Here is a 57,671-nt window from a genome sequence, read left to right as displayed (position 1 = left end):
CGAATACACCGTATAAGGATAAAGTGAGCGTAGTACCCTATTCATCTTCATATTAGCTCTGGGATTGAATGCCTGAATTAACAGCCTATAAATAAAAATTAGCACTAACAATAATTGGATCAGAAGCGGTTTAGATAGTTCCATTGACTGTGCTTCCACAAGCTCTTACTACAAAGGGGTCACTTCAAATGCCTGCCGCCATCAAGGTGCAAAGTCCTTCCTGTCATATAATGACTAGCCAGAACAAACTTAATACCATCTATCACTTCTTCAAAGCCTGCCTCGGCCGGAATCAGAGCTTTTTTCAGAGCTTTGGTTTTGTACGCCTCATCGTCATTTTCATTAAACTTAATCATAGCTGGAGAAACGGTATTTACTTTCACCTTGGGAGCCAGCATTGCAGAAAACGATAGCGTCAGGTTGTTGAGCGCTGCTTTACTAGCAGCGTAGGCAATGTGTTTTTTACTGCCTTTTTCCGCAACGTAATCACTGATGTGAATGATGTCTGAAGTGTGATCGTCAGACATCAGTTGGTCTTTGAGTGTTAAGTTGATCAGATAAGGCACGGTGGCGTGAATCGTCATCATCTGGTGCATGATTTGTGATGCATTTTCACTTGGATCTTTCTTGTTCTCAGGCTTCCAGTCGGAAGCGTTGTGTATGATGGCTCGAATTACCTTGTATTCTTGACTAACGTAGTCAAGAAAGCCCTCTAAGCTACTTTGTTGATAAAAGTCTACCTGTTGCAAGTCTGCCCCGTTGTCTCGCAATAGCTGTAGTTGGGGATAGTGGCTGCGGTAGGTGCCAACCACTTTGTACCCTTCCGCTAGAAGTTGCTGCGCCAAAGCGAAGCCTAGACGTTTTCCAACGCCAGTTATTAGTATGGTTTCACTCATCGTAAAAACTCAGCTCTGGTTTGAGGGTTAGTTTTGAAGATACCACCGAGTGCGGTTGTTGAAGTTTCAGAGTTGGCGTCCATGACACCCCTAGATTTAACGCAATAATGGGTTGCTTTAATCGTCACGGCCACGTTTTCTGTTTCAACTAGAGTCTGTATCGCGACCAAAATTTGCTGGGTAAGGCGCTCTTGGACCTGAGGGCGCTGCGCAAAGAATCGTACAATGCGGTTTATTTTAGACAGCCCAAGAATCTTGTTTTCAGGGATATAGGCCACTTCGGCTAAACCATCAATGGTAATGAAGTGATGTTCGCACGTCGAAGTTAAATCTATATTCGATACTTTGACCATTTCATCAACCGACATTTTGTTGTCTATCACACTGATTTTTGGAAAGTTATCATAATCTAGACCTGAAAATATCTCATGAACGTACATCTTTGCAATGCGATGGGGTGTTTCAGCGAGACTGTCATCGGTTAGATCCAACCCAAGCGTACTGACAACTTCCGTTAAAAGTCCTTTGATGCGGTTGTACTTCTGATCAGGATTCATTTCGCTCGGTATCATCGGGGTTTCAAGTCCTTTTTCGAGCAAAGCTTCTCTTACTTTTTCGGCTTCCGTATTTAACATGACTCACTCCTTATGAATTATTGTCGTTATCTGCTTCATAGCTCAGGGTGAGCGAAACAGAGTCGGCAAAACGCAGAGCATGAGGCTTGTCAATTCTCACTTGAGCGTATTGAACCCATGGGTGGTCGATACAAATGCCGAGCACGTCGCTTGTTAACTTTTCTAGAAGCAGAAATCTTCCTGATTCGACGTGTTGAATAATTTTTTTGCAGATATTTTTGTAGTTGAGAGCATTGTCCACATCATCAGAGAGACAAAGTTTATTAGCGGGGTAATGGATTTCTGCATTGATGACGATGTCTTGCTGCTTGGTTTTTTCTTCTTCGTTAAAGCCGATGAAAGTTCTTAATCTGAGATTTGTGATGGTAATGATAGCGTTGTGATTCATAACAGTGTCCAATCCTTAGAAAGTGAAGTCAGTTACGTGCATGTTTTAAGAAAAGATCATTAGAACGCGAGCGATTACAATTTCAGTCATTCATTTTGCAGTCGTTGCAAGGGCTTAATGAAACTGAGATCAAAAGGGATGGGTTTAGTTTTCTGACTTAACTGATCAAAACTTTTCCAGATCTGTTGAAACGAAATGTCTAGAGTGGGATGAAGTGTTTGCGCGGCAATATCGACTAACGGCCTGAGCACAAAAGCGTATTCGGTGATTTCGCCTCTAGGCAGTTCTACCCCGTCGATCATGCCCACTTGATTGCCATAAAGAAGTATATCGATATCCATCGTACGTGAAGCATACGCTTTAGTCTGACGCTTACGATCATTCTCTATTTCAATTTGATGTAGAACCTTAACCAGTTCTGCGACAGAGAAGTCACATTCGAATCCAACGACTAGATTTAGGAAATTATCCCCTTCAAAACCAACAGGCTCGCAATCGTAGAAATTAGAAATGTGTAGGGGTGCAAAGAGGTGACTTAATGCCTTAAGAGATTCTGTGATGTGATGTTCGCGGTTAATATTGCTTCCGATGCTTACATAGACTGTAGCCATATTATTTTCTTCCTTTTTAGTTGGCCTATACGTCCAACTCGCTATGAAGATCAGCTATGTACTCCTTTTAATGTCAGGAAGATAAAAGAAAAATACGCATCTGTGGCAAATTTAGATATTCACGCAATAGAACCATTATCTAGAACAATTCCCATGCGAGCGCATATGACGGTTGATAAGCTGTAACACCAATCTTGAAGATGATGATGCACAGAGCTACAAATAGCATTAGCACTAGACGCACCCCACTTACAGCCGGCTCTGAGCACAACAAGCATGGTGTGCACCTCATCATGATTATCGACTCTTTTCGATGCATGCTTGGAGGGGGTGCCATCGTGGATAAGCAGTATCGGTTTGATTTTTGACCTAAACCATTGTTGGACAGAGCTTTGTCAACATGAATAACACCGATTGAGAGGTTCGATAGGGGTAAGCGAGTTTTATAACCCCCTACCCCATTCGCTTACTCTTTGGTCTGGTGCCCCGTCTTCTTCGCAAACTTTTGCATCGCCTCGGCAAACGTTGTTGTCCCGCCCTTCGCTTGAACTTGCACCACCTTATATCCCATATTTTCCAGCGCTACACGCTCTGCTAACACGGCTTTGTCATCTTGTTGACTGCCTTTAACTGGCTGATGAATGTAACACCCCTCTAGTTGACCATCTTCGACCAGTTGGTGGTGTTTCAGTGCATTGATATCAAAATTCATAGTAAGTCTTTTAGTTTAAGTTGGGGAGTCACTGCAGCAAGGCCGGAAGTATTTACAACTTTATCGCATATACCAAAAGGCATTTTAACCCCAAAAAGCTGACGCTGATACAGGAATCCACTGACATGTAATCGAGTACTATTTACCTTAGAAAGGGAGAGGTATGCAACGCTCCACCAAATGGTTCGATCCATGCTCAAAGCACAAGAAACGCGAGCTAGACCTTGCTCAGTGGCTCACAGACGATGAAAACAAGTTGATAATCACTACGCCAGATAAAATCAAACCGATCCCAATCACCGCGTAGATATCGAGTTTCTGCCCGTAAACCAACCAAGACAGTGCCGCGACCAGCACGATCCCTGCCCCACACCAAATCGCATACGCCACACCCAAAGACATGGTTTGCACTGTTAAAGACAACAGATAAAAGGCACAGCCGTAGCTAGCCAATACTGCGGCAGTAGCCGGTAAATAAGTAAACTGTTGCGTTTTAGGCAATAGAGAAGTCGCGACAACTTCAAGCACGATGGCGAGTGACAGCATCACTGGCGGTGGGAGAGATAAAAGCATGTTTAGGTCCACAACATTAAATTCGGCGGCTAGAATATTGTAGTTTTATGTCTAATTCATGTGTTTTTCAGTAAGTAATTATTATGACATACCCTAAGAGAGCTTAACCAGAAAACCAATGAATAAGTCCCAACCCACTCATTCATTTAAAAACAAAAGAACCCGCTAACTCATGGCTAACAGGCTCTTTTTAATCGAGATATCAAGACACTTAGTCTTTAAAAAAGCAAAGCTGCAACGTTTAGTTTACTGTCGTAGAGCCTCTAAGAATATCGCGCTTCACTTCACCTTTCAGATCGGTCAGTGTTTGCTGGTCGATATCAATCAAGAAGTGGTCACTCGCTTGGCCTGTTGCGAATTTTTCAAGAATGACAAACAAGCTACCAAAACGAGAGCGGAATACCTCTCCCACGGTATATTGGCCAAGGTCACCCAGTTCAGAATCCACCGTACCATCAAATTCTGAAAGCTCTCGGCTTAGCAACTCGTATTGGCGAAGTTGTGTTTCACCGATATCACGGAATGCCAGTTCGTCTGCATTACGTAGTCGGTAGAAATCTGTCGCTAGTAGCTCACCGCTCCACTCTGCAAAATCAGCTAATTCTAGTCCTTCTAAAGAAGCCAGCTTTTGAGCAACAACCTTAGCTGTCTCCCAATCTCGTTGGAATTGCTCGTAGTCATCCACACCATTTTCAACACAAGTACCTACGTCGTAGCCGAGTTTGTTCGCTAGCTGACAGACCGTGAAGTTGGTTTGTAGCTGAGACATAATCATCATCTCTTCACCGTTCATTTCCATGATCATAGCGCGCATCTCTAGCGGCCAGTCACCCGGAAGGAAACGCAGACGCGTTAGTTCACGGATGTGCCAATCAGTCAGTTCGTAGTAGTTTTCTGAATCCAAAATGTCTTTGTTCCAGATTTTCGCTTGTGCTTCTGGGTCTCCGACTGCAGCTTGAGTAAGGTACTCATGCTCTTCTTCATAGTGACTGAATAACTCGTTGTAACGTGCCACTTGGTCGATAATTACTGTCTCAACTTCGATCTGATTATCTGGGCGAATATTTAAGAGCTTATATGCAGGAACATAACCCGCTAGCGATGGTGCTTGGATATTAAAAAGGGTGTGCTGAACGCCATCAATATTGAAGCTCTTCTTACCTGTATCGTTAAAGTGCATGTGACCGCCAACGTGGATATTTAAGCCAGTCGCTGCCAATGCGCGGCTGGTATTGTCGTCAGGCTCACGTGCAAGTTGGTGGCTACCTTCACCAAACAAGTCTTCAATCTCTTCAGAAGCGCCGTTATAGAAATCGGTCATCGGGAAGTGCGAGAAGGAAACCAGCGTCTTGTTCTGCTCTTTCGCCGCCTTTACCACATCAGAGATCCAATCGATCACATGCTCTTTGTGAGTCAGCATCATGTTGTAACCAGCGTTGCTTGAACCGTCAAACGTGCCACCATCGACAGAATTATCAGACGAGTTTTCTTTCGGGCGATAAACGTTCGCGTCGATCGCCAACAACCAAAGTCCTTTCACTGGCTCTACTAAGTAACTGGTATCCGGCACTTCAGAACAACTTGTGTAACCATTTTCTTTGTAACTGCCACCTGTGCCTTCGTAACAGATCTCATACATGCGTTTATCAAAGGCCGCTTCTTCTTTCGCTAAATCATAGCTGTAATTAGTTCGAGCTTGGTCGGTGCTGTAAGGGGTTTCAAAGTAGAGGTAATCTTGTTGAGGGTAGAAGCCGTGAGTACCAAGGATACTCATGATCTCTTCATAGCCCCACTCACGTACTTCTTCAGTACAAATCGTGTCTAAGCTGTCACCTTGGCCTGGAATAGTTGTCCACTCATCGTCATAACCAACACACTCTTCTTTACCAAGGCTGAAGATGCGTTGTTCTTTACCACCTTCTCCTAGGTAATCAGATTTACCTGCGGGAATTGTAAATGGACGCACTGGATCGTGGTTACCAGGTGCTGCGAAAAATTCAAGGCCGTGTGTATCACGGTAATGGTCAAAAATACTAACCAAACCACGCATATGGACTGGCTGCCCGTCATCACTAAAGTCACCTGGCAAGGCCACATACTTCACACCACGCGCAACCACATCATCAAGTGCCGCTATCATCGCAAAGTAGTTTTCATTGAAAAGACGAGTAGAGTTCATTTGAGATTCCATCGTTCGAATTGTCGCATACTCACGACTATCCGAGTTGTAGAGTCCTGCGAACGAACCGTCTTCAAATTTACCGTAAACATCATGGAAGTGGATATCTGGCATGAATGCGACTTGTACTGCGCTCTCTAGATTACCGTTGTCATCACCTGGTGAACTATCACTTGGCGAATTCGAATTGCAACCAACCAGTGTGGCTGCTATCAAGCCTGACAGTACGGTCAATGTACTCTTTTTCATTTTCTCTTCCCAAAAAGTTAGAACTAAAAATTTGGCGAGGAGATTAGGTGAGAAAAATGACATTATTGTTTCGGATATCTTACAAAACGTTGCAGACAGAGCACTTATGCGACCTTGCTTCAATCCTTAAAATTCAATTAGTTAGTAACGATTATAAGTATTGATAACTCTATCGTAGGAATCAGTTATTAATATATAAGCTGGCATAACACAACCACTAAAACATCAATGATAACTATGCATTCAGACTATTTGGATAAGTAGCCCTCCATCAAAACCCGACTCGATCTGAATAAAGTAATTACTGGGAACACAGAGCAGATCTTCATACTAACTATTACAAATACGTAATAATCATTTTCTATTTAAGAGGATTATCAAAACATGCACTCACACCTATACTAGCTCCAACAAAACGAGAGAGCGGAAACAATTAAGCTCAACTACTCTTAACGGGTTGAAGCTAATTGCACAGTTATCCGCTGTACTGACATATATAGGAAGCATCCAATGACAATCGAAATTAAACCTGGTCAAACTCATATCAAATCAAAAGCAATGGTTGCATGGGCAGCTGGCGAGCCACTAAAAATGGAAGAAGTTGATGTACAACTTCCTAAAGCTGGTGAGGTTCTAGTTCGCATCGTTGCTACTGGTGTTTGTCACACTGACGCATTCACATTATCAGGTGACGATCCAGAAGGTATCTTCCCTTCAATCCTTGGTCACGAAGGTGGCGGTATCGTTGAGATGATCGGCGAAGGCGTTACAAGTGTTGAGATTGGCGACCACGTTATCCCACTTTACACAGCTGAATGTGGCGAATGTAAGTTCTGTAAATCTGGTAAAACTAACCTGTGCCAAGCGGTTCGTGAAACGCAAGGCAAAGGCCTAATGCCAGACGGTACAAGCCGCTTCTCTATCAATGGCGAAACAATCTTCCATTACATGGGTTGCTCGACTTTCTCTGAGTACACGGTACTTCCAGAAATCTCTCTAGCGAAAGTAAGCAAAGAAGCACCACTTGAAGAAGTTTGTCTTCTAGGTTGTGGTGTAACAACGGGTATGGGCGCGGTACTGAACACAGCTAAAGTTGAAAAAGGCGACAACGTTGCTGTATTCGGCCTTGGTGGTATCGGTCTTTCTGCAATCATTGGTGCTCGCATGGCTGGTGCTGACCGCATCATCGGTGTTGATATCAACGAGAGCAAATTCGAGCTAGCTAAACAGCTTGGCGCGACCGACTGCATCAACCCAACTAAATTCGACAAGCCAATCCAAGACGTTATCGTTGAGATGACAGACGGTGGTGTTGAGTACTCTTTCGAGTGTATCGGTAACGTAAACGTAATGCGTCAAGCACTTGAGTGCTGCCACAAAGGTTGGGGCGAATCAGTAATCATTGGTGTTGCGGGTGCAGGTCAAGAGATCTCAACTCGTCCATTCCAACTAGTAACTGGTCGTGTATGGCGTGGTTCTGCTTTCGGTGGTGTTAAAGGCCGCTCTGAGCTTCCAGAAATCGTTAACCGTTACATGGCAGGTGAGTTTGGTCTTCAAGAGTTCATCACTCACACAATGGGTCTGCAAGACGTAAACGAAGCATTCGACCTAATGCACAAAGGTGAATCTATCCGTACTGTTCTACACATGGATAAGTAACACCCCTCGGTCTCGGCACTTAGGTGTCGAGACCACAGTTCTGACTTAACCATCAGAGCGAAACTGTCTTCACCACCTCCTGCCCGGTGGGTGGTGAAACTTTAGATAATATAGACATGTTATTCCCCAAAACCATCAACCTAACGGAGCACAATAGATGACAATCGAAAACATTAGCCAAGCAAAGGTTGCTGGTGGTTGGCACAAACAATACACCCACTTTTCTGCAACGCTTGACTGCAACATGCGTTTTGCGATTTTCTTGCCGCCTAACGCAAGCAAAGAAAACCCAGTTCCTGTTTTGTATTGGTTATCAGGCTTAACCTGTACCGATGAAAACTTCATGCAAAAAGCCGGCGCGTTCAAAGCTACGGCTGAGCAAGGCATTGCCATTGTTGCCCCAGACACAAGCCCACGTGGCGAAGGTGTTGCCGACAATGAAAGCTACGATCTCGGCCAAGGTGCAGGCTTCTATGTGAATGCCACTCAAGCACCATGGGACAGCCATTACCACATGTACGATTACGTGGTAACAGAGCTTCCAGCATTGATTGAATCTTTCTTCCCTGTGACTTCGGTGAAATCGATTTCTGGTCACAGCATGGGCGGACACGGTGCCCTAACGATTGGTATCAAAAACGAAGATAGCTACCGTTCTATCTCGGCATTCAGCCCAATCACCAACCCAATGCAATGCCCTTGGGGACAAAAAGCATTCAACCAATATCTAGGCTTAGATATTGAAGAATGGAAGCAATACGATGCCTCTGAGCTTCTAAAAACCAAAGGCACTAAGCTGCCAATGTTGGTTGACCAAGGTGAAGCCGATAACTTCCTGATTGAGCAGCTTAAGCCTGAGCAATTAGTCGAAGCGGCTAAGGTAACCAATGCCGATTTAGAGCTACGTATGCAGCCAGGTTACGACCACAGCTACTACTTCATCTCTAGCTTTATTGATGAGCATATTGAGTTCCATGCCGCTTACCTAAACAAGTAATCACCGTTATTTAACCCACACCTTGCAACCGTAAGGTGTGGGCTTTTTTATGACTGTTCATTACTCGCACAAATAAATGTAAACCAAGGTTTATGAACAGTGTGTCAATTCATTCAAACTTCCTAACAGACAGGTGATACTTTCACTCATTCATACTCTTACAATCAGCAAATCAAACCTGTTACCATAGCGCCTTCAACATCACCTATTTTGAAGGTTGCTATGAAAGCAATTAAGATTCTTTTCTTCCTGATGGTTTTATTGAGCGGTCTGTTTACCGCTTGGCTGTTTATTCCAATTCCAGCGACCATGGACAAGCAAACGCTCGATGTTCCATTAACGGAACCATTCAAGCTTGTGGCGTACCGCAGCAACCCGAATGACGCGAGCAAGCCGCTGACATACCACTACTATGTGATTTCAGATGTGGTTGGCGTGGACGACATGGACCCGTTTTTAGTTACCACAGACCAGTTCGTGAAGCTTGGCGAATTCGACGAAAACACGTTCAATTTAACGGTTAACGGCAAGATCGAGAGCTACACCAACGATTTATGGATCAAAAAATCTGACGGCAAGCTTCAGCACTGGTACGTGAGTATTGATGCAAACTATATTCGTTAGCGTCGAACCCAAATAGACCCGACTCTAAAACTGCGCTTTAGCTTCCAAGCGCAGTTTTTGTTTCTAGCGCAATTTTTTCAAGCCGCCCGCTTTAAACTCTCCATCACTTTTCCACCACTGCCGTGTTCTTAAAAATACTACAATCAGAGCAGGTTTTATAAGCTCTTGAGATAAGATAAGCTCCACCTATACTCGACTCCCAATAAATCAAAAATAATAAAGGATCACCCGTGGAATTTACGCTCGACAAATTTAACGGCATCATCATTGACCCAGCAACAGCCCCTCACGATGCTGATTCATTCAATGCCGAACTCAGCGAGATCACCGAATTTTCAAATCAGAACAACAAAGGCATCATTTGGATTAGCTTGCCTATTTCATTGTCGCACCTTATTCCGGTGGCGACTGAACTTGGCTTTGTATTTCACAACTGTCTAGAAGACGAGATTACGCTGATCCATAAATCTGAGATTGTAGAGTTTGTGCCTTTCATCCCCACCCACACTTTGGGTGCAGGCGCATTGATCACTAACGAACACAACCAAGTGCTGATGATCAAAGAGCACGGTATGACTGGCTACAAGTTACCTGGCGGTCATATTGAGTTGGGCGAAGGCATTGAAGAATCAGTAATTCGAGAAACATTGGAAGAGACAGGTATCGAAGCCACATTCGTTTCTGTGGTTGGCATGGCGACAAGGCACCCGTATCAATTCGGTAAATCGAACCTCTACTTTATTTGTCACCTTATCGCGCAAACCCAAGAGATTTCGATTCAAGACACTGATGAAATTGCAGAAGCTAAATGGATTGATGTTGAAGAATATATTAACAACCCCGACAGCTACCCGTTTAACCGCCAGTTGGTCGGTACTCTGATCGGAAAGCAAGGTTTGGAGCTCACTCAGTTAGAAGGCAACTATGGCCCTGTCCACAAGCCAGAGATCTTCTTTTCGCAAAGCTAGAACGATTCAAGCATAAAAACGCCCAACTCAAATGAGTTAGGCGTTTTGCTTTCACTTTTTGTTTTTCTTAATATAAGCCAACTGCGTTGTTAATTATTCTTTGTACCCATGATTCATTCTCATACTTTTAAAACAAACCAGTATTAGAAGAAGCCCAACGGATTAGTATCGTAGCTAATCAACAGATTCTTCGTATTTTGGTAATGATCGAGCATCATCTTGTGCGTCTCACGACCGATACCCGACTTCTTGTAACCACCAAACGCCGCGTGTGCTGGGTAAGCGTGGTAGCAGTTCACCCAAATACGACCTGCTTCGATGTTGCGTCCCATGCGATACGCTAGATTTGCATCTCGAGTCCACACACCTGCACCCAAGCCATATTCGGTATCATTGGCAATTTCTAGTGCTTCCGCTTCGTCTTTAAAAGTGGTTACCGCGATAACAGGGCCGAAGATCTCTTCTTGGAAGACACGCATCTTGTTGTTGCCTTCGAGCATGGTTGGTTGAATATAATAACCGTCCCCCAAATCATCAGGTTGTTGCGCAATTTCACCACCAGTTAGCACTTTAGCGCCCTCTTGGCGACCTATCTCAAGATAGCTCAGAATCTTATCAAACTGCTCTTTTGAAGCTTGCGCACCCACCTGAGTATCGGTATCCAATGGGTTACCTTGCTTGATGGTTTGCGCACGCTCGATCACCTTGGCGATGAACTTGTCGTACACCGATTCATGGATAAGAACACGCGACGGACACGTACATACTTCACCTTGGTTGAAGAACGCAAGCAGCATGCCTTCGACACACTTATCTAGGTAATCGTCTTCATGATTGAAGATATCTGGGAAATAGATATTTGGAGATTTACCACCAAGCTCAACCGTTGAAGGAATCAAGCTTTCAGCCGCACATTTCAGAATATGATGTCCAACTTCAGTTGAGCCAGTAAACGCCAATTTAGCCAAACGATCACTGGTTGCCAGTGCTTGACCCGCTTCGCTACCAAAACCATTAACAATGTTGACCACACCTGCAGGTAGAAGATCGGCGATCTTCTCCATCATCACCAAAATTGATGTGGGTGTTTGCTCAGCTGGCTTCATCACGACACAACAACCCGCCGCTAGCGCAGGTGCTAGCTTCCAAGCCGCCATTAGAATCGGGAAGTTCCAAGGAATAATCTGCCCCACCACACCAATCGGTTCTGGGAAGTGGTAGCTTGCTGTGTTTGAATCTAACTCTGCTGCACTGCCTTCTTGCGCTCGAATACAACCTGCAAAGTAGCGAAAGTGGTCAACAACCAAAGGAATATCTGCCGCTAGCGTTTCACGAACTGGCTTGCCGTTTTCCCACGTCTCCGCGACTGCAATTTCTTCTAGGTTCGCTTCAATACGATCGGCAATTTTAAGCAGGATGTTTGAGCGTTCCGTCACGCTAGTCGCAGCCCAACTTGCACGAGCAGCATGCGCGGCATCCAATGCTAAGCTAATATCCGCCTCTGTTGAACGTGCCACTTGACAGTAAGCCTGACCGTTAACAGGAGAAATATTATCAAAATATTCGCCACTCACAGGCTTAACCCACTCACCACCAATAAAGTTATCGTATTGAGCTTTAAAGTTCACCACTGCGTTATCACTACCCGGCTGTGCGTAAATCATAGTTCGATCCTTCTTTGATTTTATTATTCAATGTTGTATTTGTTTTATTGAATTTGTGTTGTTGAAAATACACGGCGCTTTCTCGTGAGAAGAGAGTCACCATATTTATACTTCCTGTTTAAAACACTGATACTTCATGTTTTCTTTACAACAGTAACAACGCAAATCACACGCCAGAACTTCAAACCTTGTTGTTAACAAAATGTAAAACTATGATTACCAAACGTTTACAACCTAAAGTGAGTTGGCATTGAACGGACGTATGGAGACCACTCCAGTGTTCAACTGTTCCAATTTGGTACACCCTCACTGTTACGACATGGAACAGTCATGCACCTTCAACAAGCAAACACATCAGATTGGCTTTCATCCTCTTGGCATCGCAGCACAGAAGCAGGCCTAAAACAGAGACGACTTCCCGAAGACATTCGCCTGCCGCAATCCATTCTTAAGCAGCGACGTCACCAATCATCTGACTTGATCCACATTGTCGAACGTAATGCCCTGCCTTTGTTCAATCAGATGTTTGCTCGTACTGACAGCCGCTTAATTCTGACGGATATAGAAGGGGTGATTCTGGCGAGCTGGGGACAAGAGCGGTTTAAAGAGAAACTAACTTCTATAGCACTCAGCTCAGGAGCGTGTTGGCAGGAACAACTTAAAGGCACTAACGCAATAGGCACTGCGATTGTAGAAGCCAAGCCAGTAACTATCATTGGCGAACAGCACTTCATCCACCAGCATCGATTTATCAGTTGTTCAGCAAGTCCGGTGTTCAATCATCAAGGTCAAATGGTTGGCGTATTAGACATTACCAGCGAGCAGCAACAGCACGACAGTTCGGTGCAATTGCTGGTACAAAATATGGTTCAGCTTATTGAAAACCAACTTTTGAGCCATATCCCACAAGGCTCGACTCGTATTGACCTCGCATGTGAGAAATCGTTGCTGCACAGTGGTTGGCAAGGAATTGTGATAGCAAACGAAGCTGGCGAAGTACTAGCGCACAATCAGGTTGCCTCTCAACTACTGGATCAAACCTCGATCGTTGGTGAATGCATCGACACTCTTTTCAACCGAACCTCATTAGATACGCCATTCGTATTTGAAAAACAGCATCTCAAGCAGCCAACCGCAAAACGCACTCGCTCTATTTCGGCATCGTGCGATTTGCACCATGGCGAGCAACAAATTGAACATGCTTGGCAGCAAGCCAATAAGGTAATCGACAAAGGGATCAGCCTCCTAATCTTAGGAGAGACGGGCGTTGGAAAAGGCGAATTTGTTAAAGCATTACACAAGCAAAGCCAGCGTAAATCGTCGCCCTTAGTTGCAGTGAATTGCGGTGCGCTACCGAAAGATCTTATCGAATCCGAACTGTTTGGTTACGCACCAGGCGCGTTTACTGGCGCAAGCCACAAAGGATTCCAAGGTAAGATCCGCCAAGCAGATAAGGGAATCCTGTTTCTAGATGAAATTGCCGACATGCCTTTGGAAGCTCAGTGTCGATTGCTGCATGTTCTGCAAGACAAATCTGTAGTGCCTGTGGGTTCAAACCAAAGCTATCAAGTAGATTGTCAGATCATCGCCGCGACTCATAAAAACTTAGAGCAGCTAGTCACAACCGGAGAATTTCGACAAGATCTTTATTATCGCTTGAACGGCTTAGCCTTCACTTTACCAAGCCTACAACACAGACAAGACAAACAAGCCTTAATCGAAAACATTCATAATAAATACGCTGAAAACCAACAAGCAATCTGCCCACATTTGATGAGTTTGTTATGCGCCTATTCTTGGCCTGGCAATATCCGCGAGTTAGACAACTTACTTAAAGTCGCTGCCCTACTCGCCGGTGAGGAAGCACAACTCACACTAGAACATGTACCGAGCCATCTTGCTCAACAGCTGACATCGCTGACAGAAGATAATCATCATAAGCCCATGGCGCTTAACACCATCGAAAGTACGCCAAAGTCAGATTTAAAAAGCACCGTTGAAGATACTTTGCTACAAACCTATCAAGCCAACCAAGGAAATATCAGCAAGACATCACGAATACTCGGCATCAGCCGCAACACTATTTATCGAAAACTGAAGAGCTTAGGGATTATTAATAAACAATAAGTACCCGACACTCTTATTTGTGGCTTTTCTTTGCAATAAAAAATTGCACATCTAGTGAGAAATTTTGACCTCTGCTACGTAATGCTTCAAAACGACAGAGGGTTCAGATGCAAACAATTAACATAGTGTGGCTAAAACGAGATTTACGCCTTACCGATCACGAGCCATTGCAGCAGGCTTTATCAGAGCAACACCCAACGGTATTACTTTACATCTTTGAGCCCATGCTGTTAGACAATGCGCATTATTCAGAACGGCACTGGAGATTTATTTGGCAATCGCTCCAATGCATGAACCTGTCATTGAGCGAGCATGGACATCAAGTATCAATACTCTATGGTAACGCTATCGACTGCTTCGAAGCGGTCCAATCTCGTTACCACATCCAAAATGTATTCTCCCATCAAGAGGTAGGCTTAAATTGTACTTTCGATCGTGACAAGCAAATTTCTGACTGGTTTCAAGAACACAACATCTGTTGGCAAGAGTCTGCTCAGGGCGCTGTCGTCAGAGGGGCGAAAGACCGAATCGGTTGGGATAAACACTGGAACAGTGTCATGCGCGCCCCCATAATCCAAACCAAATTGACAACAGAATCATTGCATACTCTGGATGCTAATGAGCTTGGGTTAGCAATAGTGCCTCCAGAAGCCTGGTTAACCAAAAGCAATGGTATACAAACGGGCGGCAGTACGTTGGCATGGGCAACCTTGCATGACTTCTTTCAGCGACGAGGTCGCGATTACTACCGTAGTATCTCAAGCCCAGAAGCATCGAGACATGCTTGCACTCGCCTGTCCCCGTATTTGGCTTGGGGTAACATTTCGCTGCGTGAAGTTTATCAACATCTGTTGGAACACTGGCAGGTCGCAGGCTTTCGTCGTAGCCTCATCGCTCTCTCTTCAAGGCTTCATTGGCACTGTCATTTCATACAGAAGTTTGAATCGGAATGTGACATGGAATTTCGCTGTGTAAATTTCGCCTATGAGGCGCTGTTGTACAATGAAACGGTAAACGACCCAACACGATTAAAAGCATGGAAACTCGGTTTAACGGGAGTGCCATTGGTCGATGCCTGCATGCGTTGTTTGCATCACACGGGGTATATCAACTTTCGGATGCGTTCGATGTTAGTGAGCTTTCTCACTCACCACATGAATATGGACTGGCGAAATGGCGTGACTCATTTAGCGCAACTCTTCCTCGATTTCGAACCCGGTATTCATTATCCGCAGTTTCAAATGCAAGCTGGAGTAACTGGAATCAATACCATAAGAATTTATAACCCAACGAAGCAAGCACAAGAACACGACCCCGATGGTGATTTTATTCGAAAATGGGTTCCAGAACTCTCAGAGGTTCCGACGCCATTATTATTTGAGCCCTGGAAGATGACGCCGATGGAAATGATGATGCATAAATTTGAACCTAACTCTCCTTACCTCAATCCTGTCATAGATCTCGAAACCAGCGCAAAAGAGGCACGGGTACGTTTATGGTCATGGCGAAAACTGACTGAGGTAAAGCAAGAAAATAGTCGGGTCTTATCTCGGCATGTCAGGCCATCAAAGAAGAAATCTAATTAGTTCCCAACTCGACAAGTTGATTGAGCACTTCTTTATCCAATACTGGGTGAGGTTTACTGGCGAGAATAAGCACAATGTCCACCGAAGGCAGTGGAGGCATGTCTTCAAGGATCTTCAAATCAGGGGTAACACTGAGCTTACCCATCGCCCCAATAGCTAAACCGGCCTTCACGATCGCACGCTGCGCCGAAGCAGTATTACTGCATGCCAACAGTTGGTAAGACGTACCTTGCTTGGTTAAACCGTTCACCGCCGCCGCGTGATACTTACAATCAGTCTGAAACAGCGCCAATGGAACTGGCCTAACGTCATCAAACGCAAACTCAGGGCTACTAATCCAAACTCCGACATCATGAGTCAGCCAATATCCCTCTTCGCTGTCAGGCGCTCGGGTGACAATCGCTGCATCTAATCGGCCATCATCTAGCCACTCTCTGAGCGTAATACTTGGTAGGCTGAATACTTGAATAGAACAGGTGGGTTCTGCTTGCTGCAACAGTCGAATCACTTTCGGAAGAATGGTGTCGTTGTAATCTTCTGGGCAACCTAACCGAAGCGGCTGTTTGTCCCCATATCGCTTTACCTGTTTCAGGGCCGAATTGTGGAGGGCAACTAATTGCTCCGCGTGAGAACGTAGCGCTAAGCCCGCTTCAGTGAGCACAAGATTGCGTCCTTCTTTTTGAAAAAGAGTTACATTAAGTTCTTCTTCCAACTTACGCATCTGAGCACTGAATGCCGATTGGGTGCGGTTGATCTGTTTCGCGGCTCGCGTGAAGCTGCTGGTTTCCACAAAAGCGAGAAAGCCTCGCAACGCATCAATATCCATATTGAACTCACCACCCATCGCTTTTATTAATGTATTCCATCAAAATTATCCGTTAGTGCTCCGCAATACAATCCCCTAAGCTCAAAACATACTCACCAAACGCAAGGAAGCACCTATGCAGCTTTATATTGGAAACCAGAATTACTCAACTTGGTCATTACGAGCATGGCTGATATTTGATAACTACAACCTGAATACAGACATCATCAAGCTTAAACTTTTTACCTCTGATTTCTACGATACGTTGGCTGCCGTTACACCAACGGCCAAAGTTCCAACCTTAGTCGATGGTGATATTGCCGTCTGGGATTCGTTGGCCATTCTTGAATACGTCAACGACGCACATTTGAACGGCGCGGCATGGCCTAATTCAGTTGCAGATCGCGCCCATGCCCGAGCAATTTCTGCAGAGATGCATTCTGGGTTTTTTGCCGTCAGAAATGAAATGCCGATGAACTGCCGAGCTAAAAGAAAGCTCGTTTTGAGTGAAGATGCACTGAAAGACATCGCTCGTATCGATGCAATATGGTCTGCACAAATGGAACAATACCCAGAGGAATGGTTGTTTGGTGAATGGTCGATTGCCGATGCGATGTTTGCACCTGTGGCTTTACGTGTAGAAACCTATGGAATACAACTTTCCGAAAAGGCATCACAGTATCAACAACGCGTGCTTAACAGCCCTTCAATACAAAAATGGTTAGCAGAAGCAAGCTTGGAAACCGATGTGGTTGAAGAGGATGAAGCCGGTCAACTCGCTTAAAATATGAAGTTCACAAGCTTAAAAAGGCCGCTGGTAAACAGCGGCTTTTGTAACTGAAATGAAAGAGGACTATTCATCCAACCCTTTAATTGAACTCATCGAGTGATAAACGGCTTCCATGTCACCGGCAATCGACAACAACTTCAAATCATCGATGAAGAAACGACTGGTCATTGTATGTTTACCGCCATTGATAAAAATTTCGATCACCGATTTATCGACATAAACTTCGATAGTTTGCTCAACACTTAACCTCGGCGCTTTTCTCACACAGCCAAACTCTTCCGCGTAAAGTTGAGACATCTTACTGCGATCAAGCATGAATTCCGTCTCTGTGGCACTGAACACGATATTCTCGCCCGCGGCGTTGGCAAGCGTAAACTCAAACTTGTCCGCACCTGTTTCGATCTCAATCATGAAGCTGGTTGTATTCAGTTCAAGAGTGTTCTCAACCACCACAGCCTCACCCTGCAGCGCTTTCGATTCAGGTAAAGCAGATTGAACAAGATAACCATCTTGGATTTTCAACTCACGAGGTAATGACAACATACCCGCCCATTGGTGCGCTACAGATGGAGCGTCGATATCAGGAAGGCCTACCCAAGCAATCAAGATCCGGCGACCGGAATCGTCTAAGTAAGTCTGAGGTGCGTAAAAATCAAATCCGTAATCAGGCTGCGCGATATCTTGATGGTTTTCAAATTCCATCGAATCTAAATTCAAACAATCACCAACAATGTAAGCCACTGAGTAAATATTTTTAAAATCGTACGGATTATCGCTAGAGACACCTTGTGGAGAAAACAACATCACTGACTGGGTATCTATCTCGAAAAAGTCAGGGCATTCCCACATATAGCCAAGATTGTTGTAACGAGTTTGAATAGAACCTTTATGCTGCCAGTTCATGAGATCACGACTTCTGTACAGCGCCATTGAACCACGTTTTTCTTGGGTCTGAGCCCCAACAACCATCAAGTAATCGTCACCGTCCTTCCACACTTTTGGGTCGCGGAAATGTTCTGTGTAGTGTTCATTTTCGATAACCACACCATGCTTTTCTATTTGCCCTTTGACGGACATCTTTGCAACACACTGAGTTGAGGACCTTTCCCAGTTTTCATCCCGATGATTTCCCGTGAAGAATAAAATAGCTTCATCGTTTTCAACGAGAGCGCCGCCAGAATAAACCCCATGAGAATCGTAATCTTGATCTGGATGCAGTCCAATGCCATGGTCTTCGAAGTGAACAAAATCTTTTGTAGACAGGTGATACCAATACTTCATGCCATGAACAGGGCCAACCGGCGTCCATTGGTAAAAAATATGATGCTCGCCGTTGAAGTAACACAAACCATTTGGGTCATTCAGCAAGCCAAATTTGGGAGCAATATGGTAACTAGGGTATCCAGAATCTTGCTTACGCTGTTTTACCATCGCATCCATACTGTCTTGAGAAATCTGCTCTACGCGACAGTACCTTTGCTCTACTGTCCAGTTCGAATTCAAACTCATACACTCTCCTCTACGGCATTCGTATTTGAAGAGTCTTTTTGAATAAACTGAGTGAGAGCCTCTTGCGTGGGAAGTGCAGTCATCGCGCCTTTTTGCGTGATTGCCAATGCACCGCAACCATTCGCCCACTGAATTGCAGAATCAACGACTCGTTGATTATTCCACTCTTCATGTTGAGAAAGCTTTGCAAGCAAACCGCCAACAAAAGCATCGCCTGCACCCGTGGTATCCACAGGCGTCACTGAGCAACCTGAAATCAACACACCTTGGTTTTCAAATACTCGCCAAACGCCTTTCGCGCCCTGCGTAACCAAAACAAGCCTGTTGTTAAGATCTGCAATGTTAGCTAAACCTTGTTCGATAGAAGTTGAATCGGTTAAGAAATCCAGCTCTTCTTCTGAGAATTTAACCACATCAGCCAATTCAACCGCTTTCATGACCACAGACTTAATTTCAGATGGGTTTTGCCATACTTCATCACGAAGGTTTGGATCGAAACTGATGTAACCGCCCGCGGCTTTCATGCGTCGGATAGCTTCAAAGGTACTGCTTCGGCTTGGTTCATTAGCTAAAGAGATTGAGCAGACGTGTAACCACTCGTTTTTCTTAAATTCGGGAATGTCTTCAACAGACATAAACTGGTCGGCACTTGGCTTAACCATAAACGTAAAACTGCGCTCGCCTTGGTCATCAAGATCTACCACCACGGTTGATGTGCGTTGTTCAGGGTCCTTCACCAAACGCTCGGTATTCACACCTTCCTTTTGCAGATTCACTTCCATAAAAGTGCCAAACGGGTCGTTACCCACTCGGCCGAAAAATGCGCTTTTGCCTAAAAGGCGAGAAATCGCTACCGCGACATTGGCAGGCGCACCGCCCGGACATTTCAATAATGTCGAGTCAGTCTCCGGAATGAGGTCGACGACAGCGTCTCCAGTTACCCAAACTTGATTCATCTTTCTTACCTTAAAACTGAAAATCATGACAACCGAAAGCGATGGCCATCGAAAGCAGTAGCAACCGAAAGCAAGGTGACAATTCACGCTGTCATATAAAAATACAAAAAGGCTAGCTAAGCCAAATCACCTAGCTAGCACCCCAAAGCTTAGGAAATGAAGTGAAAAGGGGGGGCTTCACTCCTAGGGAGAAACGTTAAGCTGTTGCTTTAATGTTTTGCTTGCTGCGCTCACGCAGACCTAAAACAACGGTCAGAGCAAAGGCAGTCACGAACGCGATAATCATACCTACCACGTAGTAGCCAATTTTTTCTGGTGATATTGAGATGATGCCCGGAATACCCGCCGCACCCAGTGCTTGTGCTTTCACATTGAACATAGTGATAAACGCGCTTGAAACCGCAGCTGCACAGACCGCAGCAATGAATGGATAGCGAAGCTTCAAGTTCACACCGAACATTGCAGGTTCAGTAATACCAAGCAAACCGGTCACACCAGAAGGAATCGCGATACCTTTCATTTTCTTATCTTTACTCATGAAACCAACCGCCAGTGCCGCTGCACCTTGTGACACGTTAGACATCGCCGCGATAGGGAAGATGAACGTACCGCCAGTCGTTGCGATATCCGCAAGCAGCTGAGTTTCAATAGCAATAAAGCTATGGTGCATACCAGTAATAACGAACGGCGCATAAATTAAACCAAATACCGCACCACCAATGAAGCCAGCGCTGTTGTATAGCCAGTTAAGACCGTCACCCAGTAAGAAACCGATATCACGTGTAAATGGCCCCACAACCGTAAATGTCAGAAGGCCAGTCACGAAAATAGCCAGTAGCGGCGTTAGCAAGTTATCCAGAACCGAAGGAATAACTTTACGTAGGCCAAGCTCAACTTTCGCTAGAATAAACGCAGAAACAAGAACGGGCAGTACTGAACCTTGATAGCCCACTTTCTCGATTTCGAAACCTAAAATGTTCCAAACTGGAATACTGCCCGAAACCGATGCGCCACCGAAGCCCCAGCCGTTAAGCAAGTCTGGGTGAACCATCAACATACCTAGAGCCGCGCCAAGGTATGGGTTACCACCAAACTTCTTACTCGCTGAAAATGCTAATAAAATAGGCAGGTAGACAAAAGGAGCATTAGCAAATGTATTGATCATGTTTGCTAAGTCGGTCAAACCCGGATTAGCGTCGATTAAAGATTTGCCATCAATGAACAAGCCTTGAGCCGTCAATAAGTTGTAGATACCCATCAAAAGACCACCAGCAACAATCGCCGGAATGATTGGTACAAAAATATCAGACAGACCTTTCACTGCGCGTTGCAGGATATTTTGGTTGTCAGCACCTGCAGACGCTACATCGTTGGTCGACATTTCCGTCATTTCAGTCAGCTTAGCCAACTCAGCATAAACTTGGTTTACGATGCCTGAGCCAAAGATGATCTGATATTGACCTGCCACTTTAAACTGGCCCTTAACCCCTTCTAGGTTATCAATCGCCTGCTCATCAATTTTATCTTGGTCTGCAACCGCAAGACGCAGACGAGTCGCACAGTGTGCAAGTGCGGTGATATTACTTTTACCACCTAATAGAGAAAGCAGCTCTTTTGCTATTTTTGGATAATTCATTACATACCCCATTGGATTATCATTTGAGCTTTTGAATTTTCGGGAACGTTTGCAAAACAAATCTTTGCCTATAAATAACAAATGATCAAAGATAATGGCTCCATAATGTGAGAATGATCTTTAAATTATCTCCCTAGGATGAAGTGACAAGGTTAAAATCGCCTTACAAACAGGAAATGTTATTCCAGGTTTGCAAACAATCCCAAAACTAAAATTACAAATGGATAATGAATAATGGCTAGTCTTCATGATGTTGCTCGTCTCGCTGGAGTTTCCAAGTCGACGGTTTCTAGAGTAATCAACGATGAATATGGTGTAAAAGACGCGACCAAAGTGAAGGTGCGTAAAGCGGTCGAAGAGTGTGGCTATCTCCCAAACCAAGTCGCTAAAGACTTGAAATCTCAGAAAACCAATCTCGTTGGTGTGATTGTCCCTAGGGTTTCTTCCCACGCTACCTCTCAAGGTGTCGACGGTTTAACCGCAGTCTTAGAGCAAGCGGGCAAGCATGTTTTATTAGCGAGCACACACCAAACACACCACAAAGAACTTGAATATATTCAGATATTTAACCAAAAGCGAGTAGAAGGCATCATCCTATACGCGACTCATCTAGACAAGCAATTAGTTAAAGCCATTCAAAGCTCTGCTGTGCCGGTGGTATTGGTTGGTCAAGACGGATCTATGTTTAACATCCCAAGCATTGTGCACGATGATGCACGTGTAGGGTTCGAAGCGGGTAATCGCCTAATCGCGAAAGGTTGTAAGAATATGGGGTTCATTGGCGTTCAAGGCGATGACATCGCGGTCGACAAGATGAGATCGGAAGGATTTACTCAATCGCTCCAATTCAACGACCTCACACTGCAATTTCACGCGCGAGGCGACTTCACCATAGATTCCGGCTACCAGCTGGCTAAGCAGTCTCTCAAAGAGCACAAGAAGCTCGACGGCCTGTTCTGTGCCACTGACCGTATCGCAATCGGTGCGATCAGAGCGATTCAGGAAGCAGGGTTCATTCCAGGGAAAGATGTATTGGTGCTCGGTGTGGGTGACGATGAACTCGCTTCCGTATGCACACCAACGCTGTCTACGTTTAACTATGCGTTTGATAAAGCGGGAGAAAATGGAGCCAAACTGTTGCTCGACCGTATTGAGAAAAAAGGCTTTGAAATGAGTAAAATGGTGCTGACCTTCACCACCATTGACCGAGAATCTTGCTAGTTAATCAGTTCAACAGCTAGCTAAAAGAGCCAGAGTATTAACTAGTCAAACATCTAAACACAGATGCCAAAATGCCAACCTACAAGTTAAAATGATAAGGTTGGCATTTAATGATGCAAATATCACATCATGATTGACGATCTCTATCTCAACGATATATCAAGCAATTAGAACCAAGTTTCCATCTGCAGTGCAAACAGAACCTCGCCGCCCTCTCCCATCGTTGCTGCATCTGCCTCAGTGCTGATCGAGTAACCATTCAGGTCTTCACTCCAATCTACATAGCTTACAGCGAAACGTAGTTCTGGTCGGTCAAAAAAACCAGTGCTGGTTGAAAGCTTCAGTGTTGGTGCAACTGTCGCTTTGTAGAAACCTCCGCTCGCTTGCTCTGTCGAGTTGTCTAAATCCATGTACTGCAATGAACCTTCGTAAACCATCTCAAAGTTTTCTGAGAACTCTTGAGCTAATCGAACGTTTAAAGAAGCCCATGTGAACTCGTCATTCTTCTTCAGACGGTCTTGGCTATGCTCTGCCATCAATGCAGGCGCTAAACGCCAGTTGTCGCCAATACGAGTGACGCCGTAGCTAAACAGGCGAACGGCTTTTGCGTCATCCAGCAGGTCACCATTGGAACCGATGCCTTTTAGCTCTGCACCTAGGCCGCTACCCACTAACATGCCCGTTTTAGAGAAGCCTTCGCTCAAACCAAAGAAGTTGTCTCCATGGTACGCAAACATTGCGTGTACACCGCTTTCAGCAGCACCATTTAGGCGACTATCGTTGTCTGCTGAAGTCATGCCACTCAACATAACTTGCCATTGGCCAATACGGTTATTCATCGTTGCAATGTAGTTTTCTACATCTGTCGATGAACTATCAATCTCACCAAAATCTCGGCCATAAATAGAGAAATTCGCTTTCCAGTTGTCGCTCATCTGAACGTCGTAAACGCCCGCACCAGTACCTGATAAGAAGACAATATCCGAATCGAAAAAGTGAATATCAAAATTGTCACGATCGAATCGTTTACCCGCCCAAAACGTTGCTTCAGAAAACGCTTCGGATTCAGAGAACATGCTCAGACGGTTCAGTTCTGAATACACTTGTCGTACATTCAACTGGCTTTCACTGGCTGTCCACTCGTTATTTGTTTCAGTACTGTCGGCTAGCATGATACGAAACAAGGCACTAGAACCATCATTCGCAAAACGCTTGTGAATCAAGTTCGCTTCAACGTAATGATCATCTTCCACACCAAGTCGTCCAATAGGCGCACCAATCGCACCCGCCGCAGTCATGTAAGGACCAGTACCTGTCGCGCCGTTTAGGTCGTCGTTGATCAATAACCCAGAGCGCGCATAGCCGTGAAACTCAAACGAAGAAGCCTTTTCATTGGCTTCGGTAGAAACCTGCTCCGTTTGTGCAACTCTTTGTTCTAATTCATTAATACGTTGCTCTAATGCTGCAACGTCTTCACTTGCTAATACCGATGTAGTCATTAGCCCCATTGTTACAGCAACCGCTAAAATGTGTAGTTTCATTCTTATGTTCTCACGTTAATTGTTTTGGATTACCTGCAAACGTTCCCAAAATAATTCGTAAGCGCATTTCGGCTTATAATTTTGATGTATAAGCTCTATATCGAAGAAGAAATAGAAATCAGTCGTGTTGATTACTTCACTTTTGTATCTGGGTGGATGATAGATCGATAATTTCGGGAACGTTACCGAAAATGCATAATTCTGATAACTTTGTCACAAGTGAAATTGATTAATGGGCGAAAAATAGTGTATCGCGCACATAGCTCAACGAATAAAAACGAGCCTATGATTGAGCCTAAGCGTATTAAAGCCTTCCATTGAAGCGAAGGTAACAATTAAGTGAACATCAATTAGGAAAAGCAGAGGCAAAGCCTGAGGTGAAATTTTCAGGCTTTTTGAATGCAGAACATTCTCACCAACAGTAGGAGATGTTTTCGAAGCTAGGTTAGCCTTTCTAGCCGTGGTTGAAAAAGGTATAGATTCGTTGAAGCCGCTACTTTCTTTTACCCTGCTCAACTAGCTTTTCATTCCATGCCGTATTACCGTCACGTTTAGAGACATCGTATTCAGAACAGAACTGCGAGATAGTCATATTGTTATCGCCAGTCGCTAGCTTTAATGCTAATTGGACTTGTTGAAGTTTGCTTTGCAGGCGCAAGATTTGACCTGCATTTGGACTTTTCTCTTTGGCATACTTTAAGGCGGCATGTTTACGCTCGGCAGCACCTGCTCGGCGATCCGCTTCTGATAGCAGATATTTTAGCTGAGCAACACTCTTGCCTTTCTTGAAAGCAGGGTCGAGCAGCTCAACACATTCATCAAACGACGGATTGATCACATATGGGTCAACTTTATGAGCTTGTTGACGCATCCACTCTAGTGCGAGTTTTTCATCTGACATAATTGAATCTTTACCAAATAAATAGCCTTATATGGTATCGCTCAATAGCAAACTGCTGCAATAGCAAATTGAGCGAGTTCGTACATTTTTAGACTTTCCGCGTAGCTGCTGTTATCAGCCTCAGCCCCAAGAAGCTATCTTACTCCGAATTAAAGACGCGTATTTCATCTGATCAACGCATCACAAATAATTCTTCATGATAATTTTTTTCAATATTAAATTGATACGCATCGAGCTCTTTTTTCAGTGATTTTGAGAATAACTCAGGCCCACAGAAATAGAGTTCGTAATCATTTAGATCACCACATCGGTTCAAAATTTGCTCTGCGTTTAACCGTGGTGAATGAGCAGTATCTATCACGTTCAACTTCACGCCTACTTGATGTGCGAGATGCCATAGTTCATCGACTAAGTTTTCATCAACGCCGCGAGTGCAATAAAACAATTCAATCCGAGGATGACTCGTCTTTATTTTGAGAGCTTCTAGTGTCGCAAAAAATGAAGCGATCCCGACTCCACCAGCAACCCAAATTTGTGGCTTACTTAGGTCAAACTCAAGACGCCCATAAGGCCCCTCAATTGTGACGCCGTCACCAATATTAACTCGACCATACAAATCTGTAGTAAAATCGCCTAGCTCTTTGATCAAGAAACGGAGTTCTGACTCTTCACTACCTGAAACGATGGTAAATGGATGCGGGTCTTCATTGCCAAAGCATAAATACGCGAACTGTCCAGCTTTATGGCCTTGCCAAGATACATTCGGCTTTAATATCAATTCCATTACTGATGCTTGGGGGAAATAGCGAGTCGAAACTACAGTGGAAGAATGGCGATTACGACGCCCAACAAAACCTAATAAGCTGTATACCGCCGCAATAGAACCCATCACAGCAAAAGCCAAAGTTAGGTAATAAATAGGCTCACCCCAATACGCTCGTTTGATAAGTAACACCGAATGAAAGGCGAGCAATAGATACGCCAACGACATAAGGCGATGTGACAGTTTAAATGGTTTGTACTTGATTGCCGCCCATAACGAGGCAACAAGTAAAACAAGCAATAAATAGAACCCCCACTCCCCGATGTTCTGAGCAAAACCACGTAATTCATTGGCCCAAGCTTCCCAACCAGACAAAACACCTTGAGGGCCTAAACCGTCATGATGAATCGGTTTCTCCAGCACTCCAGACATAAGCAACCACTTAGGGACTTGGTACCACAGCCAATGCGCGACACCTAGAGACACCCCACCGATACCAAGCCACTTATGCACGCGATACGCTTTGTCCATACCGTTAAGCCAATTCTCGATCATAGGAAAACGCATCGCTAACAGCATGGCTATCGACATCAACATCAGAGACAAAATACCCGAATACTGAATCATGGCCGAGCGCCATTCAAATACGTTATTTGAAGCGAAGAGTTGCGGTTCCATCGCAAACCAAAATACTGACATCGTGGCAACCATTACCCAAATGACATTACGAACTGTTTTCATTTTTCTGCACTCTCATAGACTATAACTTTACTTTAGTTTCTGGGATGTAAAGGGAAGTCAAAGTGCGTAAATCTATGCAAAGAGTTATCGCTGCGGAAAGAGAAACACCACATAACGAGTAATGACCTCGCGTAGTTGTCACTAGCGTCACTCTAAATCGCTATTTAATGAAAACCTGTTGATCGATAGAGAGTAGTGCTGCGTACATATTGATCCGTTAGTGAGCAAAGTTGTGATAAAAATGAAAACTAGAGAAAACATGAAGGACATCACCCTTGCAAAGCATGATCTGCAAACAATGGATCAAAGGCATCGGACTCGCTTGATTAACTCTCTGTCGGGGTTCAAAAGCGCTAACCTTATTGGTACCTGCGATAAAGAAGGCTTAGATAACCTTGCGGTTATCAGCTCGGTTGTTCATTTAGGATCGAATCCACCATTGTTTGGCTTTATCGTGCGCCCCTGTGAAAGTAGACGCCACACATTAGAGAATATTCTAGAAACGAAGCACTTCACCATTAATAGCATTGGTGCAGAATTTGTTAGAAAAGCGCATCAAACTTCGGCTCGCTATCCTAAACCAATCTCAGAATTCAATGCGGTCGGTCTCACGCCATATTACGACGATGTATTTCCAGCCCCGTTTGTCTTGGAAAGCCCACTGAAAATAGGCTTAACCTTCAAAGAGAAAATTACAATAGAAAGTAATCAAACTCAGATGTTGATTGGTGAAGTTATTACGATTCACGTACCAAAGCGCGCCATGATGCCGGATGGCTACCTCGATTTAGAAGCGTTAGACTTGGTCACAATATCAGGATTGGATAGCTACCACGTCACTCAAAGACTGCATCGTTTAAGTTATGCAAAACCACACGAGTCTTTGTTTCCTCTGACTCGCGAAGGTAACCCAACCTCATGGGAGGCTTTTGAATTTAATCTAACTCATTTTGATCGGTAATTTGCAGTCAAAAAGTGCTAACTTCCTTTAATTACAAGAGATGCAGCTCAAAGTGGCTCTAAAAGGGTGCAACTAAACATCATGCAACCCCAAAATAGCATCTCATTCAACCCTATTTCTGTTTCCAAGGCACCCTTTGAAGCTAACCCACTTTAAATACAAGACTCGTAAAGGCCCAGACTACCGACATGGCGATCAGGTGTCTTTTATGGACATCAAACAGACCTTTGGTATGGGAAGCATTCGTGTCGGAGCTTGGGTGACGAAAGAAGAGAAAGAATTGGCTGCAAATCTGATATTCGATTCTTTAGCAGATTTGGCCTATATCTTGGCTCTACCACCTGAAGCAATTGGCCTTCGAGGCACGTTAGGTTTAGCATTCGGCAGTGGTGGTAGAAAAGGTGTACAAGCACACTACGCCCCAAATCAAAGAGAACTCGCCCTAGCCAAGAACGCCGGCGCTGGTGCGCTAGCGCATGAGTTCTGGCATGCCTTTGATCACTATATAGCTGAGAAAGCATTTGAGATTGGCGATACCTCAGGTCCTCGTAAGCAGATCTTGTTTGCCACCGATTGTTGGTTACACGATAGAAAAGTACGGCCTCATCCATTAAACGAGTATTTGATGTCTCTCTTCGATGCTACCCTGCTAAGCGACAACAACCTGGATAAACACGATTACGTTGCACGTAGTGTTATTGCAGACAAAGCAATGTCTACCCGTTACTTCTCACTACCTACAGAGATGATGGCGCGCGCCTTTGAAGCTACCATAGAATCTTGCTCAGAGATCGAAAACTCTTATTTAGTCGATGGTACGACCAAAACGGATATGCTCCCTCTCTATCCAGACCTCACGCATCGCAAAGAGATTTATCAAGCACTCCAAGGTTATTTCGCGCCGTTGGGTCGTTCTCTAAGTAAGTAACGTTTTAAATCGTTAGGAGGAATAGGTGATCCAACAGCGGAAAGTGTTTATAGTCGGTACTCAAATTTCAACATCCATGATTTAGAGGCAGTAATGATCAGTTGGCCATCTTTGATAAAACTCGACGGTGACGATGAGCTTATTTACGTCGCATCCGAGAACGATTTTCAGGCAGAATGCTCAGACATGATCTTGGGCGAAGATGATTATCTCATTGATTCTGAAGGCGATAGCTACTCGCTTCAATCAAACTCAAATCAACTGTCTCTAGCGAAACGAGCAAACCAATATTCGGTTGAAAGCGTGACTATACTTATTCGAAATCACGAGTTCCAGAAGGCAGAAGTGTGTCTGATGAAGATCCACTTCCTGACCATTGAAGAAGCGATTCAGTCTTTGGCTTTTGAGCCACGTTAATATTGGTTTAGAGCTCGTATCAAAGCTAATGCCCAAGACAGATTAAACAAAAACAGCGCCTCAATAGGCGCTGTTTTTCGTTTCTTATCTCGTTATCGCTAGTTTAATTAAGCGATAAAAATCTGAGCCAATGCGTAGCCTAAACAACATGCGCCTACTACACCGATTAAACCAACCGACATGAATGAGTGGTTGAAGTACCACTTACCAATCTTGGTTGTGCCAGAGACATCGAAGTTCACTGTTGCGATGTCTGATGGGTAGTTCGGGATAAAGAAGTAGCCGTAAACTGCTGGCATCAAGCCGATAAGCAGTGCTGGGTCTAGCCCTAAGCCAAGGCCAACAGGTAGCATCATACGTGCAGTTGCTGCTTGAGAGTTCACCACAACCGATACAATGAATAGCGCTAGTGCGAACGTCCATGGGTAGTTAGTCACCATTTCCACGATGCCCGACTTAAATTGAGGCATTGCATATTGGAAGTAAGTATCCGACATCCATGCGATACCGAAGATAGCAATCGCCGCCACCATACCCGATTTGAATACCACGCCGTTTGGCACATCACGCGGATCAGTTTTAGTTGCCAGCAAAATGATACCGCCGAAACAGAGCATCATCATCTGGATGATCACTGACATCTTGATTGGCTTGTCGCCGTCTACGATGGTTCGGATCTCTGGCACCATTGCCACGATGACAATCACGACAATCGACAATAGGAAAATCAAAACCGCATTACGAGCCGAAGTTGGCAGAACTTCATCCAAAGAGGTCGCGGTGGTGCTTTCAATGCGTTTTTTCCACTCAGGATCTTTTAGGCGTGCTTGGTATTCAGGATCGTCGTTCAATTCTTTCCCGCGTTTTAAGCTATACAAAGAAAGTAAGAACGTACCAAACAATGTTGCAGGAACCGTCACCATCAAAATAGAAAGCAGAGTAATAGAATGTTGAATATCAGATAGCTGCGCGAGGTAGTACACCACAGCCGCAGAGATTGGTGATGCCGTAATCGCCAACTGAGATGCTACCGACGCAGCTGCCATTGGACGCTCAGGACGAATACCGTTCTTCAATGCCACATCGCCGATGATTGGCATAATAGAGTAAACCGCGTGGCCAGTACCCAATAAGAAAGTCATCGAGTAAGTCACGAACGGTGCTATCAAGGTGACGCGTTTCGGGTTCTTTCTCAGTACCCTTTCCGCAACTTGCAGCATGTATTTCAAGCCTCCCGCCGCTTCTAAAATCGAAGCACAAGTCACAACAGCGAGGATGATCAACATGACAGTGACAGGTGGAGACGTTGGTGGCATCTTGAAGACAAACACCTCGATAACCAAACCAATACCAGAAACAACACCTAAGCCAATACCACCATACCGAGACCCGATATAAAGTACGACTAATAAAAATAGAAACTCAAAATACAACATAAGCAACCCTGCTAAAAATATGGACTAATGATATTTTGTCTCTAAGCTCAGCCATTTACTTATTGCTTGGTCACACTATCATTGAAGGCTACCGCAAATTGTTTTTTATAAGATTATGGTCACGCTAACAAGCCTGTAAGTTTATGAAATGTAATAGTAAAATAAACACCCGACCTCGATTTGTTATGTATAACAGTCATAATTGTATCTGTTAGATCTCGATGACCTATAAAAGATTAGGCTCATAACTGAACGATATTATTCCAGCTTGAATTAATGAGATTTCAAGTCATTCAGAAGCATATTGCACACCCAATACTTCCGATTCTAACTCAACGCTGACTCGCCTATCCTTAGACACTATGTCAAAATACTCATTCTCACGACGACAATAGATAAAGAACCACGGATATGAATTTTCAAGCTGCTATTTTTGATATGGATGGACTACTGCTCGACACCGAGCGACTTTGTATGCAGGTTTTTGAAGAAGCATGTCACGCGCAAGGTGTTCCGTTTTTGCAAGATGTCTACCTAGGCATTATTGGCTGTAACGCAAAAACCATCGAACAGATCTTTAGAAATGGTTACGGTGAAGACTTAGATTATCCTGCGTTAAACAACGAATGGCGAACTCGTTACAGTGCGATTGTTAAGAACCAAGCGATCCCTGTAAAAGACGGCGTGATTGAGCTTCTTGAATGGCTCAAATCAAACGACATTCCAATCGCGGTGGCGACCTCGACTCAGCTTGATATTGCAAAAAAGAAGCTTGAGTTGGCTGGCCTAGATTCTTACTTCACCTCGTTAAGCACAGGCTGCGAAGTAACTCACGGTAAGCCTCATCCAGAGATCTACCTGCTAGCGGCAGAACGCCTCGGTGTTGCACCTGAAACCTGCCTAGCGTTTGAAGATTCAAACAACGGTATTCGCGCGTCGATGGCTGCAAACATGATCAGTTTCCAGATCCCAGATCTGGTTGAGCCTTGCGAAGAAGTCAAAGCCCTTGGTCACACGATCAGCCCTTCCCTGCATCATGTGTTAGCACAGCTTCAACAAGCCGCTGCTTAAGTTCTGATTACCGTTGATAACGCTTTTACCTGTCTCGTCCTAAAATACATAGACAAGCCTCTCTATCAAGCCGACTCACAAAGTCGGTTTTTTTGTAGGTACTCCTTTTATAAAAGATAAAAACTCGCGCTTGAAACTGTTACAGTCGAGGTGGAATATATCCTAAGTAATAAGCCAGATTGCTAACATCTACATATGGAGAAAGAGACGCGTGAAGGAAAAGTTTGAAGACCAACTGCTTGATTTTGCACATCGAGAGATGACACAAGATGCAGCTCACGACATCAGCCACATCAAGCGCGTAGTCAAAACCGCTAAGGCGTTGTGTGTCCAAGAACAGGCCAAGCTTGAAGTCGTTCTACCCGCCGCTTACCTTCATGATTGCTTCACCTTTCCTAAGAACCACCCGGACAGAGCCCAAAGCTCGCAAATGGCAGCAGACAAGGCGATTTCTTTCCTCAAATCTATCGACTATCCTGCGTCCTATTTGGATGAGGTCCATCATGCCATTGTCACGCACAGCTACAGTGCCAACATCACTCCAGAAACCTTAGAAGCTCAAATCGTCCAAGATGCCGATCGACTAGATTCTCTCGGTGCGATTGGTATTGCTCGCTGCCTGTATGTGGGCCAGAGCTTTAACGCAGAACTCTATAACCACCAAGACCCGTTTGCGAAGCAACGTGACTTGGATGACAAACATTACAGCGTCGACCACTTTTACGTGAAGCTATTCAAGCTGGCTGAAACAATGAATACAGAATCTGCCAAATTAGAAGCCAACAAGCGCACCGACTACATGCGTGGTTTTCTCGCTCAATTGGCGACAGAAGCTTAAGCTCCTTTTCATATAGAAATTAGTCCCCATATCATAAAGAATCGCTTTAGTTTGGAACCTTCAATGACCCAAGAAAAATTCGACACCATTTATCAACGTGCGGCTCACCGTAAAGGCGGAGCGGCCGAACTCGAAAAGATTGTCCGTGCGCCCCTTTCACAAGCCGAGTTATCACAAATCACTGATGACCGTTGGCTGGCCGCTTTTACCGAAAAGGTCTTCCAGTGTGGTATTTCGTGGAATGTGGTGAGAAAGAAGTGGCCACAATTTGAAGAAGTATTCTTTGAGTTCGATATTGAAAAGATGCTGATGCTGCCGAATGAGATGTGGGAACAGAAAGCGCAAGACCCGCGCATTATTCGCCACCTCACCAAGGTAATGACCATCCCTGCCAACGCCATGATGATCCATAATGCCAAGCGTGAAGCGGATTCCTTCTCGCAAATGGTTGCCGACTGGCCATCAGAACGTATCACCGAGCTGTGGGATTACCTGAAAAAACACGGCAAGCGATTAGGTGGTAATACTGGAGCCTACACTCTGCGCCAAATGGGTAAAGATACCTTCATCTTGTCATCAGATGTTGAAGCACACCTACGCAGCACAGACGTGGTTGATAGCGGTCGTAACACCAAGCGAGCACAACTGGCAGCGAGTAAAGCCTTCAACGAATGGCAGCAACAGTCAGGTCGTAGCCTGAGCGAAATCAGTCAGATCGTGGCATACAGTTGCGGCGATAATCGAGTATAGCTTTAAACAGAACGCGCATTTAGCTTTAATTACATACACACTTAGCTTCGACCAGATGCGCACTAAGCTTTAAACCAAAACTCACTTTTTAAAAAGTACATAGTTCAATATTGCACCGATTTGTACGAAGCTGAATGTTATAAGTCGTTAACAAATAAGCGTACATCGCACTTTCAGCCAGTGGCATTGTATAGATAAGTGTATACAATGTAAGGTAACACTCACGAATCATGCTCAACCCACCCTACTCGACTAAACAAGGGCCCTTATCTCTATGACAGCTCTCAAAAACTCTGTCTCCAAAGGTATAAATACAAAAGTATCAGGCCAGACTCAAGACGATGTTGTTTACTGCCATATCTTCGACGCGATACTAGAACAAAGGCTGCCACCAGCCACCAAATTAAGCGAAGAAGCCCTCGCAGAAATCTTTGGCGTTAGCCGTACTATTATCCGTCGTGCCTTACTACGACTCTCTTTGGAGCAAGTTGTGGTGATCCGCCCTAACCGAGGAGCTGTGATTGCGGCTCCAACAGTAGACGAAGCCAAACAGATATTTAAAGCACGTGAAGTAATGGAAATTGCTATCACCGAGCTAGCCGTTAAAAACGCGACCAAAGCTCAAATCGAAGAGTGCAGAAAATTGGTCGCGAAAGAGAACAGTGCTTTCGACCAAGGTGATTACGGCTCTGGCTTACGTTTGTCTGGAGAGTTCCACATCAAACTGGCTGAAATGGCCGAAAACGCTCCACTGCTGGCTTTCCAACGCAGTTTAGTATCGCAAACCTCACTGCTGATCGCTCAATACGAAACGGGCAACCACTCAAACTGTTCTTTAGACGAACACTCCGGCTTACTGGATGCAATAGAGTCAGGCAACGAACAACAAGCCGTCGAGTTGATGCAAGAACATCTAAGCCATATTCGTTCTAAACTCAACCTAGACAGCAGCACAGCTTCTAGTGATCTACATGTGGTATTCTCCGATCTGCTTAAGAAGAAATCATAGTCCTTTAAACAACAATTTTTATAAATCGGCAGAAGTGAACCAATTGTGTTCACTTCTCTTCTTTATACCTGAATCCCTCTTTTTACCTTATAAAATCAACGCAGCTTTGCCCGGAAATTTTGCTCTCTATTACCTCAACACTTCAGAAAAGTTGAATAGTAACGATACTTCACATCACAAAAACTCCTCTTAATTTGTATACATAGTCAAAAGTCAACCTTCACCAAAAAACTTCTAAATAACCAGTCAAATCCATATAAAACAAGTCACTACAATAGAAAATAAATTGTACACAATCTACCAAAGCGCCATATTGTTGCGTTTTTGTAAATAAATAGTTGACCCTTAGGTCAGGATGGATAATTATTGACCTAGAAGTCAAAAAGAATACACATGGAAATATGTCGATTTACAAGGAGGTCTCTTGATTACTTTTTTGCTCAATCAGGAAATAAGACGTGAAGATAATCTGTCGCCAAATATGACAGTGCTCAACTACCTTCGTACCAAAGTTAATAAAACGGGTACAAAAGAAGGTTGTGGGTCGGGTGACTGTGGTGCATGTACGGTAGTTCTGGGTGAAGTGGTTAATGGACAGCTGCAATACCGCTCGGTGAACTCTTGCCTAACTTTCGTTTCAGCGCTGCATGGCAAGCAACTGATCACAGTAGAAGATCTACAAAACCGAGATCGCTCTTTGCACCCAGTACAGAAGGCGGTGGTAGATTTTCACGGTTCACAGTGTGGTTACTGCACACCGGGCTTCATCATGTCGATGTTTGCACTAGGCAAGAACAAACCCGATGCAAGTAAAGAAGACGTCATGGAATCACTGGCGGGTAACCTATGTCGCTGTACTGGTTACCGACCAATTGTTGATGCTGCAATGTCGCTTTCAACAGACCAGCCTTTGATCGACCAATTTGCTGAGCTTGAACGCAACACCATCAAGAAGCTAGAAAGTATTCAAGACACCGAAGCCAACTTACGCCTTGGTCACCTCACCGCTTTTTCCCCGAAAAGCACCGATGAACTGGCCAAGCTTTTTCAAGCGCATCCGAACGCTAAGCTGGTTGCTGGCGGTACGGATTTAGCACTGGAAGTGACGCAATTCCATCGCGAGATTGAAACACTGATCAGCGTGAACCTTGTTGAAGACATGAAGGTATGTGAAGAGACCGACACCGATTTAATCATTGGTGCCAACCTGCCTATCAGTGATTCTTACTCACTACTGAAAAAGCACTACCCAGATTTTGGTGAACTGTTGCATCGCTTTGCTTCACTGCAAGTACGCAACCAAGGCACCATCGGCGGCAATGTAGCCAATGCTTCACCTATCGGTGACACCCCTCCTCTGCTGATTGCCCTGAACGCGAAGATCAAACTTCGTTGCGGTGACGAGTCTCGCACAATGCCGATTGAAGATTACTTCATCAGCTACAAAGTGACAGCGCAGAAAGAGAGTGAGTTCATTGAACAGATCATCATTCCTAAAACAAGCAACGACAGCTTTCGAGCTTACAAACTGTCTAAACGTTTAGACGATGACATCTCTGCGGTGTGTGGTGCGTTTGATATTCAAATCGAAGATGGCAAGGTTTCTTACGCTCGTATCGCCTTCGGTGGTATGGCTGCAACACCTAAGCGCGCGGCGCGTTGTGAAAATACGTTATTAGGTAAACCGTGGACAGACGCTAATATTAAGTTAGCGATGCAGGAACTGTATAACGACTTTGAGCCGCTATCTGATTTCCGTGCCAGCCAAGAATACCGTTCATTGTCGGCGGCCAATATGTTGCGTCGTTACTTCATTGAACGACAGAACAAAAACAACCAAATCGAAACAAGGGTAACGTCTTATGTCTAAATCAAATTCCTCTGGTCACAAGAGCAATGCGATGACCCACGAAGAGATGGTTACCATTGCAAAACAAGACCTAAAAACTGGCGTAGGTAAAAGCGTTAAACACGACAGTGCAGCCAAGCAAGTCACAGGCGAAGCGGTGTACATTGATGATCGCCTAGAGTTCCCGAATCAGCTGCACGTATACGCACGCCTGAGCACGCAAGCGCACGGCAACATCACCAAAATAGACCTATCTCCGTGTTACGAATTCGAAGGCGTGGCGATTGCCATTCAAGCCAAGGACGTACCGGGTGAACTGGATATCGGTGCCATCCTACCGGGTGACCCACTGCTCGCTGATGGCAAAGTAGAATACTACGGCCAACCTGTGATTGCCGTGGCAGCCAACGATTTAGAGACGGCACGCAAAGCCGCACATGCAGCCATTATTGAATACGAAGAGCTACCCGCCATTCTTGATGTAAAAGAAGCGCTAGAGAAAGAGCACTTCGTAACAGAAAGCCACACTCAACAACGTGGTGACTCGAAAGCCGCGCTGGCAAAAGCGAAACATGTGATCTCAGGTGATCTAGAGATCGGCGGCCAAGAGCACTTCTACCTAGAAACTCAAATCAGTAGCGTGATGCCAACCGAAGACGGCGGCATGATCGTGTACACCTCGACTCAAAACCCGACCGAAGTTCAAAAGTTGGTTGCGGAAGTGATTGGCGTGCCGATGCACAAAGTCGTGATTGATATGCGTCGTATGGGTGGTGGTTTCGGTGGTAAAGAGACTCAAGCGGCCTCTCCAGCATGTATGGCTGCGGTTATTGCCCACCTTACAGGCCGACCAACCAAAATGCGTTTGCTGCGCAATGAAGACATGCAGCAAACCGGTAAACGCCACCCGTTCTACAACCAATATACGGTCGGTTTTGACGACAATGGTATGATTCAAGGTGCCGACATTACCGTTGCAGGTAACTGTGGTTACTCGCCAGATTTATCAAGTTCTATCGTCGACCGAGCAATGTTCCACTCAGACAACGCCTATTACTTAGGTGATGCAACTGTGGTCGGTCATCGATGCAAAACCAACACGGCATCGAATACCGCTTACCGTGGCTTTGGTGGTCCGCAAGGCATGATGACCATCGAACACATCATGGACGAGATTGCGCGTTACCTGAAAAAAGATCCTTTGGAAGTACGTAAGGCGAACTACTACGGCGAAGAAGGCCGTAACGTGACCCATTACTACCAAACCGTTGAAGACAACTTTTTACCTGAGATAACTGAACAGCTTGAACGCAGCAGTGACTATCACGCACGTCGTAAAGACATTGCCGAGTTCAACAAGCAAAGCCCTATTTTGAAGAAAGGCCTTGCGATCACACCAGTGAAATTTGGCATCTCGTTTACTGCGACTTTCTTGAACCAAGCAGGTGCGCTCATCCATATCTACACCGATGGCAGTATTCATTTGAATCACGGTGGTACGGAAATGGGGCAAGGCTTGAACATCAAAGTGGCACAAATCGTTGCACAGGAGTTCCAAGTCGATGTCGAACGTATCCAGATCACCGCTACAAACACAGGCAAAGTTCCGAACACATCACCAACCGCAGCCTCATCGGGCACCGACCTCAACGGTAAGGCCGCGCAAAACGCCGCAATGACCATTAAGCAGCGTCTGATTGACTTCGCGGCTTCGCACTTCAAAGTGTGGCCTGAAGAAGTGGTATTTAAGAACGGCATGGTGCAAATCCGCGATGAGATCATGACCTTCAACTCGTTTGTTGAACTGGCTTGGTTTAACCAAATCTCGCTGTCGAGCACTGGCTTCTACCGCACTCCGAAGATCTATTACGATCACGAGAACGCGCGCGGTCGCCCGTTCTACTACTACGCATACGGAGCATCTTGCTCAGAAGTTATCATCGATACCCTAACCGGTGAAAACAAGATTCTGCGTGTCGATATTCTGCATGATGTGGGCGCTTCACTGAACCCTGCGATTGATATCGGCCAAGTCGAAGGTGGCTTTGTGCAAGGTGTCGGTTGGTTAACGACGGAAGAGTTGGTTTGGAACCAGCAAGGCCGCTTGATGACCAATGGTCCTGCGAGTTACAAGATCCCGGCGATTGCTGATATGCCAATTGATTTCAGAACGCATCTTTTAGAAAACCGTAACAACCCAGAAGACACCGTCTTCAACTCGAAAGCCGTGGGTGAACCGCCTTTCATGTTGGGTATGTCGGTATGGAGCGCACTGAAAGATGCGATTAGCTATGTCGCCGTCGATGGGGCGATTCCTAAGCTCAACACACCTGCAACGCCAGAACGTATTCTGATGGCGATTCAGGAAGTCACTGAAACGGCTCCGACTTCGGTCGATGCTCAATCAGAAACGGCTTAAGGCTCATATAGATCGTTTAGCTTGGGAAGCATAAAAAGGGATTTAGGAGGACATATGTTTAAGGATAATTGGATTCACGAACTGGCAAAACTGGAAGAGAACTACGAGCCATGTGTAATGGTGACGGTGCTCGAAGACAGGGGGTCTGTTCCACGCGATGCGGGCACAAAAATGCTTGTCACTCGTGACCGAATCATAGCCACGATTGGTGGTGGTCACCTTGAACATGTGGCCACTAAAATGGCTCGCGAAATGCTGATTGCCAGCGAAAAATCGCTCAAAGTGGAACGCTTCAACCTAGGCGCTCGTTTAGGCCAATGTTGTGGCGGAGTGGCAACGTTAAGCTTCGAACCGATTGGCACTCAGCAGAACCACCTTGTGCTGTTCGGCGCAGGCCATGTTGCCAAAGCGCTGCTGCACATTGTCGCAACCCTGCCCTTCCGCGTGACCTGGATTGATGAGCGTGAAGAAGTATTCCCTGAAACGCTGCCACACGGTGTTAAAAAGCTTGTCTCAGATGATCCGGTTGGCGAAGTGAAACACATGCCACCGAACAGCTATTACCTTGTGATGACGCACAACCACCAGCTCGATTTCGACCTGACCAAAGCGATTATTGACCGTGAAGATAGCCGTTACTTTGGCATGATTGGTTCGCTTACGAAGCGTAAGAAATTCGACTTCCGCTTAGAGCAGCGTGGCTACAGCCAGGAACAGATAGAAACTATGCTTTGCCCGATTGGCATTAGCACAGTGAATGGCAAACACCCTGCGGAAATTGCGGTATCGGTTGCAGGTGAATTGATCGCACACTATCAAGGCCAAGCGCTTGAACAAAAGCGCCCGACCAAACACTATCGAAATCAAGATTTGACCGTTCAACACAGTCAATCAAGCGATATAGGTGAGCCACCATTGGAAGAAAAGATCGCCTAACACAAGTCGCAAAGCTTCAATGGACAAGATCTCACTGAAGTCATTAAAAGGAAGTAAACATGACAACGCAACGCAAAGCTTATCGCGCCAGTATTTTACATAGCGTAGCCGATCCAAAAGATGTCGGTATCGATGAGTCTTACGACTATTTTGAAGACGGTGTTTTAGTCATAGAGAACGGCCATGTCGTCGATTTAGGGCATGCCAATGAAGTATTGGCTCGCCAACCAAAAACACTCGAAGTAAAAGAATACAAAGATAAGCTGATCACCTCTGGCTTTATTGATACGCACATCCACTACCCTCAAACAGGGATGATTGCATCTTATGGTGAGCAGCTTCTTGATTGGTTAGAAAACTACACCTTTCCAGAAGAAAAGCGCTTCAAGAACCCCGTCTACGCACAAAAAGTAGCCAAACTATTTCTTGACGAACTGGCCAGCAACGGTACGACTACAGCATTGGTATTCGGCACCGTACACAAAGAGTCGGTGAATGTATTCTTTGAAGAAGCCGAAAAGCGTAACCTACGCATGATAGCGGGCAAGGTACTGATGGATCGCAATGCGCCCGATTACCTCACAGATACACCAGAATCAGGCTATGCTGAATCCAAGGAACTGATTGAGAAATGGCACAACCGCAGACGTTTGCTTTACGCCGTGACACCTCGCTTTGCCCCAACCAGTACACCAGAGCAACTTGCTACTGTCGGTAAACTGCTAGAAGAATATCCCGATGTGTACATGCATACTCACCTTTCTGAAAACGAGAAAGAGATCGAGTGGGTGAAATCGTTGTTCCCAGAGCGCAACAGTTACCTAGATGTGTATGACCATTACGGATTGCTTCACAAGCGTTCGGTATTTGCTCATGGTATTCACCTTTCTGATTGTGAATGCAAACGCCTTGCCGATACTGAATCTGCCATCGCATTTTGCCCAACCTCAAACCTATTCTTAGGCTCGGGCTTGTTTCGATTACCTGAGATGGAAGATCACGGCATTCGTGTCGGTATAGGTACCGACGTAGGCGCTGGTACTAGCTTCTCAATCCTGCAAACCATGAGTGAAGCGTACAAAATCATGCAGCTACAACATAAGAAGCTGCACCCGGCTAAGTCGCTGTTCTTAGCAACACTAGGCGGGGCACGTTCACTGCATTTAGAAGACAAGATTGGGAACTTGGAAGTCGGAAAAGAAGCGGATTTCGTGGTATTGGATCTACACGCCACTCAGCTGATGCGTTTTAGAATGGAACAAACCACTAAGCTTGAAGAGAAACTGTTTGTATTAATGAGCTTGGGTGACGACAGAACCGTTAGCGAGACTTATATCTACGGCGAAAAAGCCTACGACGTTAACTTTAAAGATTATAAGAAGCTCGTTAGCTAATCTTAAAGTCGAGTAACAATCGCTAGATAGTGGCAACCGTCGTTTATTAAATAATCCGTCCAGATTTATCTAGCTTTTAAAGACCAGCCGTTAACACTGCTGGTCTTTTTTTGTCATTAATTCAAAGAAATATAAATTATTGCTCATCGTGTGCTTCATACCCATGACGTGGCCGGCTTATATTGATAGGTTAGGTTTACTCGGTGAGAGTTTGCACATTTTTTCAGACAGTCAGCTTTTTCCGTTTAAAACAGAACCAACACTCTCTTAGAAAGGAATTCTATGTTTGAACAGGTCGTCAGCATTCTGTTTCCCGTTTTTGCTTTAGCCAGTGCTGGCTTTGCAGTCGGTCGTTGGCTTAAGCCCGATTTTAAACCAATCAATCGCATCAACATGGATGTGTGTATTCCTGCGCTAGTATTTGCATCGCTGACCACCATGCCTCTCGACACAGAACAACTGCCACTCATCACCGCTTCTTTAGTTGCGGTACTAGTGCCAGCATTGTTGATGATTCCGATCTGTAAGATCTTTAAGCTCAACTTCAAAGCTTGGGCTCCCCCACACATGTTTCGTAACAGTGGCAACCTTGCAATTCCCCTGTTCACTTATACCTTTGGCGAAAGCGCATTAGCCCCTGCAGTACTGCTATTTGTGGTGTCGGCATGTGTCCATATTAGTGTAGGTTTGGCATTACTAAGTGATGGTAACCCGATAAAACAGATTCTTAAGATGCCGATCTTCTTAGCCGCTGCATTAGCGATGACGCTCAACCTGTCTGGCATTGCAGTGTGGAATCCAATCTATGAAGCCACATCGCTACTCGGCCAAGCCGCCGTGCCTATCATGTTGTTGTCGCTGGGCTCGCAAATGGTGAACTTAAAGCTAAGCGGACTCAAAGTTGGCTTATTTTGTACCGCTCAATCGCTGTTTACAGGATCCATCGCCTTTACCATCATCTACTTCTTTATCCCGTTGCCTACGTTGCACCTACAAATGATGGTGTTGTTCACCATGTTGCCACCCGCCGTGATGAACTACCTGTTCGCTGAAAGGTTCAATGTAGAACCTCCGAAGGTCGCGTCTATGGTGTTGTTTGGTAACTTCTTGAGCGTGATTACCTTACCGATTTTGCTGTCGTTCGCGCTGTCTTTGTCGCCTTAAAGAACCACGAACCTTCAGGTTTACGACCTTTAAAACTTAACAAATCAATAAAAAGGGAGCGCAACTTAGCAGAGTTGGCGCTCCCTTTTCAGACTATATTTTCTGTTTATCTTAGGCTGTGTTTCTTTCAGCAAGTACTTCCTTGAAAGCAAACATGCCATTGAGTGCCGAAGGGAATCCCGCATAGACCGACATCTGCAATATCACTTCTTTGATCTCTTCCTCGCTACATCCAACATTGAGTGCTGCATTCAAATGTACCTTAAGCTGAGGCGCACAATTGCCAAGTGCAGTGAGAGCTGCCACGGTCGCAATCTCTCGCGATTTCAAATCCAAACCGGTGCGTGAATAGACGTCACCAAAGGGATACTCGATAGTATATTTGGCAAGATCAGGACAGATATCTTGCAGGCTTTCGATAACCTGTTGCCCTGCTTCTCCGTCGATATGATTAAGCCTTTCTAAGCCAGTTTCAAAACGTGATTGATTCATGAGTCTGTTCCTGTATTTATAGTTCACAGGAACACCTTACAAGTTAGAGTCGACTCTAAGTCAACGGACTTTTCCATCTCGATACAAACTAATTTTTTGCTCTAACGCTGCCAGATGTTTTTGTTGCTCTTCGATATGAGCTCGCAAATTCTGTTGATGTTGTTCGAGTAACACTTGCCGCTGAGAAGTCGACTCTGGCCCTAACTCCCTCAGCTTTGCGTACTCTAGAATTTCATCCAGTGGCATTGCGGTATCTTTCAGGCGCTTCACAAACTCAATCCAAGTAACGTCCTTCGATGTATACACTCGATGGCCGCTACTGTTTCGTTGAATATTTTTCAGCAAGCCTATTTTTTCATAATAGCGAAGCGTGTGAGCCGACAACCCCACCAACCGAGAAAACTCACTCACATTCATTACTTCACCTTTTCTATCTGGGTATAAGTACTAGGAACTCAAACTATGCGCACTTATCTAATTTGAGCTCTGCGGTCACTTTCGTCAAACGTAAAGCAATAGCAAAACACACTAAGTAAGGACTCACATACCAAAAGATGCTTTCTAGTGGCTGCTTCACCTGCGCTTCTCTGGTTTTTATGTACTGGTTTTTCTGCTTCTCATACTGACTCAGCATACCACTCACCCACACGGCGTCGCTTTCCACCAGCGATACGCTAGGTTCAGGAACCGTAAAATCGGCAGCATTGGGCAACAGAGTGAAATCGACATCTTTGAATGTGATCGCTGTATTCAAATACCACAAACACGCTTCGTGGTACTGACCATTAATGTCTAAAGACGGCTGACCGGTGCAGAGATCACTTCTTAATTTATCCAAAGAAAACTGCTGAATCGACTCTAAAATAGCGACCGCTCTGGTTTGTTCTGTCTCAACCCAATCACCGGCCACCGATGCGCGAATTTCAGACACAGCACCAAGCATGCCGATACCCGCCAACAACGGCCATAAATAATCCATCAATTTCCACTTTCGTCGGCTCAAGTTGAACCCACACAAAATTGGAATATGTAAGATGAGCGTTAGCCCTAGTGATAGCAAAACGAAATTCAAAGAGCTAGAGAGCATGAGTTCGCTATCGAAGAAGTTCTTCATAATGAGAAACTTGCCTGTATAACAAAGAGAAATTTGATACTAGGTTCGATATTTGAAAAGAGTGTAAGGGGAAGGTAAAAACAGCACCAAGATTGGCGTTGGCGCTGTTTATTTGAGCATATAGTTACCGAGACTAAACTTACTTCGGAATTATTTGATGGTACTAAAATCGAGGTTTCTAGGAACAGCAACACTAACAACCTGGCTTCCCGCGATTAAGTCATGCAAGCAACGTCTGTTTTTACGTAAAGCAAATAGATAGTTTAGCAACGCAATAAATTGACCAATCAAAGGGATATATATAACGACTGTCATCGGTAGGACTCGTTTACCCAGTATATTGAACAACCCCATTTGTTCGCCCTTCATATCGACAATCGCGATTTCCATTACATTTTTGCCAATAGTCTGCCCTTTCTTATGCAGTAAATAACCATTCAACAAAAGGAACACGAACCAACCGTAAGCAGTGACAGCTATTAGTTCTGCTGTATCAGCCGTCCCTGTTTCAAATATTTTTTGGAAATAATCGGTATAGAGATAAATTGGCGTCACAGTAGCTACAGCAATTAGGACATCAATAAAAATGGCCCAAAAGCGTAACCATCTAGACGCAAGTCTTACTTCAGGTACATTTTCAACTGTCGGTGACAGGCTTTCTAATGATTCGTGCTTATTTTTCCCCAAATTGTTGGCTGACACACTAACAACTTGAGTGCCTGCGATTAAGTCATGCAAGCAACGTCTGTTTTTTCGGAAAATAAAAAGAGAATCCAACATGGATATTAAATGGCCAGTGATAGGTATAATAGTAAAGGTAATCATAGGTATCATTCGTTTACCCACTATTTTATATAACCCTATAGATTTACCTTCCATATCGACAATCGCAATTTCCATTAGATGTTTGCCAATCGTCTGTCCCTTCTTATTCAGTAAATACCCATGTACCAATAAAAACATCAGCCCTAAATAGGCATAGACAGCAGCGACTTCTCTAAGGTCTATCACCCCTGTATCGATTGTTTTTTGAAAATAATCTGTATACATAAAGATTGGCGCAATGATGGCAGCCGTAATAACACCATCAATAAAAAACGCTAAAAGACGAGGCCATCGAGATGCAGGGATAACTTCCGTTGTATTTTCACTAATTTCAGAGTTGTCGCTACCTGAACTTTTCTTTGAAACAATGACAACTTGAGTGCCAGCGATTAAGTCATGTAAGCAGCGTTTGTCTTTGCGAAAAACAAACAGATAATCTAACGTCGGTATAAATGGACCAATAAAAGGTATGTAAGCTATAGCCACCATAGGAATGATTCGTTTGCCCACTATGTTTAGCAAACCTATTTGTTTACCTTCCATATCGACAATCGCAATATCCATTAGATTTTTACCAATTGTCTGCCCCTTCTTGTGAAGTAAGTACCCTTGGCACAAAAAGTAAACCACCCAACCATAAACAGTCAGAGCAACTTGTTCTGTTAGCTCAATGGTTTCACTGGAAAGCAATTTATCGTACAAACCGCCATATAGAAAAACAGGAACAATGAAAATCGCACACACGAAAACATCAATGATAGATGCCCATAAACGAGACCATCGAGACGCGAGTACAATTGCAGGGGTGTTTTCTATTGCTTCAGACATGTCCTTTCCTAAGGTGGTATTGATTATTGGCGTAGAGGAATCGATTTTGATAGCGCCAAGTTGACGTACTGATAGACAAATCTTGAAATTATTCCGAAAGAAAACACTTTGCTTTCAACGGATAAGTCACGCTTTATAAAATCACGCGAAACATAACACAAACCTATAACTCCACTAATATTCCATGCAATATATGTGAGCTTAGTTGCGTAAATTTTAGCAATTAAACCTTGGTAAGATAGTTTGAAGGAAATTTAAGAGGATAAATCTTCACAGGCTCGTTGTTTTTGCTTAACACTCTGTATTAATAAGATTTTTGTTAATTAAAAAATGAGATATTAGGGGCACTGTTGCTATTTCACAGCCAGCACATGCTCGATAAAGTCAGACTTCTTTTCACGGTACTCATCTTGTGGCCAACCTTCGCAAGACATTTTGAAGGTGTTATATTGCTGAACTAATGCCGGATTCGCACGTAGCTTGTCACGAAACCTTAGAAAGCATTCGAACTCAGAACCATTGGCGACCACTTGCAACGCCACATCATCCCCTGATGTAGACGCCAACATACAAAGTTCGGGTGTTCTTAAGGTATCGAGTTTCTCTTTAAAGCCAAGTGTTGTGAGTCTCTCTATAACATCCTCAAGTTCGCCAAGTTCAACACCTACGAAGATATCCAAATCACCCTTAGACAAGGCAAAAGGAATAGAAGATGCGCCTACGTGCTCAACTCTCGCGTTAGGGATGAGCTTTTTGATGTCACGTCCGTATCGGACAAACAGCTCATTGCAAGCCGCTTGATATTGTTCAGCGGGGTAAAATTTCATGTATCCTCACTCCGAATCACAAACTATTGAACACACCAATTACTAACAGAAACAACACGATGCTAATAGCTCCGATATAGGAGATTCTGATTCGCTCTTTTTCAGTTGGAATCAATGAGGGAAAGCGCCCTAGTGTGAATGCTTTACAGACTATCCAGCCAGATCCGTAACCAATGAACTCAATCACTAACGACTGAAACATATATCTGAAGAATGCACTTAATGCCCTAAAATACGCGACTATCACCTCTTCCATTTTCTGCCCTAATTAAAGTCAATTTAGAACAGAAAGTGCCATGGGTAGAGATTCAGATCAAGAACCTTATATGGAACTATCGGTGCGATAACCAGCCCTATTTCATTCTACTCAATGAGGCAATAAAAAATGCAGCTAGGGAAAGCGCCAACTGTTTTAATTAGCGCCTTAAGTCAGTTAAACAAAAAATTTATTCGCTCACTAACAAACCTGATTAGAACAACGAACAGCGAGACAATCAACTAATTCACGTTGATATTTCTCGACAACTGAAAAAGAAAGAATAGGCTTAAGTAGTTGCTGAATGTCCTCAACTGAAGTATTAGAAAGTAGTGTTCCTTTATAATTTATCGATAGATTTTCTTGAGAGTTAGGGCTCTTAGTTCCTAACAATATGTTTAGCTTAACCATACGAGCAAGCTCTTCCTGATATAAAAAGAAATTGCGTAAATGCGTATCGTTAACATAAGATTTAGCGTCTTGATGAATAGTTAACACATCTTCAATCATCTTATTTAGCTTACTTCGAGATTCAATAGCGGTTTCCATTATTTTTAGCCATTGGTTTTCTTCTTGGGTCAACAATGATAATAAAAATAACGTCCGAGCCTTATTATAATCAATAAACCCCGGCCACATAATATCATCGCCACACGCTAGATGCGCTCGCTCAAACTGCTCACATGCTGATCTAAAGTACAAGATTGCATCTTCTTTATGAGAAGGAGATATAGAGCTCACTTTGTCTAGTAACAAATCAACGCCGCCAATAGACAGAATATCTACGTCCTTCAAACCCAAAGAACTAGAAAGAACATACATTGCTTTTTTATTAAAATAGAGTCCTAAGTAATTATGATATATCGTTTTAGTAACTGGATTACGAAGAATTGGGCCTCTAACGTGCAGTAAATCAGCATGAATGTTGAAATTCCTATCCGCTACAAAACTCTGATAAGAAACGACAGCTTTGAACAACTTTATCGTCTCGGTAATCTGAATAGCATTACCTTTACTAATGGAATGCAAGATACCACGCCTTCTCTCTACTTCAACAAGGATAGAGTCCATACGTTTTCGATACTCCAGCTTATCAATATCGCTGGCGTTAAACACCGCTGGAAACAATACGATCAGGTCAATCATATATTGAAGAGTATCGGCGAAAAGAACAGCTGTGTCAGATTCCTTTTTTAACTTAATTTCTATTGATTTGAATAACTCTTCACCGAGCTCTTTTTCATTACTATGCTGGAATCGATTCACTAGTTCAGGTACCGATATTACATAGTTTTCATTATCAAGAATATTACCGTCCATTTTAGTAATATTGTTTACACTATCAATTGATGTATAGGTACGAACAGCTATAAAAAGAGCCAAGACAGCTATACAAAAGCCAACAATTGATATAGTAAAGTTAAGTAGGTCTTTACCTTCTTTTATGTAGTAAATCCAAATCGCAAATGCTGCTGATAGAGCAACAAGTATCGCAATCACAAAATATATTATCCTAATCGCTCTCATACATTCCCTTTAATATTTTTATTAGATAATACTAAAATATGAGATGAGTTTCATCCATATAGATAATTCACTTTCCCGATTGCCCAAAAACAAAAAGCCCCGGTTATAGGAACCGGGGAAACAGGGTGGGATGAGTTTGGCGCGTGCCCGAAACTAAACTCTCCCCAAGCCTCACCTAAGACTCATGCTCTTAGGTAAAGGGTGCTGATTACTGTTATTGCAAAGTACTGTTATTGCAAAGTACTGTTATTACAAAGTACTGTTATTACAAAGTACTGTTATTGAAGCGTCGCGCCTTGCTCAACCCAAGTGCCGATGAGTGCACGTTCTGCATCGGTCATTTGAGTCATGTTGCCAAGCGGCATCACCTTGGTTGTTACGGTTTGAGCAACAATTCTTGGTACGTTGGCTTTAATCTCTTCTGGGGTATCAAACATCACACCGGCTGGCGCAGCAGCAAAAGCGGCGTGGCTCGGGGTTGAGGAGTGACACACAGAACAGCGCTCTTGAATGACTTTGTTGATGGTTTCAAAGCTTACGCCTGCGCTAGCCGTTTGCATTGCGTGGTCTGCAGGAACAGCTTGAGAACGAGTCGTCGTTGAAGCTGTGCCGTTCGAAACAGCCTCTTCTGTCGTCGATTCAGTCGCGCTTACTTGCACTTCTTGAACCACTGGCGCTTGTACAACCGGAGTCATCTGCTTTTTCGCGTAAGGCGAGGTAACAAATGCAAGCGTGATCATCCCCAATGCCGCTACAGGTACTGTCCATGCAAACTTCTGGCTACCATGACGGGTGTTGAAGTAGTGACGTACCAAGATACTAAAGATCGCTAGCCCAGCAAGAATCAACCAGTTGTATTCCGAGCCATAAGTGCTTGGAAAGTGGTTACTGATCATGATGAACAGCACTGGCAGTGTCATGTAGTTGTTGTGACGAGAACGCAGTAAGCCTTTCGCTGGCAATGCAGGATCCGGTTCGCGCTTCTCTTCAATCGCTTTCACTAAGTTACGCTGCGCCGGCATGATAACGCGGAATACGTTACCCACCATGATGGTACCAATGATGGCCCCTACGTGGATGTAAGCGCCACGACCACTGAACACTTGAGTTAGGCCATATGTTGCAGCGACTAGTAGTACAAACAGCACAACGCCAAGCAACACGGGGGTTTTACCTAATGGCGAGTCACACAGTAAGTCGTAAATAAACCAACCAGCAACGAATGAACCAATACCAATCGCGATTGCCGTTGTTGAATCAAGGCCAGAGCCCGGTGCAATCAGGTAAATTTCAGCGTTGAGGTAGTAAACCACACCCAGTAGACACACACCGGTGATCCACGTGAAGTAAGCTTCCCATTTGAACCAGTGCAGGTGCTCTGGCATCTCTGGTGGCGCAAGTTTGTACTTCTCTAGATGATAGATACCACCGCCGTGAATCGCCCATAAGTCACCTGAAAGGCCCGTTTTAGGGTTAACTCGGTTAAGGTTGTTTTCTAACCAAACAAAGTAAAATGATGCGCCTATCCACGCAACACCAACAATCATGTGAGCCCAGCGTATTGCTAAATTCAACCATTCTGTAATATGCGGATCCATAATAAACTCCTGTATCACAACGCTTTAGCTAAGCGTTGCTCTTCCTTGTTGTCTTCCGTTGGCAAATCTTCCAAATGCAATGCCACTCGATCGCTGTCGAAATAAACTTCGTCACAGTTGTGCCCTTCGCCGCCTCTATCGACGATCAAGAACTGGTCTTGATCGGTGAGGGCGAGAACTGGGTGATGCCACACCCCTTTGTGATAGTTCACTCCTTGACGGCCGTTGCTCATGAAAGCTCGGCTATTGGCTAATGTCGGATCGTCGCCTTTTGGCGCAACAACAATTAAATAGGGTTGACCAAGTAATGGAATGAATGCCTGAGAGCCAAGTGGATGACGCTCTAACATTTTGATGGTCAGTGGGTAGCTCAACGGTGTGGCTTGGAAGATGCTGATGATCGCTTCTCCTTCTTGGTCTTGCACATCCGTTGTCGCTAGCTTGTGGTAACGACGTGTTGATCCACTGTTGATCATGAAGAAATCACTATTATCAGACTCGATAACATCGCCAAACTCTGCAAAAGCCTGCTTGGTTAACGGTTCGATAGATAAACGACGTATTCCATTACTCATACTCATTTCCTTACCTATTTCGCTTTCGTACCAAATAGACGCAAACGGCTGATACCACCATCTGGGAATATGTTTGCACGTACGTGGGTAATCGCACCAAGGTCGTTAACCTCAGAAATGAATTCGTGAATTTCATGTGCTTGCAGTTTTTGTGCTGGCAAGAGTTCACGCCAGAATAGGCTTTGTGTTTCAACTTGGTCGTCGGTGCCACCTTTCACGTAAGCCGCTTGAATTGAGCAGCTGTCTGGGTAGTTACCTTTGAAGTGTGCCGTATCCACAACGATACGTTCGATATTACCTGGGTGGCCTAATGCCACGATTACCCAGTCGTTACCCGGTGTACGACGACGTGCTGTTTCCCAGCCATCACCCATGTTTTCACCGCGCCCAGGGCCTAAGATGTTGGCTTTGTTGCCATAATGTTCATCGCTACATGCGAGTGCTCGGCCACCGTGCTCAACGGCTGCTAGGTCAACTTGTTGCTGAGAGTCTATTGCGTCCCAATCCACGCTTGGTCGGCCATAAACACGTAAGCGTGCGACACCGCCATCTGGGTAGATGTTCAAACGTAGGTGCGTAAATACTTGGTCGCTTTCGATGTCTTCAAGATGATGATGATCGCCTTGTAGTGCCATTGAAGGCAGAATCTCTTGCCACTCTGTTGAGTCTGTTGGCTCACCTTGTGGTGAATAACACGCGTCAATTGATGCCGAAGGTGGGAAGTTACCTGTGAAGAATGAGGTATCAATATCAACGCCAGCAATGGTGCCAGCTAGGCCAAGGCGAACGACACAATAATCGTAACCTTCGCCGCGTTTACGTCTGCTTTCCCAGCCGTCCATCCACTTGCCGTTATCGTCGTATAAGTCGTCTTTCCACTCTGGTGCTGCGTGGCTGAGTAGACGGCTTTTATCTGCGAAAAAATCATCTGTTGCAAAAATAGCTTTTGCGCCGAGTTTTTCATCTGCAAGGTTTATGTACTGTTCAAATTTATGGGTCATGTCCGTGTAATCCTATGAAATTAATCAAGTAATAATAAAATGAGAACTTAGTGGCTTATTCGCTTATAAAGCATACTCTTAGCGCACTAAGACTGGGCTGAGATAGCTGTTAACTCCGTTAACTTACATATCCCAGAGACGAAACATCGCGATCTTATTGATCTCTTGAATCGCCGTAGCAAACTCAGTTTCACTATCATTTCCTAATCGCATCTCGAACGACTCAAGAATTTGGTAACGATTGGCTCCCTTCACCGCCATGATAAAAGGGAAATTGAAGCGACTTTTGTAGCTGTTGTTATAAGAAGTGAATTTTTCAAATTCTTCGGCGTTGCACTGGTCGATGCCCGCCCCCGCTTGTTCTTTGGTCGACGACTCGGTAAGTTCGCCGTTTACTGCTGCTCGACCGGCTAAATCCGGGTGAGCATTGATCAAAGCCAACTGTTTACCTTGGTCTGCACTTAACAAAGTCGATGCCATTTTCAGATGAAGATTCTCGATATGGTCGTCTTCGGCATTCAAACCTTGGTCATACACCAGTTCTGCAACCCACGGGCTGTGTTCGTAGACGTCAGCGAAGTGAGCGACAAAGATATCGCGGTCCATGGTTGTTGGTTGGCATGATCGAAATTTAGTCACGTTAAGCCTCCTTGCTTCACTGCTACTTTTGCGGTTGATGAATAGCGTTATTTGGTTGATATGGATGATGTTGGTGCCAGTGGTTAGCAATATCGATTCTACGACACAACCACACGCTGTCGTGCTGTTTGACGTAATCTAAGAAACGTCTTAATGCAGCAATACGACCGGGGCGGCCAATCAAACGACAGTGAAGCCCAACCGACATCATTTTCGGTGCGGTTTCACCTTCCATATAAAGGGTGTCAAACGTGTCTTTTAGGTATTGGAAGAACTGCTCACCCGAGTTGAAGCCTTGCGCCGTTGAAAAACGCATGTCGTTCACATCGAGTGTGTAAGGGATCACCAATTGCGGATGACCGGTTTCGATGTGCCAATAAGGCAGGTCATCATCGTAGGCATCCGAGTCGTAAAGAAAACCGCCCTCTTCTGCTACCAAGCGACGCGTATTTGGACCCGTTCGACCTGTGTACCAACCTTGTGGGCGTTGACCCGTCACTTGTTGGATGATCTCAATCGCTTTGCTCATGTGGTCGCGCTCTTCAGACTCATCAATGTATTGATAGTCAATCCAACGATAACCATGACTACAGATTTCGTGACCCGCCTCGACCATGGCTTTAGCAACGTCTGGATGACGCTCAATCGCCATAGCAACCGCAAAGACGGTCAATGGGATTTCATATTCATCGAACAAGCGAAGAACACGCCATACACCCGCGCGGCTACCATATTCATAAATGGATTCCATGCTCATGTGACGTTCGCCTTTGATCGGCTGTGCTGACGGGATCTCTGAAAGAAAAGCTTCAGACTCGTCGTCTCCATGTAACAAACAACGCTCACCGCCCTCTTCATAGTTCAATACAAAAGAAACCGCGACGCGCGCATTACCTGGCCATTGAGGGTTTGGAGGGTTAGCTCCATAACCGATCAAATTCCTTGAATAATCCTTATTCATCCAAGTACTCCTAACATAAGTGGTTGGCTTGGCCGCTCTTTCACTGGTTCATCAAAATAAATCAGTTAATGGACTTTCCAAAAATCGAGTAACCTTACCCCTGTACATTTATTGTATACAATTATTTATCTCGATGTAAAGATTTTGTTATTCAAGTTAAATGGTCGCAACTTTTTGAATTAAAAACAACAAGTTAACAAAATTCAAGTTCATTAAAAAGCGATAATCAAGATCTATAAAGTCAAGAAAAACGACAGGTTAGCCAACATTTTTGTAACAATTCGCTTTACTAATTGTGTACAGTTCGTACATAGTTAGTGATAACAAAGTGACCAGTTGCATTCTTTGCAAGGTCGAAATAGACAGATAAACCACGGAACAGAGGAGCGCCAAAAGCGCTATTAAAGGACTATGGGAAGACTAACAACACACATATTAGACACTACTCACGGCTTACCGGGTGCAGAGATAAAGGTAGAGCTTTTTAAGGTCAACGAAGGCTCAACAGAAAAGCTGGTGACGGTACTCACCAACTCCGATGGCCGAACCGATGCACCGATTCTGGCAGGGAATGATTTCCGACCGGGGAAGTATCAATTGGTGTTTTACGTAGCCGATTACTACAGAAGTAAAGGCGTAGAGCTGGATGGCGTGCCTTTCCTAGACGACGTGGTTATTCGTTTCGGCTTAGATGATCCAGAAGCGCATTATCACGTTCCTCTTCTCGTCTCGCCTTACAGTTTCTCCACCTATCGGGGCAGTTAGTCCCGTGACCTAGAACTTCGAACTAAGCTCAACCGTCGAATAATAAACAGATTCACGTGTACATCCCAAAGGGTGTGCACTCACTAAACACGCTCATATAAAAATACTAACAACGTTATTAGTTAGAGAGTTGATGACTAAACAACAGATAACTAAAGAAATAACGGCTAGGAAAAAACCATAAAACTTAATATTGAAACCTCGCTGTATTCAATAAATGGATCACAACATAAAAGGACTTGCTGACATGAGTGAGAGTAAAACAGAAATACTCAACCAAGACGCGAATAACGGAATTTTAGAGAAACTCTTTAAAATTAAGGCCCACGGAAGCAGCGTGAAAGATGAATTAATGGGGGGTGTGACTACCTTCGCCACTATGGCTTACATCATCTTCGTTAACCCACAAATTATGGCTGCGTCAGGCATGGATGCAGGAGCGGTATTCGTCGCAACCTGTATTGGTGCTGCGATCGGTTGTTTGTTAATGGGGTTATTTGCGAACTGGCCTGTCGGACTTGCGCCGGGCATGGGCTTGAATGCCTTTTTCTCGTTCACGGTAGTAAGCGAAATGGGCTACAGCTGGGAAGTGGCACTGGGTGCGGTGTTTATCTCAGGTATCTTGTTTGTCGGGATGAGTTTCTACAAAGTCCGCCAATGGATCATTGAAAGTATCCCTGTGAGTTTACGTTACTCCATGACTGCGGGCGTTGGTTTGTTCTTAGGTCTAATTGGTCTTAAAACAGCAGGTATCGTCGTCGAAAATACAGCGACTTTGGTTTCTTTAGGGGATTTTACTAAACCAGAAGCGCTACTGGCCGCTATCGCCTTCTTGATCATCGCGGTACTCAGTGAGCGTAAAATATTTGGTGCCGTGTTAATCGGAATTTTGAGTGTGACTCTGGTTGGCATGATGCTTGGCTTAGTGCAGTACAACGGCTTCTTCGCAGCTCCACCAAGTTTAGCGCCTACGTTCCTAAAAATGGACATTATGGGCGCTCTCGATGTTTCAATGATCAGCGTTATCTTGGCTTTCCTTTTTGTAAACATGTTCGATACCGCGGGTACTTTGATGGGCGTGGCTGAGCGTGCAAACCTAACTAACCCTGAAACGGGAAAAATTGAAGGCCTAAGCAAAGCGCTTAAAGCCGACAGTATTTCAAGCGTGGCAGGTGCGTGTGTGGGTTGTCCACCAGTCACCAGTTACGTAGAAAGTGCCGCAGGCGTTGCAGCAGGTGCGCGAACTGGCTTATCAGCGATTGTGGTTGGCGTATTGTTCTTAGCGGCAATTTTCCTATCACCGCTTGCAGGCATGATCCCCGCTTACGCAACGTCTGGTGCTCTTATTTACGTCGCATTCGTGATGATGAGCAGTATGCAGCACGTCGATTGGAAAGACTTTACCAACGGTGCTCCCGCTGCAATCACTGCACTGATGATGCCTCTGACCTTCTCTATCGCTAATGGTATCGCACTGGGTTTCATTACCTACACAGTGCTTAAACTGGCGACAGGTAAAACCAAAGATGTGTCTATCTCGATGTACTTCCTAGCCGCGATTTTTGTCGCGAAGCTCGTGTTCATCGGTTAATCAAATCGTTCTTGAGCCGTCTCTTAGACATTTGGTCATTTAGAGATGGCTCAAGAATGAGTGCTTGGTTTGTTCACAAGCCAAGCTATTAAGACACATGCTAGAACAACATTTTTAAGAAAAAGCTAATAGTGCTAATCAGCGGAGTGTAGACGCATTCCGCTCGGTTAGTGCACCTTTTTTATGACCCTACGCAGTTTGTAGAAGTCATTATTTGACCGCCAATCGTCTGTAAACGAAAACGCAGGCAGAGGAATATCAAATGAAACTTCTGTACACCCTAAATGAAAGACCGCCTCATGGGCTGACCCTCCTACTCGCACTGCAACACATGCTCGCCTCGATTGGTGGCATTGTTGCTGTTCCCCTCATTGTCGGCGCTTCTATCGGCCTACCTAACACAGAGATCGTCTCGCTGATCAATGCTGCGCTACTAGCGTCAGGTATTGTAACCGTCGCTCAATGTCTCGGCTTTGGCCCTGTTGGCATTCGACTGCCCGTTGTTATGGGTTCGAGCTTTGCCTTTTTAGGTGTCGCTATCTCAATCGGTAACGAAGGCGGTGTCGCCGCTATCATGGGCTCGGCGCTTATCGGCTCGTTTGTCGTGATTGGTGCCAGCTTCTATATGGACAAGGTTCGGAAACTGTTCCCAACCGTGGTAAGTGGTGTGGTGGTTACCCTAATCGGCTTAACCATTTTACCGGTTGCCATGAATTGGGTCGGAGATTCTCCTGCCAACACGGAACAATTCGCTACGCTACCAAAACTGTTTCTAGCTCTAGTCTCTTTGGGGATTGTGGTTGGTGTATCGGTTTACTGTAAAGGCGCGGTTGCCGCTTCAGCCATCGTGATTGGTTTAGCGGGCGGCTACATTGTGGCGCTATCGCTCGGTATGGTCGACCTTGAACAAATCAGCTCTGCCGCTTGGGTTGGCGGACCTGAACCTTTCAAATATGGCTTTACCTTTTCTGCCAGTGCCATCATCAGTATGAGCTTGGTGTACATCGTGGTGATCGCCGAAGCAACGGGTGACTTCATGGCATTGGGCAACAACTGCCAAACCCAAGTCAGCGGTAAAGATCTAAAACGTGGGCTGTTAGGCGATGGCCTTGGTAGTACCTTATCTTCGATTTTAACAGCGATGCCATTGGCGTCGTTCAGCCAAAACGTCGGCATTGTGGGTATCACAGGGGTAGCAAGTCGCTATGTAGTGGCTGCAACCGGTGGTTTACTAATTTTAGGCGGTTTATTCCCGAAATTAGCTGCTATTGCCGTCACGATTCCGAAACCTGTTTTGGGTGGTGTGGGCTTTGTGATGTTCGGTATGATTGCTTACGCGGGTATCCGCATGTTGATCAAAGCCGCAGACACCAAACGAAATGCCTTGGTAATCTGTGTAGGTTTGGCGTCTGGCTTGGCGGTAACTTTCGAACCAAGACTGCTGCAACACTTACCGCATGATTTGGCGAACTTCCTTCACTCGGGCATTACCACAGGCACCATCATGACGGTTCTGCTAAACCTTGTGTTACCAAAATCATCAAAAGCTGAAGAACAAGAAGCGTTAGCCGAGAGCCAAGCGCAAGTTGAGCTAGAAATGAAAGAACAGGCTGAAGAAGAACTACACTCAGGCGAGCAGTTAGAGATTCAACATGCAAGTACAGAAGCAGACGTTCAAGCGGCATCAGAAAATCCTGAGCCAAAAACGAACTAGCTGATCCCCCAATTTAACGGGTTCACTGACTAGCGTAAAACCGATTTTCACAGAATCAGGGAATGATTAGAACATTGAACGTTTTAACGCCCCCTGATTCGAATTTATCTATCAACAGCAAATACCAACAAAGACCCTCTTCCCTGAAAAGGCTGAGATGGCTAAGGACTACTATGAATGGAAACCATCTGGATTAAGAATCCTCTCGCAATCTACACTGGCTCACAGGCTGATGCAGAAGGCGGAATCGTCATTAAAGGTAATAAAGTCATTGAATTGGTTGGCAAACACAAAGAGCCGACCTTACCCGTAGATTACAGCGTCGACGCCTCTCGTCATGTTGTAACTCCCGGGCTTATCAATGCGCACCACCACTTCTATCAAACCCTAACGCGTGCCTACCCTGGCGCACTCAATAAAGAACTCTTCCATTGGCTACAAAGCCTCTACCCAGTTTGGGCTAACCTCGATTCTGAGATGATGAGCCTTGCTACAGAGCTAGCATTGGTCGAGTTAATGATGTCGGGCTGTACCACCGCGTCAGACCACCATTACTTGCTACCAAACGGGCTTGAGCATGCCATCGATTTACAAGTCGAAGCGGCAGAGAAGCTAGGTGTGAGAGCGATATTTACGCGTGGATCCATGAGCCTTGGAGAAGATGAAGGTGGACTACCTCCACGACACACCATTCAAACTGAACAAACCATTATTGATGACAGCCAACGCTTAATTCGCGATTACCACCAGCGTGATGAAGGGGCGATGATTCAAATCGCACTCGCGCCTTGTTCGCCGTTTTCAGTCACTACAGACCTGATGAAAGAAACCGCCAAGATCAGTGAGCGTGAGAACGTGATGATGCACACTCACCTATGCGAAACCTTGGATGAAGAAGACTTCTGTATTGAGAAATTTGGCCTACGCCCTGTGGATTACCTAGAAGATGTGGGGTGGCTGAATGAACGCACTTGGCTTGCTCATGGTATTCACTTCAATCCAGAAGAGATCAAACGTTTGGGTAAAGCGGGCATTGGTATCAGCCATTGCCCGAC

The 57,671-nt window shown here is 44.8% G+C and carries 52 protein-coding genes (1 of these 52 only partly in view); 24 read left to right on the top strand and 28 right to left on the bottom strand.

The window, feature by feature from the left end:
- Nucleotides 1-179: 179 nt before the first annotated feature.
- The 7 genes from folM to IQO02_RS19575 form a co-directional block, all read right to left on the bottom strand.
- Nucleotides 180-896 (bottom strand): dihydromonapterin reductase, encoded by a 717-nt coding sequence (gene folM, locus IQO02_RS19605; protein ID WP_016766986.1) that lies wholly within the window; start codon nucleotides 894-896, stop codon nucleotides 180-182.
- Nucleotides 893-1,531, bottom strand: a complete 639-nt coding sequence (gene folE / locus IQO02_RS19600) for a GTP cyclohydrolase I FolE (RefSeq protein WP_010432850.1) — start codon at nucleotides 1,529-1,531, stop codon at nucleotides 893-895. The genes folM and folE overlap by 4 nt, the downstream gene beginning before the upstream one ends.
- Before the next feature lie 10 nt (nucleotides 1,532-1,541).
- Complete coding sequence (gene folX / locus IQO02_RS19595; protein WP_010432847.1) at nucleotides 1,542-1,919, bottom strand: dihydroneopterin triphosphate 2'-epimerase; 378 nt, start codon at nucleotides 1,917-1,919, stop codon at nucleotides 1,542-1,544.
- A gap of 86 nt (nucleotides 1,920-2,005) precedes the next feature.
- The gene (gene folK, locus IQO02_RS19590) at nucleotides 2,006-2,530 is read right to left on the bottom strand and encodes a 2-amino-4-hydroxy-6-hydroxymethyldihydropteridine diphosphokinase (RefSeq protein WP_010432844.1); all 525 of its coding nucleotides are present in this window, start codon (nucleotides 2,528-2,530) and stop codon (nucleotides 2,006-2,008) included.
- 466 nt (nucleotides 2,531-2,996) lie between these two features.
- Nucleotides 2,997-3,242, bottom strand: a complete 246-nt coding sequence (locus tag IQO02_RS19585; RefSeq protein WP_010432840.1) for a hypothetical protein — start codon at nucleotides 3,240-3,242, stop codon at nucleotides 2,997-2,999.
- Nucleotides 3,243-3,470: 228 nt separating this feature from the next.
- A complete protein-coding gene (locus tag IQO02_RS19580) occupies nucleotides 3,471-3,815 on the bottom strand; it encodes a DMT family transporter (RefSeq protein ID WP_065106889.1) in 345 nt (114 codons plus the stop codon).
- Nucleotides 3,816-4,056: 241 nt separating this feature from the next.
- A complete protein-coding gene (locus tag IQO02_RS19575; protein ID WP_016766981.1) occupies nucleotides 4,057-6,243 on the bottom strand; it encodes a phosphoesterase in 2,187 nt (728 codons plus the stop codon).
- A gap of 510 nt (nucleotides 6,244-6,753) precedes the next feature.
- On the opposite strand from IQO02_RS19575, the gene IQO02_RS19570 reads away from it, so the two are divergent.
- The 4 genes from IQO02_RS19570 (at nucleotide 6,754) to IQO02_RS19555 (ending at nucleotide 10,491) form a co-directional block, all read left to right on the top strand.
- Entirely contained in the window at nucleotides 6,754-7,902 is a 1,149-nt protein-coding gene (locus IQO02_RS19570; protein ID WP_012601124.1) for an S-(hydroxymethyl)glutathione dehydrogenase/class III alcohol dehydrogenase, read from the top strand.
- A gap of 157 nt (nucleotides 7,903-8,059) precedes the next feature.
- Entirely contained in the window at nucleotides 8,060-8,899 is an 840-nt protein-coding gene (fghA, locus tag IQO02_RS19565; RefSeq protein ID WP_016766980.1) for an S-formylglutathione hydrolase, read from the top strand.
- A 222-nt stretch (nucleotides 8,900-9,121) separates the two neighbouring features.
- Nucleotides 9,122-9,523, top strand: coding sequence for a hypothetical protein (locus IQO02_RS19560; protein WP_010432828.1), 402 nt, complete (start codon nucleotides 9,122-9,124; stop codon nucleotides 9,521-9,523).
- Between the two features lie 230 nt (nucleotides 9,524-9,753).
- On the top strand, nucleotides 9,754-10,491 hold the full coding sequence (locus IQO02_RS19555; protein ID WP_010432825.1) for an NUDIX domain-containing protein: 738 nt from the start codon (nucleotides 9,754-9,756) through the stop codon (nucleotides 10,489-10,491).
- Nucleotides 10,492-10,634: 143 nt separating this feature from the next.
- On the opposite strand, the gene IQO02_RS19550 is transcribed toward IQO02_RS19555, so the two are convergent.
- The gene (locus tag IQO02_RS19550; RefSeq protein ID WP_016797750.1) at nucleotides 10,635-12,155 is read right to left on the bottom strand and encodes an aldehyde dehydrogenase family protein; all 1,521 of its coding nucleotides are present in this window, start codon (nucleotides 12,153-12,155) and stop codon (nucleotides 10,635-10,637) included.
- A 330-nt stretch (nucleotides 12,156-12,485) separates the two neighbouring features.
- Here IQO02_RS19550 and IQO02_RS19545 point away from each other — a divergent pair, with 330 nt between their 5' ends.
- Both IQO02_RS19545 and IQO02_RS19540 read left to right on the top strand, forming a co-directional pair.
- Nucleotides 12,486-14,282 (top strand): sigma-54-dependent Fis family transcriptional regulator, encoded by a 1,797-nt coding sequence (locus tag IQO02_RS19545; protein WP_010432822.1) that lies wholly within the window; start codon nucleotides 12,486-12,488, stop codon nucleotides 14,280-14,282.
- A 107-nt stretch (nucleotides 14,283-14,389) separates the two neighbouring features.
- Nucleotides 14,390-15,868: a cryptochrome/deoxyribodipyrimidine photo-lyase family protein gene (locus tag IQO02_RS19540; protein WP_016766977.1), complete on the top strand. Its 1,479-nt coding sequence runs from the start codon at nucleotides 14,390-14,392 to the stop codon at nucleotides 15,866-15,868.
- Here IQO02_RS19540 and IQO02_RS19535 read toward each other — a convergent pair.
- Nucleotides 15,861-16,712: a LysR family transcriptional regulator gene (locus tag IQO02_RS19535; protein WP_016766976.1), complete on the bottom strand. Its 852-nt coding sequence runs from the start codon at nucleotides 16,710-16,712 to the stop codon at nucleotides 15,861-15,863. The genes IQO02_RS19540 and IQO02_RS19535 overlap by 8 nt on opposite strands.
- Nucleotides 16,713-16,809: 97 nt before the next feature.
- Between IQO02_RS19535 and IQO02_RS19530 the strand changes: the two genes are divergently transcribed.
- Entirely contained in the window at nucleotides 16,810-17,457 is a 648-nt protein-coding gene (locus tag IQO02_RS19530; RefSeq protein WP_016766975.1) for a glutathione S-transferase family protein, read from the top strand.
- Between the two features lie 69 nt (nucleotides 17,458-17,526).
- Here the strand turns inward: IQO02_RS19530 and IQO02_RS19525 are convergent, their stop codons facing one another.
- The 3 genes from IQO02_RS19525 to IQO02_RS19515 all read right to left on the bottom strand — a co-directional run bounded on the left by IQO02_RS19525 (nucleotide 17,527) and on the right by IQO02_RS19515 (nucleotide 21,564).
- Nucleotides 17,527-18,972: a sucrose-6-phosphate hydrolase gene (locus IQO02_RS19525; protein WP_016766974.1), complete on the bottom strand. Its 1,446-nt coding sequence runs from the start codon at nucleotides 18,970-18,972 to the stop codon at nucleotides 17,527-17,529.
- On the bottom strand, nucleotides 18,969-19,928 hold the full coding sequence (locus tag IQO02_RS19520; protein WP_016766973.1) for an aminoimidazole riboside kinase: 960 nt from the start codon (nucleotides 19,926-19,928) through the stop codon (nucleotides 18,969-18,971). The genes IQO02_RS19525 and IQO02_RS19520 overlap by 4 nt, the downstream gene beginning before the upstream one ends.
- Before the next feature lie 196 nt (nucleotides 19,929-20,124).
- Nucleotides 20,125-21,564 (bottom strand): sucrose-specific PTS transporter subunit IIBC, encoded by a 1,440-nt coding sequence (locus IQO02_RS19515; RefSeq protein ID WP_010432806.1) that lies wholly within the window; start codon nucleotides 21,562-21,564, stop codon nucleotides 20,125-20,127.
- Nucleotides 21,565-21,798: 234 nt separating this feature from the next.
- Here IQO02_RS19515 and IQO02_RS19510 point away from each other — a divergent pair, with 234 nt between their 5' ends.
- The gene (locus IQO02_RS19510) at nucleotides 21,799-22,785 is read left to right on the top strand and encodes a LacI family DNA-binding transcriptional regulator (RefSeq protein WP_016766972.1); all 987 of its coding nucleotides are present in this window, start codon (nucleotides 21,799-21,801) and stop codon (nucleotides 22,783-22,785) included.
- A gap of 167 nt (nucleotides 22,786-22,952) precedes the next feature.
- Here IQO02_RS19510 and IQO02_RS19505 read toward each other — a convergent pair whose 3' ends face one another.
- The 3 genes from IQO02_RS19505 to IQO02_RS19495 all read right to left on the bottom strand — a co-directional run bounded on the left by IQO02_RS19505 (nucleotide 22,953) and on the right by IQO02_RS19495 (nucleotide 26,731).
- Entirely contained in the window at nucleotides 22,953-24,326 is a 1,374-nt protein-coding gene (locus IQO02_RS19505; RefSeq protein WP_065106891.1) for a carbohydrate porin, read from the bottom strand.
- Between the two features lie 493 nt (nucleotides 24,327-24,819).
- Nucleotides 24,820-25,227 (bottom strand): hypothetical protein, encoded by a 408-nt coding sequence (locus IQO02_RS19500; RefSeq protein WP_010432797.1) that lies wholly within the window; start codon nucleotides 25,225-25,227, stop codon nucleotides 24,820-24,822.
- 172 nt (nucleotides 25,228-25,399) lie between these two features.
- Nucleotides 25,400-26,731: a ferric reductase-like transmembrane domain-containing protein gene (locus tag IQO02_RS19495; RefSeq protein ID WP_065106892.1), complete on the bottom strand. Its 1,332-nt coding sequence runs from the start codon at nucleotides 26,729-26,731 to the stop codon at nucleotides 25,400-25,402.
- Nucleotides 26,732-26,990: 259 nt separating this feature from the next.
- Between IQO02_RS19495 and IQO02_RS19490 the strand changes: the two genes are divergently transcribed.
- From IQO02_RS19490 to IQO02_RS19480, 3 genes are all read left to right on the top strand, one after another.
- Complete coding sequence (locus IQO02_RS19490; protein ID WP_016799171.1) at nucleotides 26,991-27,692, top strand: flavin reductase family protein; 702 nt, start codon at nucleotides 26,991-26,993, stop codon at nucleotides 27,690-27,692.
- A 136-nt stretch (nucleotides 27,693-27,828) separates the two neighbouring features.
- Nucleotides 27,829-28,620: a CLCA_X family protein gene (locus IQO02_RS19485; protein ID WP_032544918.1), complete on the top strand. Its 792-nt coding sequence runs from the start codon at nucleotides 27,829-27,831 to the stop codon at nucleotides 28,618-28,620.
- Nucleotides 28,621-28,713: 93 nt separating this feature from the next.
- The gene (locus tag IQO02_RS19480) at nucleotides 28,714-29,037 is read left to right on the top strand and encodes a DUF4144 domain-containing protein (protein ID WP_065106893.1); all 324 of its coding nucleotides are present in this window, start codon (nucleotides 28,714-28,716) and stop codon (nucleotides 29,035-29,037) included.
- A gap of 107 nt (nucleotides 29,038-29,144) precedes the next feature.
- Here IQO02_RS19480 and IQO02_RS19475 read toward each other — a convergent pair whose 3' ends face one another.
- Nucleotides 29,145-30,473 (bottom strand): anaerobic C4-dicarboxylate transporter, encoded by a 1,329-nt coding sequence (locus tag IQO02_RS19475; protein WP_010432780.1) that lies wholly within the window; start codon nucleotides 30,471-30,473, stop codon nucleotides 29,145-29,147.
- Nucleotides 30,474-30,884: 411 nt separating this feature from the next.
- On the opposite strand from IQO02_RS19475, the gene IQO02_RS19470 reads away from it, so the two are divergent.
- From IQO02_RS19470 to IQO02_RS19430, 9 genes are all read left to right on the top strand, one after another.
- On the top strand, nucleotides 30,885-31,544 hold the full coding sequence (locus tag IQO02_RS19470) for an HAD family hydrolase (RefSeq protein WP_065106894.1): 660 nt from the start codon (nucleotides 30,885-30,887) through the stop codon (nucleotides 31,542-31,544).
- A gap of 211 nt (nucleotides 31,545-31,755) precedes the next feature.
- Nucleotides 31,756-32,382: an HD domain-containing protein gene (locus IQO02_RS19465; RefSeq protein WP_065106895.1), complete on the top strand. Its 627-nt coding sequence runs from the start codon at nucleotides 31,756-31,758 to the stop codon at nucleotides 32,380-32,382.
- A 63-nt stretch (nucleotides 32,383-32,445) separates the two neighbouring features.
- Entirely contained in the window at nucleotides 32,446-33,132 is a 687-nt protein-coding gene (locus IQO02_RS19460; protein WP_016766965.1) for a DNA-3-methyladenine glycosylase I, read from the top strand.
- 274 nt (nucleotides 33,133-33,406) lie between these two features.
- On the top strand, nucleotides 33,407-34,141 hold the full coding sequence (locus IQO02_RS19455) for a GntR family transcriptional regulator (RefSeq protein WP_065106896.1): 735 nt from the start codon (nucleotides 33,407-33,409) through the stop codon (nucleotides 34,139-34,141).
- Nucleotides 34,142-34,565: 424 nt separating this feature from the next.
- On the top strand, nucleotides 34,566-36,011 hold the full coding sequence (xdhA, locus tag IQO02_RS19450; protein ID WP_032544988.1) for a xanthine dehydrogenase small subunit: 1,446 nt from the start codon (nucleotides 34,566-34,568) through the stop codon (nucleotides 36,009-36,011).
- On the top strand, nucleotides 36,004-38,409 hold the full coding sequence (gene xdhB, locus IQO02_RS19445; protein WP_065106897.1) for a xanthine dehydrogenase molybdopterin binding subunit: 2,406 nt from the start codon (nucleotides 36,004-36,006) through the stop codon (nucleotides 38,407-38,409). The genes xdhA and xdhB overlap by 8 nt, the downstream gene beginning before the upstream one ends.
- A 54-nt stretch (nucleotides 38,410-38,463) precedes the next feature.
- On the top strand, nucleotides 38,464-39,345 hold the full coding sequence (xdhC, locus tag IQO02_RS19440) for a xanthine dehydrogenase accessory protein XdhC (RefSeq protein WP_016785518.1): 882 nt from the start codon (nucleotides 38,464-38,466) through the stop codon (nucleotides 39,343-39,345).
- A 59-nt stretch (nucleotides 39,346-39,404) separates the two neighbouring features.
- Nucleotides 39,405-40,739 carry a guanine deaminase gene (guaD, locus tag IQO02_RS19435; RefSeq protein WP_016793180.1) on the top strand — a complete coding sequence of 445 codons (1,335 nt, stop codon included), beginning with the start codon at nucleotides 39,405-39,407 and terminating at the stop codon, nucleotides 40,737-40,739.
- Between the two features lie 282 nt (nucleotides 40,740-41,021).
- Nucleotides 41,022-41,903: an AEC family transporter gene (locus IQO02_RS19430; protein ID WP_010432753.1), complete on the top strand. Its 882-nt coding sequence runs from the start codon at nucleotides 41,022-41,024 to the stop codon at nucleotides 41,901-41,903.
- A gap of 111 nt (nucleotides 41,904-42,014) precedes the next feature.
- Here IQO02_RS19430 and IQO02_RS19425 read toward each other — a convergent pair whose 3' ends face one another.
- The 12 genes from IQO02_RS19425 to puuE form a co-directional block, all read right to left on the bottom strand.
- Nucleotides 42,015-42,395: a carboxymuconolactone decarboxylase family protein gene (locus IQO02_RS19425; RefSeq protein ID WP_016766958.1), complete on the bottom strand. Its 381-nt coding sequence runs from the start codon at nucleotides 42,393-42,395 to the stop codon at nucleotides 42,015-42,017.
- Nucleotides 42,396-42,455: 60 nt separating this feature from the next.
- Nucleotides 42,456-42,812 (bottom strand): MerR family transcriptional regulator, encoded by a 357-nt coding sequence (locus IQO02_RS19420; protein ID WP_010432749.1) that lies wholly within the window; start codon nucleotides 42,810-42,812, stop codon nucleotides 42,456-42,458.
- Nucleotides 42,813-42,855: 43 nt separating this feature from the next.
- Complete coding sequence (locus tag IQO02_RS19415) at nucleotides 42,856-43,374, bottom strand: hypothetical protein (RefSeq protein ID WP_010432746.1); 519 nt, start codon at nucleotides 43,372-43,374, stop codon at nucleotides 42,856-42,858.
- 285 nt (nucleotides 43,375-43,659) lie between these two features.
- Nucleotides 43,660-45,162, bottom strand: a complete 1,503-nt coding sequence (locus IQO02_RS19410) for an RDD family protein (protein WP_010432742.1) — start codon at nucleotides 45,160-45,162, stop codon at nucleotides 43,660-43,662.
- 353 nt (nucleotides 45,163-45,515) lie between these two features.
- Complete coding sequence (locus IQO02_RS19405) at nucleotides 45,516-45,989, bottom strand: GrpB family protein (protein WP_010432739.1); 474 nt, start codon at nucleotides 45,987-45,989, stop codon at nucleotides 45,516-45,518.
- A gap of 16 nt (nucleotides 45,990-46,005) precedes the next feature.
- Nucleotides 46,006-46,245 (bottom strand): hypothetical protein, encoded by a 240-nt coding sequence (locus IQO02_RS19400; protein ID WP_016787543.1) that lies wholly within the window; start codon nucleotides 46,243-46,245, stop codon nucleotides 46,006-46,008.
- Nucleotides 46,246-46,446: 201 nt separating this feature from the next.
- Nucleotides 46,447-47,772 carry a hypothetical protein gene (locus IQO02_RS19395; protein WP_016793179.1) on the bottom strand — a complete coding sequence of 442 codons (1,326 nt, stop codon included), beginning with the start codon at nucleotides 47,770-47,772 and terminating at the stop codon, nucleotides 46,447-46,449.
- Nucleotides 47,773-48,050: 278 nt separating this feature from the next.
- Nucleotides 48,051-49,370 carry a urate hydroxylase PuuD gene (locus tag IQO02_RS19390; protein WP_016787541.1) on the bottom strand — a complete coding sequence of 440 codons (1,320 nt, stop codon included), beginning with the start codon at nucleotides 49,368-49,370 and terminating at the stop codon, nucleotides 48,051-48,053.
- 14 nt (nucleotides 49,371-49,384) lie between these two features.
- On the bottom strand, nucleotides 49,385-49,945 hold the full coding sequence (locus tag IQO02_RS19385) for an ureidoglycolate lyase (RefSeq protein ID WP_010432729.1): 561 nt from the start codon (nucleotides 49,943-49,945) through the stop codon (nucleotides 49,385-49,387).
- A gap of 14 nt (nucleotides 49,946-49,959) precedes the next feature.
- The gene (gene alc, locus IQO02_RS19380) at nucleotides 49,960-50,946 is read right to left on the bottom strand and encodes an allantoicase (RefSeq protein ID WP_016793178.1); all 987 of its coding nucleotides are present in this window, start codon (nucleotides 50,944-50,946) and stop codon (nucleotides 49,960-49,962) included.
- Between the two features lie 123 nt (nucleotides 50,947-51,069).
- Nucleotides 51,070-51,585, bottom strand: a complete 516-nt coding sequence (uraD, locus tag IQO02_RS19375) for a 2-oxo-4-hydroxy-4-carboxy-5-ureidoimidazoline decarboxylase (RefSeq protein WP_010432721.1) — start codon at nucleotides 51,583-51,585, stop codon at nucleotides 51,070-51,072.
- A gap of 22 nt (nucleotides 51,586-51,607) precedes the next feature.
- On the bottom strand, nucleotides 51,608-52,546 hold the full coding sequence (puuE, locus tag IQO02_RS19370; RefSeq protein WP_010432718.1) for an allantoinase PuuE: 939 nt from the start codon (nucleotides 52,544-52,546) through the stop codon (nucleotides 51,608-51,610).
- A 411-nt stretch (nucleotides 52,547-52,957) separates the two neighbouring features.
- Between puuE and uraH the strand changes: the two genes are divergently transcribed.
- The 4 genes from uraH to IQO02_RS19350 form a co-directional block, all read left to right on the top strand.
- Nucleotides 52,958-53,311 (top strand): hydroxyisourate hydrolase, encoded by a 354-nt coding sequence (gene uraH / locus IQO02_RS19365; protein ID WP_016793177.1) that lies wholly within the window; start codon nucleotides 52,958-52,960, stop codon nucleotides 53,309-53,311.
- Between the two features lie 247 nt (nucleotides 53,312-53,558).
- Nucleotides 53,559-54,902, top strand: a complete 1,344-nt coding sequence (locus IQO02_RS19360) for an NCS2 family permease (protein WP_016793176.1) — start codon at nucleotides 53,559-53,561, stop codon at nucleotides 54,900-54,902.
- A 262-nt stretch (nucleotides 54,903-55,164) separates the two neighbouring features.
- The gene (locus IQO02_RS19355; RefSeq protein WP_016793175.1) at nucleotides 55,165-56,616 is read left to right on the top strand and encodes a nucleobase:cation symporter-2 family protein; all 1,452 of its coding nucleotides are present in this window, start codon (nucleotides 55,165-55,167) and stop codon (nucleotides 56,614-56,616) included.
- A gap of 177 nt (nucleotides 56,617-56,793) precedes the next feature.
- Nucleotides 56,794-57,671, top strand: partial view of an 8-oxoguanine deaminase gene (locus IQO02_RS19350; RefSeq protein ID WP_010432708.1) — the 5' portion only. 487 nt of this gene lie beyond the right edge of the window; only the first 878 of its 1,365 coding nucleotides appear in the window; it begins with the start codon at nucleotides 56,794-56,796; the stop codon falls past the right edge of the window.

This window comes from Vibrio sp. OPT24, from assembly GCF_015163545.1.
In the GTDB taxonomy this organism is placed as follows: domain Bacteria; phylum Pseudomonadota; class Gammaproteobacteria; order Enterobacterales; family Vibrionaceae; genus Vibrio; species Vibrio cyclitrophicus.
Note: the sequence above shows the minus strand (reverse complement) of the source record. Positions and strands in the feature narration are given on the sequence as shown.

Bases quoted from the DNA above. Each gene is read 5' to 3' on its own strand.
- folM (WP_016766986.1), bottom strand. From the start codon at position 896: ATGAGTGAAACCATACTAATAACTGGCGTTGGAAAACGTCTAGGCTTC.
- folE (WP_010432850.1), bottom strand. From the start codon at position 1,531: ATGTTAAATACGGAAGCCGAAAAAGTAAGAGAAGCTTTGCTCGAAAAA.
- folX (WP_010432847.1), bottom strand. From the start codon at position 1,919: ATGAATCACAACGCTATCATTACCATCACAAATCTCAGATTAAGAACT.
- folK (WP_010432844.1), bottom strand. From the start codon at position 2,530: ATGGCTACAGTCTATGTAAGCATCGGAAGCAATATTAACCGCGAACAT.
- IQO02_RS19585 (WP_010432840.1), bottom strand. From the start codon at position 3,242: ATGAATTTTGATATCAATGCACTGAAACACCACCAACTGGTCGAAGAT.
- IQO02_RS19580 (WP_065106889.1), bottom strand. From the start codon at position 3,815: ATGCTTTTATCTCTCCCACCGCCAGTGATGCTGTCACTCGCCATCGTG.
- IQO02_RS19575 (WP_016766981.1), bottom strand. From the start codon at position 6,243: ATGAAAAAGAGTACATTGACCGTACTGTCAGGCTTGATAGCAGCCACA.
- IQO02_RS19570 (WP_012601124.1), top strand. From the start codon at position 6,754: ATGACAATCGAAATTAAACCTGGTCAAACTCATATCAAATCAAAAGCA.
- fghA (WP_016766980.1), top strand. From the start codon at position 8,060: ATGACAATCGAAAACATTAGCCAAGCAAAGGTTGCTGGTGGTTGGCAC.
- IQO02_RS19560 (WP_010432828.1), top strand. From the start codon at position 9,122: ATGAAAGCAATTAAGATTCTTTTCTTCCTGATGGTTTTATTGAGCGGT.
- IQO02_RS19550 (WP_016797750.1), bottom strand. From the start codon at position 12,155: ATGATTTACGCACAGCCGGGTAGTGATAACGCAGTGGTGAACTTTAAA.
- IQO02_RS19545 (WP_010432822.1), top strand. From the start codon at position 12,486: ATGCACCTTCAACAAGCAAACACATCAGATTGGCTTTCATCCTCTTGG.
- IQO02_RS19540 (WP_016766977.1), top strand. From the start codon at position 14,390: ATGCAAACAATTAACATAGTGTGGCTAAAACGAGATTTACGCCTTACC.
- IQO02_RS19535 (WP_016766976.1), bottom strand. From the start codon at position 16,712: ATGGGTGGTGAGTTCAATATGGATATTGATGCGTTGCGAGGCTTTCTC.
- IQO02_RS19530 (WP_016766975.1), top strand. From the start codon at position 16,810: ATGCAGCTTTATATTGGAAACCAGAATTACTCAACTTGGTCATTACGA.
- IQO02_RS19525 (WP_016766974.1), bottom strand. From the start codon at position 18,972: ATGAGTTTGAATTCGAACTGGACAGTAGAGCAAAGGTACTGTCGCGTA.
- IQO02_RS19520 (WP_016766973.1), bottom strand. From the start codon at position 19,928: ATGAATCAAGTTTGGGTAACTGGAGACGCTGTCGTCGACCTCATTCCG.
- IQO02_RS19515 (WP_010432806.1), bottom strand. From the start codon at position 21,564: ATGAATTATCCAAAAATAGCAAAAGAGCTGCTTTCTCTATTAGGTGGT.
- IQO02_RS19510 (WP_016766972.1), top strand. From the start codon at position 21,799: ATGGCTAGTCTTCATGATGTTGCTCGTCTCGCTGGAGTTTCCAAGTCG.
- IQO02_RS19505 (WP_065106891.1), bottom strand. From the start codon at position 24,326: ATGAAACTACACATTTTAGCGGTTGCTGTAACAATGGGGCTAATGACT.
- IQO02_RS19500 (WP_010432797.1), bottom strand. From the start codon at position 25,227: ATGTCAGATGAAAAACTCGCACTAGAGTGGATGCGTCAACAAGCTCAT.
- IQO02_RS19495 (WP_065106892.1), bottom strand. From the start codon at position 26,731: ATGAAAACAGTTCGTAATGTCATTTGGGTAATGGTTGCCACGATGTCA.
- IQO02_RS19490 (WP_016799171.1), top strand. From the start codon at position 26,991: ATGAAGGACATCACCCTTGCAAAGCATGATCTGCAAACAATGGATCAA.
- IQO02_RS19480 (WP_065106893.1), top strand. From the start codon at position 28,714: ATGATCAGTTGGCCATCTTTGATAAAACTCGACGGTGACGATGAGCTT.
- IQO02_RS19475 (WP_010432780.1), bottom strand. From the start codon at position 30,473: ATGTTGTATTTTGAGTTTCTATTTTTATTAGTCGTACTTTATATCGGG.
- IQO02_RS19470 (WP_065106894.1), top strand. From the start codon at position 30,885: ATGAATTTTCAAGCTGCTATTTTTGATATGGATGGACTACTGCTCGAC.
- IQO02_RS19460 (WP_016766965.1), top strand. From the start codon at position 32,446: ATGACCCAAGAAAAATTCGACACCATTTATCAACGTGCGGCTCACCGT.
- IQO02_RS19455 (WP_065106896.1), top strand. From the start codon at position 33,407: ATGACAGCTCTCAAAAACTCTGTCTCCAAAGGTATAAATACAAAAGTA.
- xdhB (WP_065106897.1), top strand. From the start codon at position 36,004: ATGTCTAAATCAAATTCCTCTGGTCACAAGAGCAATGCGATGACCCAC.
- xdhC (WP_016785518.1), top strand. From the start codon at position 38,464: ATGTTTAAGGATAATTGGATTCACGAACTGGCAAAACTGGAAGAGAAC.
- guaD (WP_016793180.1), top strand. From the start codon at position 39,405: ATGACAACGCAACGCAAAGCTTATCGCGCCAGTATTTTACATAGCGTA.
- IQO02_RS19430 (WP_010432753.1), top strand. From the start codon at position 41,022: ATGTTTGAACAGGTCGTCAGCATTCTGTTTCCCGTTTTTGCTTTAGCC.
- IQO02_RS19425 (WP_016766958.1), bottom strand. From the start codon at position 42,395: ATGAATCAATCACGTTTTGAAACTGGCTTAGAAAGGCTTAATCATATC.
- IQO02_RS19420 (WP_010432749.1), bottom strand. From the start codon at position 42,812: ATGAATGTGAGTGAGTTTTCTCGGTTGGTGGGGTTGTCGGCTCACACG.
- IQO02_RS19415 (WP_010432746.1), bottom strand. From the start codon at position 43,374: ATGGATTATTTATGGCCGTTGTTGGCGGGTATCGGCATGCTTGGTGCT.
- IQO02_RS19410 (WP_010432742.1), bottom strand. From the start codon at position 45,162: ATGTCTGAAGCAATAGAAAACACCCCTGCAATTGTACTCGCGTCTCGA.
- IQO02_RS19405 (WP_010432739.1), bottom strand. From the start codon at position 45,989: ATGAAATTTTACCCCGCTGAACAATATCAAGCGGCTTGCAATGAGCTG.
- IQO02_RS19400 (WP_016787543.1), bottom strand. From the start codon at position 46,245: ATGGAAGAGGTGATAGTCGCGTATTTTAGGGCATTAAGTGCATTCTTC.
- IQO02_RS19395 (WP_016793179.1), bottom strand. From the start codon at position 47,772: ATGAGAGCGATTAGGATAATATATTTTGTGATTGCGATACTTGTTGCT.
- IQO02_RS19390 (WP_016787541.1), bottom strand. From the start codon at position 49,370: ATGGATCCGCATATTACAGAATGGTTGAATTTAGCAATACGCTGGGCT.
- IQO02_RS19385 (WP_010432729.1), bottom strand. From the start codon at position 49,945: ATGAGTAATGGAATACGTCGTTTATCTATCGAACCGTTAACCAAGCAG.
- alc (WP_016793178.1), bottom strand. From the start codon at position 50,946: ATGACCCATAAATTTGAACAGTACATAAACCTTGCAGATGAAAAACTC.
- puuE (WP_010432718.1), bottom strand. From the start codon at position 52,546: ATGAATAAGGATTATTCAAGGAATTTGATCGGTTATGGAGCTAACCCT.
- uraH (WP_016793177.1), top strand. From the start codon at position 52,958: ATGGGAAGACTAACAACACACATATTAGACACTACTCACGGCTTACCG.
- IQO02_RS19360 (WP_016793176.1), top strand. From the start codon at position 53,559: ATGAGTGAGAGTAAAACAGAAATACTCAACCAAGACGCGAATAACGGA.
- IQO02_RS19355 (WP_016793175.1), top strand. From the start codon at position 55,165: ATGAAACTTCTGTACACCCTAAATGAAAGACCGCCTCATGGGCTGACC.